The organism is Pararobbsia silviterrae (assembly GCF_003628125.1).
Lineage (GTDB): Bacteria > Pseudomonadota > Gammaproteobacteria > Burkholderiales > Burkholderiaceae > Pararobbsia > Pararobbsia silviterrae.
Map to the genome: position 1 here is coordinate 1 of NZ_RBZU01000018.1, position 57,671 is coordinate 57,671.

51 protein-coding genes and 2 tRNA genes (1 of these 53 running past the window's edge) are annotated in these 57,671 nt (G+C 64.8%); 14 read left to right on the forward strand and 39 right to left on the reverse strand.

What is annotated here, in order from left to right:
• Positions 1 to 616: 616 nt before the first annotated feature.
• The 4 genes from D7S86_RS26430 to D7S86_RS26445 form a co-directional block, all read right to left on the reverse strand.
• Positions 617 to 1,780 carry an iron-containing alcohol dehydrogenase gene (locus D7S86_RS26430; protein WP_121091039.1) on the reverse strand — a complete coding sequence of 388 codons (1,164 nt, stop codon included), beginning with the start codon at positions 1,778 to 1,780 and terminating at the stop codon, positions 617 to 619.
• 116 nt (positions 1,781 to 1,896) lie between these two features.
• Complete coding sequence (locus D7S86_RS26435) at positions 1,897 to 3,297, reverse strand: alpha,alpha-trehalose-phosphate synthase (UDP-forming) (protein ID WP_121091041.1); 1,401 nt, start codon at positions 3,295 to 3,297, stop codon at positions 1,897 to 1,899.
• A 363-nt stretch (positions 3,298 to 3,660) separates the two neighbouring features.
• The gene (locus D7S86_RS26440; RefSeq protein ID WP_121091043.1) at positions 3,661 to 4,239 is read right to left on the reverse strand and encodes a TetR/AcrR family transcriptional regulator; all 579 of its coding nucleotides are present in this window, start codon (positions 4,237 to 4,239) and stop codon (positions 3,661 to 3,663) included.
• Positions 4,240 to 4,381: 142 nt separating this feature from the next.
• Entirely contained in the window at positions 4,382 to 4,858 is a 477-nt protein-coding gene (locus D7S86_RS26445; RefSeq protein WP_121091045.1) for a nuclear transport factor 2 family protein, read from the reverse strand.
• A gap of 159 nt (positions 4,859 to 5,017) precedes the next feature.
• Here D7S86_RS26445 and D7S86_RS26450 point away from each other — a divergent pair, with 159 nt between their 5' ends.
• Complete coding sequence (locus tag D7S86_RS26450) at positions 5,018 to 5,662, forward strand: helix-turn-helix domain-containing protein (RefSeq protein WP_121091047.1); 645 nt, start codon at positions 5,018 to 5,020, stop codon at positions 5,660 to 5,662.
• Here the strand turns inward: D7S86_RS26450 and D7S86_RS26455 are convergent.
• The gene (locus tag D7S86_RS26455; protein ID WP_147432483.1) at positions 5,634 to 6,287 is read right to left on the reverse strand and encodes a helix-turn-helix domain-containing protein; all 654 of its coding nucleotides are present in this window, start codon (positions 6,285 to 6,287) and stop codon (positions 5,634 to 5,636) included. The genes D7S86_RS26450 and D7S86_RS26455 overlap by 29 nt on opposite strands.
• A 606-nt stretch (positions 6,288 to 6,893) precedes the next feature.
• Here D7S86_RS26455 and D7S86_RS26460 point away from each other — a divergent pair.
• Complete coding sequence (locus D7S86_RS26460) at positions 6,894 to 7,766, forward strand: IclR family transcriptional regulator (RefSeq protein ID WP_158602096.1); 873 nt, start codon at positions 6,894 to 6,896, stop codon at positions 7,764 to 7,766.
• A 91-nt stretch (positions 7,767 to 7,857) separates the two neighbouring features.
• On the opposite strand, the gene D7S86_RS26465 is transcribed toward D7S86_RS26460, so the two are convergent.
• The 17 genes from D7S86_RS26465 to D7S86_RS26550 all read right to left on the reverse strand — a co-directional run bounded on the left by D7S86_RS26465 (position 7,858) and on the right by D7S86_RS26550 (position 25,806).
• On the reverse strand, positions 7,858 to 9,267 hold the full coding sequence (locus D7S86_RS26465) for an amidase (protein ID WP_240648419.1): 1,410 nt from the start codon (positions 9,265 to 9,267) through the stop codon (positions 7,858 to 7,860).
• A 15-nt stretch (positions 9,268 to 9,282) separates the two neighbouring features.
• Positions 9,283 to 10,377 carry a cyanuric acid amidohydrolase gene (gene atzD / locus D7S86_RS26470; protein ID WP_121091053.1) on the reverse strand — a complete coding sequence of 365 codons (1,095 nt, stop codon included), beginning with the start codon at positions 10,375 to 10,377 and terminating at the stop codon, positions 9,283 to 9,285.
• A 127-nt stretch (positions 10,378 to 10,504) separates the two neighbouring features.
• Positions 10,505 to 11,440, reverse strand: a complete 936-nt coding sequence (locus D7S86_RS26475) for an ABC transporter permease (protein WP_121091055.1) — start codon at positions 11,438 to 11,440, stop codon at positions 10,505 to 10,507.
• On the reverse strand, positions 11,437 to 12,525 hold the full coding sequence (locus D7S86_RS26480; protein WP_121091057.1) for an ABC transporter permease: 1,089 nt from the start codon (positions 12,523 to 12,525) through the stop codon (positions 11,437 to 11,439). The genes D7S86_RS26475 and D7S86_RS26480 overlap by 4 nt, the downstream gene beginning before the upstream one ends.
• Positions 12,522 to 14,171 carry an ABC transporter ATP-binding protein gene (locus D7S86_RS26485; protein WP_158602097.1) on the reverse strand — a complete coding sequence of 550 codons (1,650 nt, stop codon included), beginning with the start codon at positions 14,169 to 14,171 and terminating at the stop codon, positions 12,522 to 12,524. Before D7S86_RS26485 ends, D7S86_RS26480 begins: the two co-directional genes overlap by 4 nt.
• Positions 14,168 to 15,220 carry a BMP family protein gene (locus D7S86_RS26490; protein ID WP_121091061.1) on the reverse strand — a complete coding sequence of 351 codons (1,053 nt, stop codon included), beginning with the start codon at positions 15,218 to 15,220 and terminating at the stop codon, positions 14,168 to 14,170. Before D7S86_RS26490 ends, D7S86_RS26485 begins: the two co-directional genes overlap by 4 nt.
• A 369-nt stretch (positions 15,221 to 15,589) precedes the next feature.
• Positions 15,590 to 16,297, reverse strand: a complete 708-nt coding sequence (locus D7S86_RS29310; protein ID WP_147432485.1) for a hypothetical protein — start codon at positions 16,295 to 16,297, stop codon at positions 15,590 to 15,592.
• A gap of 850 nt (positions 16,298 to 17,147) precedes the next feature.
• Positions 17,148 to 17,224 (reverse strand) — tRNA-Pro (locus tag D7S86_RS26505).
• 44 nt (positions 17,225 to 17,268) lie between these two features.
• Complete coding sequence (locus tag D7S86_RS26510) at positions 17,269 to 17,667, reverse strand: MerR family transcriptional regulator (RefSeq protein WP_121091067.1); 399 nt, start codon at positions 17,665 to 17,667, stop codon at positions 17,269 to 17,271.
• Positions 17,668 to 17,744: 77 nt separating this feature from the next.
• Positions 17,745 to 18,161, reverse strand: coding sequence for an integration host factor subunit alpha (locus D7S86_RS26515; protein ID WP_121091069.1), 417 nt, complete (start codon positions 18,159 to 18,161; stop codon positions 17,745 to 17,747).
• A 49-nt stretch (positions 18,162 to 18,210) separates the two neighbouring features.
• The gene (gene pheT / locus D7S86_RS26520; protein WP_121091071.1) at positions 18,211 to 20,658 is read right to left on the reverse strand and encodes a phenylalanine--tRNA ligase subunit beta; all 2,448 of its coding nucleotides are present in this window, start codon (positions 20,656 to 20,658) and stop codon (positions 18,211 to 18,213) included.
• Positions 20,659 to 20,773: 115 nt separating this feature from the next.
• Positions 20,774 to 21,796 carry a phenylalanine--tRNA ligase subunit alpha gene (gene pheS / locus D7S86_RS26525; RefSeq protein WP_121091073.1) on the reverse strand — a complete coding sequence of 341 codons (1,023 nt, stop codon included), beginning with the start codon at positions 21,794 to 21,796 and terminating at the stop codon, positions 20,774 to 20,776.
• 188 nt (positions 21,797 to 21,984) lie between these two features.
• On the reverse strand, positions 21,985 to 22,350 hold the full coding sequence (gene rplT / locus D7S86_RS26530) for a 50S ribosomal protein L20 (protein ID WP_121091075.1): 366 nt from the start codon (positions 22,348 to 22,350) through the stop codon (positions 21,985 to 21,987).
• Positions 22,351 to 22,377: 27 nt separating this feature from the next.
• Entirely contained in the window at positions 22,378 to 22,575 is a 198-nt protein-coding gene (rpmI, locus tag D7S86_RS26535; RefSeq protein WP_121091077.1) for a 50S ribosomal protein L35, read from the reverse strand.
• Positions 22,576 to 22,849: 274 nt separating this feature from the next.
• Complete coding sequence (gene infC, locus D7S86_RS26540) at positions 22,850 to 23,377, reverse strand: translation initiation factor IF-3 (protein WP_121091079.1); 528 nt, start codon at positions 23,375 to 23,377, stop codon at positions 22,850 to 22,852.
• Positions 23,378 to 23,428: 51 nt separating this feature from the next.
• A complete protein-coding gene (thrS, locus tag D7S86_RS26545; protein ID WP_121091080.1) occupies positions 23,429 to 25,336 on the reverse strand; it encodes a threonine--tRNA ligase in 1,908 nt (635 codons plus the stop codon).
• A gap of 393 nt (positions 25,337 to 25,729) precedes the next feature.
• Positions 25,730 to 25,806 (reverse strand) — tRNA-Val (locus tag D7S86_RS26550).
• A 26-nt stretch (positions 25,807 to 25,832) separates the two neighbouring features.
• Between D7S86_RS26550 and D7S86_RS29315 the strand changes: the two genes are divergently transcribed.
• The gene (locus D7S86_RS29315; RefSeq protein ID WP_147432486.1) at positions 25,833 to 26,075 is read left to right on the forward strand and encodes a hypothetical protein; all 243 of its coding nucleotides are present in this window, start codon (positions 25,833 to 25,835) and stop codon (positions 26,073 to 26,075) included.
• Between the two features lie 27 nt (positions 26,076 to 26,102).
• On the opposite strand, the gene D7S86_RS26555 is transcribed toward D7S86_RS29315, so the two are convergent.
• From D7S86_RS26555 to D7S86_RS26575, 5 genes are all read right to left on the reverse strand, one after another.
• A complete protein-coding gene (locus tag D7S86_RS26555; RefSeq protein WP_121091083.1) occupies positions 26,103 to 28,310 on the reverse strand; it encodes a RelA/SpoT family protein in 2,208 nt (735 codons plus the stop codon).
• A gap of 123 nt (positions 28,311 to 28,433) precedes the next feature.
• A complete protein-coding gene (locus D7S86_RS26560) occupies positions 28,434 to 28,787 on the reverse strand; it encodes a RidA family protein (protein WP_121091084.1) in 354 nt (117 codons plus the stop codon).
• A 174-nt stretch (positions 28,788 to 28,961) separates the two neighbouring features.
• Positions 28,962 to 29,846 (reverse strand): alpha/beta fold hydrolase, encoded by an 885-nt coding sequence (locus D7S86_RS26565; RefSeq protein ID WP_121091086.1) that lies wholly within the window; start codon positions 29,844 to 29,846, stop codon positions 28,962 to 28,964.
• A complete protein-coding gene (locus tag D7S86_RS30365; RefSeq protein ID WP_121091088.1) occupies positions 29,843 to 30,487 on the reverse strand; it encodes a CoA transferase subunit B in 645 nt (214 codons plus the stop codon). Before D7S86_RS30365 ends, D7S86_RS26565 begins: the two co-directional genes overlap by 4 nt.
• A 1-nt stretch (position 30,488) precedes the next feature.
• Positions 30,489 to 31,196 (reverse strand): CoA transferase subunit A, encoded by a 708-nt coding sequence (locus tag D7S86_RS26575; RefSeq protein ID WP_121091089.1) that lies wholly within the window; start codon positions 31,194 to 31,196, stop codon positions 30,489 to 30,491.
• 252 nt (positions 31,197 to 31,448) lie between these two features.
• On the opposite strand from D7S86_RS26575, the gene D7S86_RS26580 reads away from it, so the two are divergent.
• Positions 31,449 to 31,994, forward strand: coding sequence for a PAS and helix-turn-helix domain-containing protein (locus tag D7S86_RS26580; RefSeq protein ID WP_121091091.1), 546 nt, complete (start codon positions 31,449 to 31,451; stop codon positions 31,992 to 31,994).
• 154 nt (positions 31,995 to 32,148) lie between these two features.
• On the opposite strand, the gene D7S86_RS26585 is transcribed toward D7S86_RS26580, so the two are convergent.
• The gene (locus D7S86_RS26585; RefSeq protein ID WP_121091093.1) at positions 32,149 to 32,931 is read right to left on the reverse strand and encodes an SDR family oxidoreductase; all 783 of its coding nucleotides are present in this window, start codon (positions 32,929 to 32,931) and stop codon (positions 32,149 to 32,151) included.
• Between the two features lie 226 nt (positions 32,932 to 33,157).
• On the opposite strand from D7S86_RS26585, the gene D7S86_RS26590 reads away from it, so the two are divergent.
• Positions 33,158 to 34,831, forward strand: coding sequence for an electron transfer flavoprotein-ubiquinone oxidoreductase (locus D7S86_RS26590; RefSeq protein ID WP_121091095.1), 1,674 nt, complete (start codon positions 33,158 to 33,160; stop codon positions 34,829 to 34,831).
• 74 nt (positions 34,832 to 34,905) lie between these two features.
• Here the strand turns inward: D7S86_RS26590 and aroC are convergent, their stop codons facing one another.
• Together aroC and D7S86_RS26605 are read right to left on the reverse strand one after the other, a co-directional pair.
• Positions 34,906 to 36,033, reverse strand: coding sequence for a chorismate synthase (gene aroC / locus D7S86_RS26595; RefSeq protein ID WP_121091097.1), 1,128 nt, complete (start codon positions 36,031 to 36,033; stop codon positions 34,906 to 34,908).
• 397 nt (positions 36,034 to 36,430) lie between these two features.
• Entirely contained in the window at positions 36,431 to 36,904 is a 474-nt protein-coding gene (locus D7S86_RS26605; RefSeq protein WP_121091101.1) for a CBS domain-containing protein, read from the reverse strand.
• 463 nt (positions 36,905 to 37,367) lie between these two features.
• On the opposite strand from D7S86_RS26605, the gene D7S86_RS26610 reads away from it, so the two are divergent.
• Positions 37,368 to 37,688: an Mpo1-like protein gene (locus D7S86_RS26610; protein WP_121091102.1), complete on the forward strand. Its 321-nt coding sequence runs from the start codon at positions 37,368 to 37,370 to the stop codon at positions 37,686 to 37,688.
• 151 nt (positions 37,689 to 37,839) lie between these two features.
• Here D7S86_RS26610 and D7S86_RS26615 read toward each other — a convergent pair whose 3' ends face one another.
• Entirely contained in the window at positions 37,840 to 39,114 is a 1,275-nt protein-coding gene (locus D7S86_RS26615) for a YihY family inner membrane protein (RefSeq protein ID WP_121091104.1), read from the reverse strand.
• 69 nt (positions 39,115 to 39,183) lie between these two features.
• Here D7S86_RS26615 and wrbA point away from each other — a divergent pair, with 69 nt between their 5' ends.
• The 5 genes from wrbA (at position 39,184) to gntR (ending at position 44,483) form a co-directional block, all read left to right on the forward strand.
• On the forward strand, positions 39,184 to 39,789 hold the full coding sequence (wrbA, locus tag D7S86_RS26620; RefSeq protein WP_121091106.1) for an NAD(P)H:quinone oxidoreductase: 606 nt from the start codon (positions 39,184 to 39,186) through the stop codon (positions 39,787 to 39,789).
• A complete protein-coding gene (locus D7S86_RS26625; RefSeq protein ID WP_121091108.1) occupies positions 39,786 to 40,247 on the forward strand; it encodes a DUF2069 domain-containing protein in 462 nt (153 codons plus the stop codon). Before wrbA ends, D7S86_RS26625 begins: the two co-directional genes overlap by 4 nt.
• Positions 40,248 to 40,336: 89 nt before the next feature.
• Complete coding sequence (locus D7S86_RS26630; protein WP_121091110.1) at positions 40,337 to 41,779, forward strand: FAD-binding oxidoreductase; 1,443 nt, start codon at positions 40,337 to 40,339, stop codon at positions 41,777 to 41,779.
• A 353-nt stretch (positions 41,780 to 42,132) separates the two neighbouring features.
• Positions 42,133 to 42,807, forward strand: coding sequence for an SOS response-associated peptidase (locus D7S86_RS26635; RefSeq protein ID WP_121091112.1), 675 nt, complete (start codon positions 42,133 to 42,135; stop codon positions 42,805 to 42,807).
• Between the two features lie 419 nt (positions 42,808 to 43,226).
• Positions 43,227 to 44,483 carry an HTH-type transcriptional regulator GntR gene (gntR, locus tag D7S86_RS26640; protein ID WP_121091194.1) on the forward strand — a complete coding sequence of 419 codons (1,257 nt, stop codon included), beginning with the start codon at positions 43,227 to 43,229 and terminating at the stop codon, positions 44,481 to 44,483.
• Between the two features lie 226 nt (positions 44,484 to 44,709).
• Here the strand turns inward: gntR and D7S86_RS26645 are convergent, their stop codons facing one another.
• On the reverse strand, positions 44,710 to 45,072 hold the full coding sequence (locus D7S86_RS26645; RefSeq protein WP_147432487.1) for a hypothetical protein: 363 nt from the start codon (positions 45,070 to 45,072) through the stop codon (positions 44,710 to 44,712).
• Between the two features lie 656 nt (positions 45,073 to 45,728).
• On the opposite strand from D7S86_RS26645, the gene D7S86_RS26650 reads away from it, so the two are divergent.
• Positions 45,729 to 46,709 carry an aldo/keto reductase gene (locus tag D7S86_RS26650; RefSeq protein WP_121091116.1) on the forward strand — a complete coding sequence of 327 codons (981 nt, stop codon included), beginning with the start codon at positions 45,729 to 45,731 and terminating at the stop codon, positions 46,707 to 46,709.
• A 234-nt stretch (positions 46,710 to 46,943) separates the two neighbouring features.
• Here the strand turns inward: D7S86_RS26650 and D7S86_RS26655 are convergent, their stop codons facing one another.
• The 6 genes from D7S86_RS26655 to D7S86_RS26680 form a co-directional block, all read right to left on the reverse strand.
• The gene (locus D7S86_RS26655; protein ID WP_121091196.1) at positions 46,944 to 47,756 is read right to left on the reverse strand and encodes an NAD-dependent epimerase/dehydratase family protein; all 813 of its coding nucleotides are present in this window, start codon (positions 47,754 to 47,756) and stop codon (positions 46,944 to 46,946) included.
• Between the two features lie 25 nt (positions 47,757 to 47,781).
• Positions 47,782 to 48,699 (reverse strand): ABC transporter permease, encoded by a 918-nt coding sequence (locus D7S86_RS26660; protein WP_121091119.1) that lies wholly within the window; start codon positions 48,697 to 48,699, stop codon positions 47,782 to 47,784.
• Entirely contained in the window at positions 48,696 to 49,586 is an 891-nt protein-coding gene (locus D7S86_RS26665) for an ABC transporter permease (protein WP_121091121.1), read from the reverse strand. Before D7S86_RS26665 ends, D7S86_RS26660 begins: the two co-directional genes overlap by 4 nt.
• Positions 49,586 to 50,671: an ABC transporter ATP-binding protein gene (locus tag D7S86_RS26670; protein WP_121091122.1), complete on the reverse strand. Its 1,086-nt coding sequence runs from the start codon at positions 50,669 to 50,671 to the stop codon at positions 49,586 to 49,588. The genes D7S86_RS26665 and D7S86_RS26670 overlap by 1 nt, the downstream gene beginning before the upstream one ends.
• Before the next feature lie 120 nt (positions 50,672 to 50,791).
• On the reverse strand, positions 50,792 to 51,895 hold the full coding sequence (locus D7S86_RS26675) for an extracellular solute-binding protein (RefSeq protein WP_420813310.1): 1,104 nt from the start codon (positions 51,893 to 51,895) through the stop codon (positions 50,792 to 50,794).
• A gap of 479 nt (positions 51,896 to 52,374) precedes the next feature.
• A complete protein-coding gene (locus D7S86_RS26680) occupies positions 52,375 to 52,638 on the reverse strand; it encodes a hypothetical protein (protein ID WP_121091126.1) in 264 nt (87 codons plus the stop codon).
• Positions 52,639 to 53,089: 451 nt separating this feature from the next.
• Here D7S86_RS26680 and D7S86_RS26685 point away from each other — a divergent pair, with 451 nt between their 5' ends.
• Both D7S86_RS26685 and D7S86_RS26690 read left to right on the forward strand, forming a co-directional pair.
• Complete coding sequence (locus D7S86_RS26685; RefSeq protein WP_158602098.1) at positions 53,090 to 53,989, forward strand: DMT family transporter; 900 nt, start codon at positions 53,090 to 53,092, stop codon at positions 53,987 to 53,989.
• Position 53,990: 1 nt separating this feature from the next.
• Positions 53,991 to 55,475 (forward strand): MATE family efflux transporter, encoded by a 1,485-nt coding sequence (locus D7S86_RS26690; RefSeq protein WP_121091130.1) that lies wholly within the window; start codon positions 53,991 to 53,993, stop codon positions 55,473 to 55,475.
• On the opposite strand, the gene D7S86_RS26695 is transcribed toward D7S86_RS26690, so the two are convergent.
• Positions 55,472 to 57,671: the 3' portion of a penicillin acylase family protein gene (locus tag D7S86_RS26695; RefSeq protein ID WP_158602099.1), read on the reverse strand. Its footprint extends 752 nt past the window's final position; 2,200 of the gene's 2,952 nt are visible here — the last part of the coding sequence; its start codon lies beyond the right edge, outside the window; its stop codon occupies positions 55,472 to 55,474. The genes D7S86_RS26690 and D7S86_RS26695 overlap by 4 nt on opposite strands.

The window sequence follows — 57,671 nt, forward strand, 5'->3', positions numbered from 1 at the left end:
CGAATAGGTCGCTCACTCAACGTACTGACAAGTTCTGATGAACTTACCTTTACTTGGTGTGAGACTTGATAAATACCTTTGCTATGCCGTCAATCAGACATCACCGGTCCGAGGACCGATCCGCTGATCCGACGGTGCATCGCTTATCAAGCGCCCACACTTATCGGCTGTTAATTTTTAAAGATCGTTCGCTAGAAAACTTCACAACTTCGTTTCGCTTTCTGCGTCGCTGCGTTTGCAGCAGAGAAGCGAGATTATGTACACCTCACTTCGTTTCGTCAACAAGTTTTTTGCTTTCGCTTCTTCTCGTCGACTGCATCATCGGCTTGAAACCCTTGCCAGATAACGCTCCCAGCTTTACTGCCCACTTCGTGTCCTGCTTTGCGAAGCGCCTCGTTGCGTAACGAGGAGGCGAATCTTAGTCCCTTCATTCGCCCGTGACAAGGGTGTGACGCAAATAATTCTTAGCGCGCACTTAATCGCCCCTCAATCCGCATGAATCCGAGCCATTGCGCCCTGCACCGGCGCAGCGAATCGCGCGGTATGCAAGCCTGTATTTATTACATAACACTTTCAAACAAACGGCCGATCAGCACGTCCCGACACGCGCGCACGATCAATAAGCCGACGCATAAATCGCCAGCGCGTCGGCCTCGCTGACTTCGCGCGGATTATTCACGAGCAACCGCGTCTGAAGCATCGCATCGCGCGCGAGGCGTTCGAGATCGCCGTGACCGACGCCGACATCGCGCAACCGGCGCGGGATGCCCGTCGCGACGATCATTTCATCGATCCGCGCCACCAACGCCGCCGTGCGGGCTTCGTCGCTGCCCTGAGCGGCCGGCGCGACGATCCGCGCGAGATCGGCGTACAGCGTCGCCGCGACCGGCGCGTTGAAACGCAGCACATGCGGCAACACGAGCGCGTTCGACAAGCCATGCGCCACGTGAAAGATGCCGCCGACCGGATAGGCCAACGCATGCACGGCCGCGACGGGCGCATTGGAAAACGCCTGCCCCGCGAACATCGCGCCGAGCAGCATCGCTTCGCGCGCATCGCGATCGTCGGGACGATCGCATGCGATAAGCACGTGCGACGACAGCAATTCAAGCGCGCGCAACGCGTACAAGTCCGATATCGGGTTCTTCAAGCGCGCCGACGTATAGGCCTCGATCGCATGCACCATCGCATCGATGCCGGTCGCCGCCGTCGCCGCACGCGGCAACGCAATCGTCAATTCGGCGTCGAGCACCGCGAGATCCGCATAGAGCTGCGGCGAGACGACACCCATCTTCGTCGTCTCGCCCGTCGTCACGATCGACACCGCCGTGACCTCGGAGCCGGTACCGGCCGTCGTCGGCATCATCACGAGCGGCAGCCGCGCGTCGCGCACCTTGCCGACGCCATACATGTCCTTGAGCGGCTGGTCCGTCGCGAGTAGAACTGCGAGCAGCTTCGCGACATCCATCGACGATCCGCCGCCGAGTCCGAGCACCACCTCGACCTCGGCTTCACGCGCGCGCCGCGTCGCCTCGAGCACGACATGCTCGGGCGGATCCGCGACGACATCGTCGATGACGGTCACACGCCAGCCATGCGCGGCCAGGTCTTCGAGCGCGGGATTCAACAGGCCGCTTCGATGCAGGAAGCCGTCGGTCACGACGCCGATACGCGCGGCTTGCGGATACTGCGCGCGAAGCAGCGCGCCAAGCCGACGCGCCGCGCCGAATTCGACGACGATCGTCGGGACCGTTTGAAAACGAAACGCATTGAATGACATCGTAGGCGGGTCCGCGCGGGGCGCGCCGCACGCGCCTCGACGGCGCGCGGGCACACGGTTGTCTCCAGGGACCGGTCTGCCCGATGGCGTCGCCGCGCCGCGTCATCCGATCCCGCTTAGGTATGGGCTTCTTGAAGCGTAGCGAGAAATTGCGAGGTCCACCAGTGGACATCCTGTTCGCGAATCCGCTTGAGCAAGCGCGCATGACGCTGGCGCCGCTCATGCAACGGCATCGTCAGCGCGCGCTGGATCGCATGGGCCGTGCCTTCCGTGTCATAGGGATTCACCAGCAAGGCATCGCCGAGCTGTTCGGCCGCGCCCGCGAAGCGCGACAGCACCAGCATGCCCGGATCGTCGGGATCCTGCGCGGCGATGAACTCCTTGGCGACCAGATTCATGCCGTCGCGCAACGGCGTCACGAGCGCCACTCGGCTTGCGCGAAAGAGCCCGGGCAGGCGCTTGCGCGCGACGTTCCGATGAATATAGCGGACCGGCATCCAGTCGAGTTCGCCGAAGTCGCCATTGACCGCGCCGCACAGGCTGTCCATCTGCCGGCGAATCTCGCCATACGCTTCGACATCTTCGCGGCTCGGCGATGCGATCTGGATCAGCGTCGCGCTCTTGCGGTTCTCGGGATAGTGTTCGAGGAACTCGCGAAAGGCCTTGATCCGATTCGGCAGCCCCTTTGAATAATCGAGGCGATCGGCGCCGATCAGCAGCTTGCGCCGCGAATACTCGTCACGCATCCGCGTGAACATGTCCATCCCTTCCTTGCCTTGCGCAAGGCGCTGGAATTCGTCGACATCGATCCCGATCGGAAACGCGCCCGCGCGCATCACGCGATCGAACGCCGAAAAATAGCCGTCGCCGAGCGATTTCGCTTGCGCCTCGGCTTCGACGTAGTGACTGAAGTGCATCAGATCCGCACGGCTCTGGAAGCCCACGAGATCGAACGCGAACAACGATCGCATGAGCCATTCGTGCTCGGGTATCGCGGCCATGATCAGCGGCGGCGGCATCGGTATATGAAGGAAAAAACCGATGCGATTCTTGCAGCCGAGCGCGCGGAGTTCGGAGGCGAGCGGGATCAAATGGTAGTCGTGCACCCAAACGATATCGTCGGGCTTGAGCAAGGGCATGAGCTTGCGCGCGAACATCTGATTCACGCGCCGATAGCCCGTTGCGAAGCGCACATCGAAGTTCGCGAGATCGAGCCGGTAGTGAAAGACGGGCCACAGCACGTCATTCGAATAGCCGAGGTAGTACGCATCGTGATCGGCGCGCGACAGATCGACGGTCGCGAGCGTGACCTTCCCCACGCGCTGCACGTCGACCTCGGGATCCACGCCTCCATTGCCCGGATGGCCCTCGCTATAGGTGTCGACGATCTTGCCGCTCCACCCGAACCACATGCCGCCCATTTTTTGAAGGCTTTCGCCGAGTGCGACAGCCAGCCCGCCCGCGGCGGGTTTGCGCAGGTCGGCCGTACGATTTGAAACGACAACAAGTCTGGGCATGCTTCCTCGCTTGATGAACGCCCGAAATGACGCGCGACGCAGCGCCTTCCGTGTCAAAGCGGTCTCATTGCACCGACAGTGTATGCCCCGACCTCGATATCTGTGCTCTACGCAGTTTCAAAGCAGCAGTTTCAAAGCGGCAATGTCAAAGCCGCAGTTTCAAAGCGTGCTGAGCGCACGTGTCGGCGATCGGATCCTCGATGACACGGACATCACGGTTGAGATTACCGATGTCCGATCGCTCAATCGGCAATTTTTGTCGCGCGCAAATCGATATCGCGCTCAAAGAATGAAGCTTGAATATACGCGAATATTCGGAATCGTTTTGAAAGGCGCACGATGCGCCAAGGCGACGCTTAGCCCTTAGCGGATGCCGAGCGAGGCGAGCATGCATGCGGCCAGACCCTTCGCGTCCTCGGCCGAATCGGCGCGACCGCTGACGAGCGCCACCGCGATCGCGCCATCGACAAGCACGAGCCACTGCTGCGCGAGCGCTAAAGGATCCGGCACCCCGGCCTGCTCGGCCAGCCCCGCGATGAAATCGAGCAGACGCGCCTTGTGCAGACGCGAGACTTCGAAGATCGCATGCTCGGGCGACTTGATTTCCGATGCCGCGTTCAAAAACGCGCAGCCGTGATACTCGCCGCTCGCGAACCACGCACGAAGCACGTCGAACATCCCGAGCAGCTGTTTGGCAGGGGTTTTCGCACACGCTCGCGTCGCGTCCTCGAACCACGCCATCCATCGTGCATCGCGACGTCTGAGCGCTTCCGCCACCAGCGCTTCTTTCGAATCGAAGTAGAGGTAGAAGCTTTTGCGCGCGGTCCCGGACTCGCGAACGATCGCATCGACCCCCGTGCCCTGGATGCTCGACGCATAGATGAGCCGCTCGGCTGTCTCAAGCAGACGCTCACGCGGTCCGGGTATCGATTCGCTCGCCATGATGTCCTGATTCGAAATCCAATGAAGCGTCGACGCGCTGCGCCGTGCATGGGCTCGACGTACGCACGCTGCTGGCGATCAACGCCCAAAAACAAGGCCTAAAACCAAAGCCCCAAAATCAAAGCCCAAATTCGAGCCCTGATCAAAGCCCAAGCGCGCTAAGACCCGGATGATCGTCGGGCCGGCGCCCGAGCGGCCAATGAAACAAGCGCTCCGAGGCTTGGATCGGACGATCGTTGATCGACGCATGACGATGCGCCATCAGACCCTGCGCGTCGAATGCCCAATTCTCGTTGCCATACGAGCGAAACCACGTGCCCGCATCGTCACGCCATTCATAGGCAAAGCGCACCGCGATCCGATTTTCGGTGAACGCCCATAGCTCTTTAATCAGCCGATATTCGATTTCGCGCGACCACTTGCGCGTGAGCAAGGCCACGATCTCGGCACGCGTCTGCGTGAATTCGACACGGTTGCGCCACCGGCTGTCGATCGTATAGGCAAGCGCGACGCGCTCGGGATCACGCGTATTCCACGCATCCTCGGCCATGCGGACCTTCTGCGTTGCGGTGTCGAGCGTAAAGGGGGGAAACGGCGGACGGGATTCGATGTTCATCATGAAGGCTCCGAGAGTGGCGCCATAGTAGAACGATCATTCCACCCGGTCAAGTCCACCCATCAAGCCGCCCCATCAAGCCAATCCGCACCGGGGTCTGCACGCTCGCCGCAACCGGACTACAGTGGATGCCCTGCCCCGCCGCACGGAGGTCGCCTGCCGATGAGGGACCTGATCAAACGTCTGCGCACCGAATGGCCGAGCGACAGTTTCGACAGACTGATCGCCGCCGCCCAATCGTCGGGCGAGCCTCACGAGAGCACGCACGTCGAGCGCGGCACGCTGCTCGACACGGTACAGACCGGTGTCGTGCACGTCGTCCATCGCGGCGCGTGCCGCGTCGAATACCGACGCACCGGCCTCACGCTCGGCATCGTGCATGCGCCCTATGTGGCGGGCGTGCTCGAAGCCGTCAACGGCGACTGCGGTCTCGTCTATGAATGCAAAGCGCCGAGCACGGCTATTGCGTTCACGCTCGACGACTGGAACGCCTTGATCGTGCGTTGCGACCTCTGGAAAGACGTCGCGGTCGTGCTCGCGAAATATCTCGAAGCAATCTCGATGCGCACGGCGTTTCTGACCGCGAGCTCGGCCTACGAGATCGTCTGCAACGCCTTGCATATCCTCGACGCGCACGCGCCCGACCTCAAACGCGATCTCGTCGCGGTGAGCTTCGTGCTCGAACGGACCAAGCTTTCGCGAAGCATCGTCGCGAAGATCATTTCGGATCTGCGCGCGGGCGGTTACCTGGAAATCGATCGCGGTCGGCTGATCGCGATCACGCGACCGTTTCCGCTTCGCTACTGACGTCCGTGACGCGCTCCGTCGAGGCCGGCGCCGGCGCATCGGGTTCAGCGACCGCTTCGATATCGCCCGCGAACACATAGCCCCACCCCGGCACCGCGCGGATCGGCAGACCGACCTGCTTTTGCGCCGCCTTGCGCCGCAACCGGCTGATCATGACGTCGATGACGCGCGGCGAGACTTTCGCCGCGGACTCCGGCGCCGTCCCGATCGCGTCGTGCTCACCGGCCTCACCTGCGTCACCTGCCTCTTCCATGCGACGGATCCGTCGATCGGGCGCCACCGAGAAACGCTCCATGAGTTCACGTTCGCCCGCGGTCAGCGCAAGCGCCCTTCCGCTCGGCGCGACGAGCGTCCAGCCTTTGTTCACGAGACGCCAGAGCGTCGGCTTGCGCGGCTTGTCCGCGGCGCGTTCGTGCGCGGCCGCCGACGCGAGAATATCGGCGCCGCGACGCGCGAGCGCGTGCAGCAGCGCGGCGATTTCGGCGGCGCTCGTCTCGGGCTCGACGCAATGATCGGCGCCGAGCAGCAAGGTCCGCACGCGCTGCTCGCTGCCTTCGAACGGCGCGTAGGCGATGAGGCCCGCGCCCGGATGCGAGGCGCGCACGCTCGCGATCACCTCGGGCATCTCGGCCGTCGGACATCCGACGACGATCAACGGACAGACATCGAGAACAAACGCGCTGTGCAGGGTACGGGGATCGCGGTAGAGGTGGATGGCAAACCCCAACCGGGACAAATCACGTGCGAGATTGACTAGCGTGTCATCGTCTCTCGAGAGAAACACGACATGCATACTGCTGTTCATTACGATTCAGACTCTTCAAGACCTTCGGCGCCTCGCGATCGCGTACACGAGCGGCCTGACCTTCGGGTTCCACTGCATTCGATGCAAACCGAAACACCGGGCTTGCGTCGTCTCGCGTGCACACGCGATCGCGGACGAACACCCGCATGATGTCCCCTTGTTGCAATAGATGCCTTCAAGAGTCCATTTTTGGATCGCACCGGCATCGATCGCATCGCGTCGCGCGATGGTGCACGAACGCTTAGGGCGCGCGCGATTTCGGTTCGACTCGAATCGCGACGGTGCATGAGCGTCGCGACATCGCGCGTCCGCGCGCGCATTCGAGGGCATGCATCTTGCGTCGATCGCGGCCGTCGCCGTCCGCGGTTTCCACCGCGGTCTTCTCAGCGGTGTGCTTTAAGCCGCGTCACGCCCGAAGGATCGCTCATGGCCTTGCCGCATGCAAAGACACGTCACGACGCCGCACGCCGCGTCGTCGAACCCATCGTGCGAGAGGATCGCACCTCGGTGCAGGCGCTCTCGCGCGCGTTGACGCTGCTTGAAATCCTCGCCGACGATGACGATGGCTATCGGCTCGTCGATCTCGCCGAGCGCAGCGGCCTGCCGGCACCGACGATCCATCGCCTGCTCACCACGCTTCAGCAGCGTCGCTTCGTCACGTTCGAGAACGACAAGAATCTGTGGCGCATCGGCGCGCAGTGCTTTGCGGTCGGCTCGGCCTTCCTGCCGCGCCGCGATATGGTCGCGCTCGCGACGCCGATGTTGCGCAGACTGCGCGACGACGCGGGCGAAACCGTCAACGTCGGCGGACTCGATCAAAACGAAGTCCTGCTGTTGCACCAGATCGAAAGCAAGCAGATGATGCGCGCGATCTCGCGTCCGGGCCAACGCTCGCCGCTCGCCAACACCGCGATGGGCAAATCGATCCTCGCCTGGTTGCCGTCGGCGCGCGCCACGCAATTGGTCCAGCAGGGTCTGCATCGACTCACGCCGCAATCGATCATGCGCGGCACGGCCCTGCACGATGCGCTCGATACGATCCGGCGCGTCGGATATGCGATCGATAACGAGGAAGTCGCGATCGGACTGCGCTGCGTGGCCGCGCCGATCTTCAACGAATTCAGCGAGCCGGTCGCGGCGATCTCCGTCGTGGGCCCGACGCTGCGCGTCACGCTCGACCGTCTCGACGACTTGAGCAAGCGCGTCATGATCGCCGCATCGGAAATCACGACCGCGATCGGCGGACGCATGCCCGCCGACTTTCATCAGCTCCTGCAGGCGCGCGTCGCACATACGTGACACATACGTAGCGCACGCATCACGCACAGAGCACGCACGCGCGCCGCCTGACCGATGCGCGACGCGAGCCGCACGGCGCGCGCCGCATCGGTCACAGCACGGGCCAGGTCCTCGGCGCCTGCATGGCCGCCTCGTATTGCGCGCCGATATCGCACAGCACGCTGTCCGCACCGACGGGCGCGACGAGCTGGAAGCCGATCGGCATGCCGTCCGACGCACGCGCCGCCGGCAAATTCAACGCAGCGCATCCCGACATATTGGCGAACGCCGTGAAGATCGCATGACCGCGCGGGCCCACGGGCCGATCGTCGATGACCGCGGGAAACGCCTGCGTCGCGAGCCACGGCATTGCGGCGGCCGACGGCGTCAGGATCAGATCGTAGTGCTCGAACACGCTCGACAACGCGGACTTGAGCTCGGCGAATTGCGTGAGCGACTCGTAGTACTGCGCGGCATGTAACTGGCCGCCGGCCTCGGCCATGTTCCGGATTTCGCCGCTGACCTGGGCCGTCCAGTCGCCGTGCCGTTGCAGCAGCCAGTGGAGTCCCGTCTGGCTGACGACGGACCACGCCTGCCCCAACGCGTCGATATCGAACGGCACATCGCCTTCGTCGACGCGATGGCCGAGCGCGGCGAACGTCTGCGCCGCTGCCGCCACGCTGCGCGCGATCGCGCCATCGACGGGCGCGTCGCCGAACCGGGGGATGTAGAGCATCCGGCATCGCCGTGACGTCACCGGAACGAAATCGTCTTCCGCGAGCGAGGCCGACAGCGGATCGCGCGGATGCGGCCGCGCGATCACGCGCATCACGCGCCGTACGTCCTCGACGGTCCGCGCGATGGGACCGACAACCTCGCAGTCGTGCAGGATCGTCGCAAACCCATCGGCCCGCGCGACGCGTCCGCGTGACGGCTTCAGGCCGACGAGACCGGTGTACGAAGCGGGACGACGAATCGAACCGCCGCCGTCGGTCGCGATCGCGATCGGACAGATGCCCGCGCTGACCGCGGCCACCGCGCCGCCGCTCGACCCGCCCGGCGTCCGGTCGAGATCGAACGGATTGCGCGTCGGCCCGAACAGACGGTTGTCGGTATAGCCCTGCACCGTGAATTCCGGGCAATTCGTCTTGCCGACGATGATTGCGCCTGCAGCGCGCAATCGCGCGATCGGCAACTCGTCGACGTTCGGCACGTAGTTCGCGTAGAGCGCGCTGCCCCATGTCGCGCGCATGCCCGCGACGGGAATGTTGTCCTTGACCGTCATCGGCACGCCGTCGAGCGCGCTCAGCGGCATGCCGTCGCGCCAGCGGCGCGCGCTCTCGGCGGCGGCTTCGCGCGCGGCGTCGAACGCGCAGGTCACGAGCGCGTTGATCCGCGGATTGATCGCGTCGACGCGCGCCATCACGCTGCGCAACGCGTCCTCGGGCGTGTACGCGCCGTCGGCGAAACCCGTCGCGAGTTCGGCGGCCGAACACGACCACAAATCACGTTCATCTGCCACGTTCGAGTCCTGTGTTCAGTGTCGGATGATCGCGGCGATCGGCATCTGACCGGGCGCGCACTGGTGTTCGGTGCCGCCCGACACGAAGATCGCGGGATCGCCGGCGATCGACGTGATGACCGCACCGAGCGCCGCGCGCGCATGGCGTTCGTAGTGGATATCGGCATCCGTGAGCATCGTCGTGCGCCATCCGCGGATACGGCCGTCCGGACTCGCGTCGGCCTTCGCGAACATCGCCGCGACCGCGCCTTGCGCGGGCGCGTCGCCGAGCAGCACGCGAATCGATGCCGCATCGACGACGTCGTTCAAGACACCGTGCCGGATCGAAAACGCACTCGACGCCGCCGCCGAATTGCCGAACAGCAGCACCTCGCAGTGACGCAACTCGCCGCCCGCCGACGTCGAGGCGACGCTCGAATACAGATCCATGCGCTTGGCGATCACGTCATCCGTCACGGCCGCGCGCTCGACTTCGCCGAGACCGACCGCGACACCGAGCGCGGTCGCGCCGCGCGCATACGGCTTCGAGCCGTTCGCGTCGCGCGTGACGAGCGTCTTGCCTCGCCGGTCCGCGTCCGCGATCAACGCGGGCGTCAGCAAGGGGCCTTTGACCTGTACGTAGTGCACGTCGCGCGGATCGTCGATGCGTGCTTCGCGCATCGCCTCGTGCACCGCGTGGGCGACGAGCTCGACCTGCGTCGTCGTACCGACTTCTTCGGGCAACAGATCGCGCGTCGTCGCGACGCCGAGCGTAAGGCGTCCCGCATCCGCGGATTCAGCGGTTGAACTCGACGCTTCGCCGATGGGCTCCTCGACGCGCGTGAACACCGTCGCATGCGGCGACAGCACGCCCTCGGTCCCGCCCGACCAGACAAAGCAAATGCGGCTTGCGACTTGTTCAGGCGACACGCCGAGACGCGCCGCTATCAACAGCTGGAACGACTGCGTCGCGAAGCCGCGCGTGAAGTCGTTCGCGCCGCCGTTGCCTTCGGTCTTGCCGATGACCGCGACGATCGTCGACGGATCGACTTCGCCGCGCTCGATCAGCGCGGCCAATCCGGACGTATCGCCGGGCGACATCATGGCAATCCTGTGGAGATGAATCTTCATAGCGTGTCTCGAGTGTGGATGAACGGCACGCGGCGAGCGTGCCCGAATACGAAAGCGCGATGTCTGCGCGGGACCGCATGCGCGCGGACCCGACATCCGATGCGATCCGGCGCGCCGATCCTTCGCATCAGCGTCGGGTGAGCGCCGTGCCGAGCGCCGCGGGCATACGCGTCGCGCGACCCACGCAGCAGAGCACGCCGAGCGCGATCAGATACGGCGCCATCTGGATCGCATAGGAACTTACGGGCAGCCCCCACCCTTGCATATTGAGTCCGACCGCGTCGGTCGCACCGAACAGGAGGCAGGCGAGCATGACCCGCAGCGGCCGCCAGCGGCCGATCAGCACTGCGGCAAGTGCGATAAAGCCGCGGCCGTTCGTCATCGCGTCGGTGAACGTGCCGAGCTGATCGAGCGCGAGCACCGCGCCGCCGATGCCCGCGAAAGCGCCGCCCGCGATGAGGGCGCGCGCGCGAATCGCGGCGGGCCGCGCGCCGGCCGCGAATACCGCCGACGGGTTTTCGCCGGTCGCCTGGACCAAGAGGCCCGTCTGCGTGCCGCGCATCCACACGTGCAGCAGCGCCGCGCAGACGAATGCCGCATAGGTCAGCGGCGTCTGATCGAACAGACCCGCGCCGATGACCGGCCATTTCGCGAGCCACGGTATCGGCCATGTCGCGGGCACGCTCAGATGCAGATTCGGCGAGCGTCCGCCGAACAGCGCGCGAAGCAGAAAGCTCGTGACACCGGCGACGAGAATATTGATCGAGAGGCCCGTCACCATGTGATCGGTGCTGAAGCGGCCCGTCGCGATCGCCATCAGCAGGCCGACGCCCGCGCCGCCGAGCGCGCTGCATACGAGGCCCAACGCATAGCTCTGCGTGATGAACGCGATCACGGCGCCCGCGAACGCGCCCATGAGCATCATGCCTTCGATGCAGACGCCGAACGTGCCGGCCGCTTCGCAGAGCACGCCGCCGAGGCCCGCATAAAGCAGCGGCGTCGCGATGCGGACCATCGATGCGACGAGCCCGGCCGCGACGGTCGAATTGATGGCGAGGTTCATACGCGTCGTTGCCTCCGGTCGAGACCGCGTGCGCAGAGCACGAAGGCCATCGTCAGTCCCTGGATCACGTCGACGAGCGACGACGGCACGCCGATCTCGCGTTGCATCGCGAGCGCGCCCGCTTCGACAAACCCGAAGAACAGCCCCGCGGGGATCACGGCAAGCGGATCGAGCCCGCCGAGCAGTGCGACCGCGACGGCCTTGAAGCCGAAGCCGACTGAAAAGCCTTCGATAAGCCGCGACTGCACGCCGAGCACTTCGACGCCGCCCGCGATGCCGGCGAGTGCGCCCGCGAGGGCCATGACCGCGAGCAGGAGCCGTGTCGACGACACCCCCGCATAGCGCGCCGCCGACGCGCTCGCGCCGAGCACGCGCAGGCCGAACCCGAACGGGGTGCGCCAGAGCACGAGCGCAGCGAGCCCGCTCGCGGCGAGCGCGATCAGAATGCCGATATGCAGATCGGCGCCCGAGAGCAGCATCGGCAGCAACGCGCCGTCGGGCACCAGCGGCGATTGCGGAAAGCCCGCGCCCGCTTCGCCCATCGGTCCGTTGAGCACTTCGCCGACCATCAGCAGGCCGACGAAATTGAGCATCAGCGTCGAGATCACTTCATTGACGCCGCGTCCGATGCGCAGCAACGCCGCGATGCAGGCCCAGACGCCGCCGCCGATTGCCGCGCCGAACAGGGCCGCGACGATCGGCAACACGCCCGGCAACGTGCCGAAATGCAGCGCCGTCCAGGTCGCGCAGATACCGCCGACCGCGATCTGCCCCTCGGCCCCGATGTTGATGATCCGCGCACGGAAACACAGCGCGATGCCCGTGGCCGCGAGGATATAGGGCGCGCTCTTGTTCAACGCGAACGAGAGCGCGTCTTCCGATCCGACCGCGCCGCGCGCCATATGCGCAAACGCGAGCACGGGGTTGTGGCCCGAGAGCACGATGAAGCACGCGGTCACCGCGAACGCGAGCGCGACGGCCAGCGCCGCGTCGCGTAGCGCGCGCCCCGCGCTCGTGATGCGCAGCAGCCGATCGGACCACGACGGCGCGAAACCGACGTCGAGGGGTTTGTCGATGCCTTTCATGCGTATGCGTCCTGTGCGTCGGCGCGTTGGGGCGTACGTTCGTCGGCGCCGGCCATCATCATGCCGAGCGCGGTCAGGTCGACGGCGTCGCGCGGCACGATGCCCTTGAGTTTTCCGCCGCTGAGCACGCCGATCCGATCGCCGAGCATCAGGACCTCCTCGAGTTCGGCCGACACATAGAGAATGGCCGCGCCGCGATCGCGCAAAGCAAGCACGCGATCGATGACGAAGCGCGTCGCGCCGGGATCGAGGCCCCAGGTCGGCTGCATCGCGACGAGCACGCGCGGCGTACGGCCGAGTTCGCGCGCGAGCACGATTTTTTGCTGGTTGCCGCCCGACAGCGAACCGGCGCTCGCTTGCGGGCCCGGACACGCAATGCGGAATTCGGCGATCTGATCGAGCGCGCGATGCCGAAACGCGGCGCGATCGAGCAAGAGGCGTTTGCGCCACGGCCGGCGCGCGAAGTCGCGCAGGGCGAGGTTGTCTTCGATCGTCATCGCGGGCACGAGGCTCGTGTGCGCGCGATCGACGGGAATATAGGCGATGCCCGCGGCGAGACGCGCGCGCGCATTCGCGCGCGAGACATCGACGCCGTCGAGATGCATTGAGCCGCGCGAGGGTTTGCGCAGCCCCGCGAGGGTCTCGACGAGCTCCGTCTGGCCATTGCCGTCGACCCCCGCGATCGCGAGAATCTCGCCGCCGCGCAAGGTGAAGCCGATATCGTCGAGCAGCGTCCGGCCGCGCGTATCGCGCAGCGTGAGACCTTGGACGTCGAGGACGCGCGTATCGTGTTCGAGCGTCGCGCGTTGCGGCGCGGCGCCGACATCGCGATCGACCATGAGGCGCGCGAGTTCGGCGCGCGTGATCGTGCTCACGTCGAAGCGATCGACGACTTTGCCCGCGCGCAGCACGATGCCTTCGTCGCAGGCCTGCATGACTTCGCCGAGCTTGTGCGTGATGAAGATGACCGAACGTCCTTCGCCCTTGAGCTTGCGCATGATCGCGATCAACCCTTCGACTTCGGGCGCGCTGAGATTCGAGGTCGGTTCGTCGAGGATCAGGAGGTCCGCGCCGCGCATGATCGCCTTGACGATCTCGACGCGCTGGCGCTGTCCGAACGACAACTCGGAGACCCATTGTTCGGGATCGAGATCGAGGCCGTAGCGCGCGCTCGCCTCGCGTACTTGCGCGGCCATCTGCGCGCGACGCAGCCAGCGGCCGGCGGCCGGCCATCCGAGCATCACGTTATCGACGACCGACATCGATTCGACGAGCATGAAGTGCTGGTGAATCATGCCGATGCCGGCTGCGATCGCGTCGCCCGGACGATGGCCGTCGAGTTCGCGATCCTTGAAGACGATCGTGCCGCTGTCGGCGCGTTCGATGCCGAACACGAGCTTCATCAGGGTGCTCTTGCCCGAGCCGTTTTCGCCGAGCAAGGCGACGATGCGGCCCGCGGGCACGTCGAGATCGACGGCGTCGTTCGCCTGCACGGACCCGAAGCGTTTGCTGAGCGCGCGGAGTTCGAGCATCGGACGCGCGGGTCGAGCGATCGGCTCGCGCATCGCGTTCGAGGCGCGCGACGCATCGACGGTGTCAGACACACCGGGTGCGCGCAACGTGTCGGGTACGTGCGAGGCGGTCATAGTCCACCGCGTGCGTCGTGCGCCGTGACGGAGACCTTGAGCGTGCCGGCCGCGAATTTCTTCTCGTCGTCGTTGAGTTCCTGAACGATCGCCGCGGGGACGACGGGATTGAACTGTTGTCCCGACAGATACGCAAGCTGCGCGCCGGTGCTGCCCTTCGTGTTCAGGCCATAGAGCCGATAGGTGCCGCCGCCGGTGCCGTGCGATGCCGCGTCGGCGATGGCCGCGTACATATCGCCCCATTGTTCGACGATATTGGTCAGCACGTTTTGCGGTGCGAGCGCGGTGTCTTCGACCGAGCGGCCCGTGACGTAGATGTTCTTGTCCTTGGCGGCGGCGATGATGCCGGACTGGCCCGCGTTGAGTTTGCCGGTCAGGAAATCGGCGCCCCATGCGATGAGCGACAGGGCGGCTTCCTTCGCGGCGCCGGCGTCTTCCATGTCCTGGACGTAGATGATCTTGACCTGGATATCGGGGCGCACGCTGAGCGCGCCCTTGCGGAACGCGCCGACTTGCGCGACGACGTTGGGCAGGCCTTCGAGGCCGTTGACCGAGCCGATCTTGCCGGTCTTGCTCATGCGCGCGGCGAGCACGCCTTCGAGGTAGCCGAATTGCGTGTTGTCGAAGTCGACGGCGCTGACGTTCTTGCCGGATCCCGCGGAACCGGAGCCGACGACGAAGACGGTCTTCGGAAAGCGCGGACCGACTTCCTGGGCGGCGGACTGGAAGCGGCCCGTGTGACCGATCACGACGTCGTAGCCGCGGCGTGCGTAGTCGCGCATGGCCTGCGCCATATCGGCGGGCTGGACGTTTTCGGAGTAGGCGACATCCCAGCCCATGGCCTTGAGGCGCTTGACGCCTTCATAGCCTTGCGCGTTCCAGCTTTGGTCGTTGATGCTGCCCGGCAGCAGGATCGCGGCTTTTTCGACGGCAAGCGCCGCGGTCGATGCAGACGCGAGCGACGCGCCGAGTGCGCAGCCGATGAGTGCGAGTTTCAGATGGCGGACGACGAGACGAAGACCCCCGGCTTGGATGCGTGTATTGGACATGGATATACCGTTCACATGGAGTTGGATTGCGGCCCTGGATGGGGTGTGACGGCTGTCCGTCGCGTGATGCCGCACACCGATGGGATTGAATATAAGTCGCTAAAAATCGGTGCCGGGGCGGCATTTCGAGGATCGGAATTTTTACGAAATATATCGATTAATCAGGGTGTTGGAATTGAAACGAGATGGAATTCGCGGGCGTGACGGGTGGGGTTTGGAGCGGGGGCGATTGAGTTTCGGGCGTGTATCGGCGCGCGGGTTCGACCGGAGAACGCGCGCGGTCCGGAGTCTGGCGCGCCCTCTACGGCTCATGAGCGCGGGCCGTTCCGATTCGTCGATCACGTCGATCGAAGCCCCCCGCGCGGCGTATTACCAAAGGCGTGAAAACAGCGAAAACAACTGAGCTTGCACATATGTCGCCGCGTGACAGAGCGCTCGCCAAAGTGAACGCTTCGGACTCGGCGAGCGCCGTCTGGCCGGTTTCGCGACAAAGGTGGATGGGATTTCCTCGACGCCGTCAAACAACGAAGGTTGCATGCGCGCGATGTGTTCGGCGCGCGCCATCCGTTGAAAGAGCATGCTTTTCGATATCGCAAGATGCGAGGCGAGCCGCTCGCCATTACCCGAAAAAAATTCCAGCGAGCGTAAATAGGCGACCGCTTCGGTAAATCGAGAACGAAGCGTACGCTCATCGTCGTGATATTGATCGACTAATTCGCATGCGTGTTCAGGTTCGTATTGCTTGGGGGCCGCGAGTGTCGAGGCGATACGATTGGATTGAATTTCGCCGTCGTCTCCTTGATCTTCTTCATCGAGTCGGAATGCGAATCTGAATGGACGATCCACGAACTGGCCGAATGCCTTTCGCAGACGCCGTATCACGGCTTCTCGAAAACTCTCGTCATCAGGATCGAGTGTCTGTTGGCTTTCGTCTTGTATTTCCCTGGCGACCAGCCAGGCTTCTGCCTTCAAATCATCAACGGAGTGCTCGCCTCGCGTCCCGCGCGCGATCTGCCGCAGGTGGCCGAGAATCGAAGGAATCAAACGTGTGAGGAACCCATCGTCGTCATTGGACATGGAGAGATATGAGTGGGGTTGGTTTGATTTGAACCCTCCGACGTATCAGAGGTTGCTGAACATCGCGACATACATTTTTTATTGGTATGGAGTGTTCGGCATTTTAATCAATCAACCCGAAAATCGAGCGGCCATCTAAGTCAGAAAATAATCCAAGAAAACACCCGATAATCGACGCAGATTTCACCGCGCATTGCATGTGCACGCACGCGCATACGAATAAGCTGCATCAATGTGAATTGGATGATGACGGACTATCGGGTGAGTCACCGCTCGCCCTGACCGGCGGGCGAACGCGGCTTCGATACGCATCACGGATTCAACACGGGACGCTAAAGACCTCGCACACGGGCTCTTGCAATGGGCCCGCTCTCAAGCGACCGCGCGAGACTCGATCAAGACGTTCACACGCCGAGTCAACGTCGGATGGAAGCCGACGTGGATCGGCGGAGAAATCAGATTCGCGGTACGTCTTAGCGTTCACATTGCGACGCTCCATCGTGGGACGCGTCATCACCGCTGCTCACCCGACGGCGGGCAGTATGTTCGTGCGCACCGTGACGCCTTTATCGTGGAATGCAAGGAGCCTGCACGGTGAAGAGACACCGCCGACGATGATGCGTGAAACCCGATTATGACCGTGACTGCGATGCGTCAGCGAACGCGCTTGGCCACGCACGAAAATGTATTCGGCTTGGGCACGGTTCCGCATGGCTAAGGAAGTGACGAAGCATCGAAGCACACGTCGATGCCCGTCCAAGCGTACGAGGTTTTGTTGGGCGCGTCTTCCAAACCGGCCCACAAACGACAACGGGTGACAGATCTAAGATCTGTCACCCGTTGGCTTGACTGGTCGGGGCGAGAGGATTTGAACCTCCGACCACCTGCACCCCATGCAGGTACGCTACCAGGCTGCGCTACGCCCCGAAAGAACGAAAGTATAACAGAGAGAATGACGTCGGTGTATCGATCTAATGTTTTGCGAGCAACGCGATCACATCCTGCAGTTCGCGACGCAAACGATCGCAATCGACGGGCGTCAATGTCTCGACGTGCGCTCCGATGTCCGGCTTCTCGGCCACGCGCTCGCGCGCAGGCTCCGTCGGCGCATTGCCCAACGCATCGAGACGATTGCGCGCCCCATTGATCGTGAATCCCTGTTCGTACAGCAGTTCACGAATTCGACGGATCAACAGCACTTCATGATGCTGGTAATACCGCCGATTACCGCGACGCTTGACCGGCCGCAATTGCGTGAATTCCTGCTCCCAATACCGAAGCACATGCGGCTTCACGCCGCATAGGTCACTCACTTCACCGATCGTGAAGTAACGCTTGGCAGGAATCGGAGGCAGGATGACCTTTTCCATCGCGGCGGCGCCGTCGGATTAGAACGGGGTGTACGACAGTTGTATGGACGACCGGCCAGCGCACAGCCAGTTGCGAATCAGTGACCCTGCGGCGTCTGCGACACACCGCCTTCAACGAGCGACTTCAACTTCTGGCTCGCATGAAACGTCACGACCCGACGCGCGGCGATCGGAATCGCCTCCCCCGTCTTCGGGTTACGCCCCGGACGCTGCGGCTTGTCACGCAACTGGAAATTGCCGAAGCCCGACAGCTTCACACTGTCGCCACTCTCGAGCGCGTCACGAATCACTTCGAAAAACGCCTCGACCATATCCTTGGCTTCGCGCTTGTTCAGGCCGACATGATCGAACAGCAGCTCGGCCAGCTCCGCCTTCGTCAACGTCGGCGTATCGGCTGCGTTCGCCGAGCCGTTCCCGTTGATCGCGTTGTCGTTGTCGTCCGTCATCGCACTGCGCTGCGCCGCCAGTAGCGCTTCAAATTCACTCGAGTTCATTTTTTTCTAAGGGTCAAAAAAACAGGCGCCTGATTACACGGGTGATGTCTTACCCGCGCAAGCGCGCGCCATAGACTCGAGCCAAGCGATCCACCAACGTCTTGATGGCCAGTTCAACTGTTTCGTCCTGCAAAGTCCCGCCAGTATCTTGCAGGGTAAACCGGAACGCAAGGCTTTTCTGGTCCGCTTCGAGGCCACCCGAAACCGCAGCCGTCGGACGGAATTCATCAAATAAAACAACGTTTTGGACGTATTTGCAAGCAGGTTCCGTTCGCGCCGCCTCGAGTTCGTCGAGAAGGCTTTGCGCCTGCACGCCCTGCTCCACAACCACCGCGATATCGCGCGTCACCGGCTGGAATTTCGAGACTTCAACCAGCGCCGGCAGCGGCCGGATCTGAATCGGATCGACGTCGACTTCGAACAACACCGGCGCATGCGGCAAATCGTATTTCTGCAGCCAACGCGGATGCAATTCGCCAATCCAGCCGATCGCCCGACCATCGAGCTCGACACGCGCGGAACGCCCCGGATGCAACGCCGGATGCTCCGCCTTCACGAAGCGCGGCGTCGCCGGCGCGAGCAACGCTTCGAGATCGCCCTTCACATCGAAATAGTCGACCGCACGCGTCTTCGTCGCCCATTGCTCCTCGACGACCGGCCCATATGCGAGCGCGCCGATACGCTTCGGCTGTTCGAATCCCGCGACCTGAAGTTCGCCCGCGGCCACCGACGCGTTCGCATGGAACACGCGACCCAGCTCGAACAAACGCACGCGATCGGCCTTCCGATTGAGATTCGACCGCAGCACCTCGATCAGGCTGCCGAACAGCGAACTGCGCATGACCGAGTATTGGCTTGCAATCGGATTCAGCACGCGAATCGGGTTCGCGTTCGCCGCGAAGTCCTGCTCCCATTGCGCATCGACAAAGCCGAAATTGACGGTCTCCGAGTAATCGCGCGCGGCCAGCGTGTGGCGCAGCGCGTGAATCGAACGACGCGTCTCGCTCGTCGGCCGCATCGCGCTCGGCGCGACAGGCGGCAATGCCGGAATGCTTTCGAATCCGTGAATGCGCGCGACCTCTTCGATCAGATCCTCTTCGATTTCGATATCGAAACGATACGAGGGCGGCGTCACGACGAATTGCTCGGCCGCCGTGCCCGCGTCGCGACGTTCGAAACTCAGTCCAAGCCGCGTGAAAATCGAGGCGATCGCGTCGCCGCCGATCTCGATGCCGATCACGCGCGCGGCACGCGCCACACGCATCGCGACCGGCTTGCGAACCGGCACGTTGACCTGTTGATCGTCGACGGGTCCCGCCGTGCCGCCGCAGATGTCGAGAATCAGCTTCGACAGATACTCGATATGTTCGACGGTCGTCGCATAGTCGACGCCGCGCTCGAAACGATGTCCCGCATCGGTCGTGAAGTTATAGCGGCGGCTGCGGCCGCGAATCGCATCGGGCCACCAGAATGCGGCTTCGAGATAGATGTGCTGCGTGTCGAGGCTCACGGCCGTGCTGTCGCCGCCCATGATCCCCGCGAGGCTTTCGACGATGCGCTCGTCGGCGATCACGCCGACCTGATCGTCAAGCTCGACGGTGTTGCCGTTGAGCAGCTTCAGCGATTCGCCGCTACGCCCCCAGCGCACATCGAGCGCGCCGTGGATCTTGTCGAGATCGAACACATGCGACGGACGCCCGAGTTCGAGCATCACGTAGTTCGAAATGTCGACGAGCGCCGAAATGCTGCGTTGCCCCGACCGTTCGAGTCGCTCGACCATCCAGGCGGGCGTAGCCGCACGCGCGTTGACGCCGCGAATCACACGCCCCGAAAAACGGCCGCACAGATCCGGCGCGCTGATCTTGACGCCGAGCGTGTCCGCGAGCCCGACCGCGACCGGCGTGAACGCGGGCTTGGCCAGCGGCGCACCCGTGATCGCCGACACTTCGCGCGCGACGCCATAGACCGACAGGCAATCAGCCTTGTTCGGCGTGAGCTTGATTTCGAAAATCGTGTCGTCGAGATTCAGCACCGAGCGAATGTCTTCACCGATCGGCGTATCGGCCGGCAGGATCATCAAGCCGCTATGGTCTTCACTGAGCTTGAGTTCGCGCGCCGAGCACAACATGCCCTGACTTTCGACACCGCGCAGCTTCGAGAGCTTGATCGCGAACGGCGCCCCGCCCGCTTCGGCCGGCGCGAGTTCGGCGCCGACGAGCGCGCACGGCACCTTGATGCCGGGCGCCACATTCGGCGCGCCGCAGACGATCTGCAGCGTCTCGCCGGTTCCGGCGTCAACCTGGCACACGTTGAGCTTGTCGGCATTCGGATGCTTTTCGACGGCAAGCACATGACCGACCACGATCTTCTTCGTCGGCGGCGCGATCGGACGCAGGTCTTCGACTTCGAGGCCCGACATCGTCATCGCGTGGGCCAGTTCGTCGGTCGTCAGCGTCGGGCTGACAAAGCTTCGGAGCCAGGATTCTGGGAATTGCATGGATCGCTAACGTTCGTATTCGTTTTGGGGTCGTCGGTCGCATTGCGATCGACCGCCTTCGGCTCGCCATGACCGGCGCACGACACGCGCGCCGGCGGCATTCGCGAGCGGGGCCCTACGCAAACTGGCGCAGGAAGCGCAGATCGCCTTCAAAGAACAGACGCAGATCGTCGACGCCGTAGCGCAGCATCGCGAGCCGCTCGAGACCGCTGCCGAACGCGAAGCCGATATAGCGCTCGGGATCGAGGCCCATATTGCGGATCACGTTCGGATGCACCTGCCCCGAGCCCGAGATCTCGAGCCAACGCCCCGCGTTCTTGCCGCCTTCGAAACGCATGTCGATTTCGGCCGACGGTTCGGTGAACGGAAAATACGAGGGCCGGAAACGGATGCTGATGTCGTCGCGCTCGAAGAACTTGCGCAGAAAGTCGGTATAGACGCCCTTGAGATCGGCGAAGCTCACGTTCTCGCCGATCCAGAGGCCTTCGACCTGGCTGAACATCGGCGAATGCGTCGCGTCGCTATCGACGCGATACGTGCGGCCCGGCGCGATGACCTTGATCGGCGGCTTGTTCATGCGCGCATACCGGACCTGCATCGGACTCGTATGCGTGCGCAAGAGCAGCGGACGGCCTTGCTCGTCCTTCGCGTCGATATAGAACGTGTCCTGCATCGAGCGCGCCGGATGATTCTCGGGGCTATTGAGTGCGGTGAAGTTGTACCAGTCGGTCTCGATCTCGGGACCGTCGGCGACATCGAAGCCGATCGACCGGAAGATCTGTTCGACGCGTTCCCACGTCGTCATCATCGGATGCAGCGTGCCGGTACCCGCGCCACGACCCGGAAGCGTCACGTCGATCGCTTCCGCAGTGAGGCGGCGATTGAGCAGCGCATCGGCGAGCGCCTGGCGGCGCGCCGTCAGCGCCTCTTCGATTTGTTGCTTGGCGCCGTTGATCCGGGCGCCTTCGGATTTACGCGATTCGGGGTCGAGCTTGCCGAGGCCCTTCATGAGCTCGGTCACCTTGCCGGTCTTGCCGAGAAAACGCGCCTTTTCGTTTTCGAGTGTCGCGTTGTCGTCAGCGCCGGCGAATGCGCGTTGCGCATCGGCGACGATCTCTTGCAGGTCGAGGGATTCCATCGTCGTCACGTCGATCTTCCACTAAACAAACTGGGATTCAACAAAAAAGGGGCTCGTCAAAGAGCCCCGTTTTGCGCGACACCATCGCTGGCGTCGCGGACATCGCCGTCATCGACCCACATGACCACGATGCCCTCAGCCCTGACAGCGAGCTGGCTCAAGACGACCGGTGACCCGGTCGTTTAGCCTTAAGCAGAAGCGGACACCACCGACTTCACTTGCTTCACGATCGCCGCGAAAGCAGGCTTGTCGGTCACAGCCATGTCAGCGAGAACCTTGCGGTCCAGTTCGATATTGGCCTTCTTCAGACCATTGATGAACACGCTGTACGTCAGGCCATGTTCACGGGTACCCGCGTTGATACGGGCAATCCACAGTGCACGGAACACACGCTTCTTGTTGCGGCGATCGCGATAGGCATATTGCCCGGCGCGCATGACCGCCTGCTTGGCGATGCGGTAGACGTTATTGCGACGGCCGCGGAAACCCTTGGCTTGGTCGATAACTTTCTTATGACGGGCGCGCGCGGTAACCCCACGTTTGACTCGAGGCATGTTTCTCTCCTTAGAGTGGTTGTGAGATTAAGCGAACGGCATCATCGCGCGCACGGAATTCGTATCCGACGCGTGAACACCCGTGCTGCCGCGCAGGTGGCGCTTGTTCTTCGTGGTCTTCTTCGTCAGGATGTGGCGCTTGAAGGCCTGACCGCGCTTGACGGTACCGCCCGGACGCACCACAAAGCGCTTCGCAGCGCTTTTCTTGGTCTTCATCTTCGGCATGACAACTCCAGATTTCTAACATGAGCATGGGTGTGCGGCCGACGCCGCCCTTGTAGGACCCACGTTCACTTATTTGCAGCGGTTACCCGCTGTGATGACGGGTTCGAAGGCCCATGCCGCATCGACACGCGATGCAGCGGCCCCTAACCGCCATGCGATCCGGCATCCGCGTTCGTCGCAACGACGACGCATGCTCCGCACCGCGTTCGGGCAACGATCACTCCCGTCACCACGAATTCACGCGACATCGAGACGACTCGCGTCGCCTCGATGCTTACTTCTTTTTCTTCGGCGCAAGCACCATGACCATCTGGCGCCCTTCCATCTTCGGCATCTGCTCGACCTGACCGTACTCGTCGAGGTCGGTGCGCAGACGTTCGAGCACGCGCATGCCGATTTCCTGGTGGGCCATTTCGCGGCCGCGGAAACGCAACGTGATTTTCGTCTTGTCACCTTCGTCAAGGAAGCGCACGAGATTGCGCAGCTTGACGTTGTAGTCGCCGTCGTCGGTACCCGGCCGGAATTTGACTTCCTTAACCTGGATCACCTTCTGTTTGAGCTTGGCTTCGTGTGCCTTCTTCGACTCGGAATACTTGAACTTGCCGTAATCCATGAGCCGGCACACCGGCGGCACCGCCTGCGGCGCAATTTCGACGAGATCGACATCGGCTTGCTCAGACAGGCGGAACGCCTCGGCCAGCTTCACGATACCCAGCGGCTCACCGTCGACTCCGACCAGACGCACTTCCAGCGCCGTGATTTCGCCATTGATGCGATGAGAAGACTTATCAGCAGTAGCGATGTTACGTTTCCTCTAAAAATCTAAAAATTTTAGCCGCGCTGACCGATGGCTCTATTTGAACAAGCGCAGATCATCGCGCAGACGTTCAACGAAGGCGTCGACAGGCATCGTGCCAAGATCGACACCGCCACGGGCACGCACGGCTACCGTATGGGCCTCACGCTCCTTGTCGCCGACAACCAGCAGATACGGGACTTTATCCAGCGTGTGCTCGCGTATTTTATAGCTAATCTTTTCATTTCGCAAATCGCTCACCACCCTAAGCCCTTGTTTTTTCAAAGTTTGCGCAATCTCTTCCGCATACTCCGACTGGCTTTCCGCGATATTGCAGACAACGGCCTGCGTCGGCGCAAGCCACGCGGGCATGGCGCCGGCGAAATTTTCGATCAAAATCCCGATGAAACGCTCCATCGATCCGACGATCGCGCGGTGGAGCATCACGGGACGGCGCCGGCTGTTGTCCTCGGCGACGTACTCGGCGTCAAGCCGTTCGGGCAGCACGAAATCGAGCTGCAGCGTACCGCACTGCCACGATCGGCCGAGCGCATCCTTGATGTGGTATTCGATCTTCGGACCGTAGAACGCACCCTCGCCCGGTAATTCTTCCCACTCGACGCCCGATGCGCGCAAGGCATTGCGCAGCCCCTCTTCGGCGCGATCCCACGTCTCGGGCGAACCGGCGTACGACTCGGGACGCAACGAGAGCTTGATGTCGATGTGCTTGAACCCGAAGTCCTGATAGACGCTCATCGCAAGCGTATGGAACGCGATCGATTCCGCGACGATCTGGTCTTCCGTGCAGAAGATATGCGCGTCGTCCTGCACGAAGCCGCGCACGCGCATCAGACCATGCAGCGCACCCGACGCCTCGTTGCGATGGCACGAGCCGAATTCGGCGAACCGCAGCGGCAGATCCCGATACGAACGCAGACCGTGATTGAACACCTGGATATGGCCAGGGCAATTCATCGGCTTGAGCGCGTAATCGCGCTTTTCCGACTCCGTCGTGAACATGCCTTCGCGGTAGTGCTGCCAATGCCCCGAGCGCTCCCACAGCGAACGATCCATGATCATCGGCGTACGGATCTCCTGATAACCGGCCGCATCGAGACGGCGGCGCAGGTATTGCTCGATCTGCTGCCAGAGCGTCCAGCCCTTCGCGTGCCAGAACACGAGGCCCGGCGCCTCGTCCTGAAGATGGAACAAGTCGAGCTGCTTGCCGAGCTTGCGATGATCGCGCTTCTCGGCTTCTTCGAGCATCGTCAGATAGGCTTCCTGATCTTCCTTGCGCGCCCACGCCGTGCCGTAGATCCGCTGCAGTTGCTCATTCTTCGCATCGCCGCGCCAGTACGCACCCGCGACCTTCATGAGCTTGAACACCTTGAGCTTGCCCGTGCTCGGCACGTGCGGGCCGCGGCACAAGTCCGTGAACGTGCCGTGCGAGTAGAGCTTGATCTCGTCGGTCGCGGGAATCGATTCGATGATCTCGGCCTTGTACTTCTCGCCGATCCCCTTGAAGTACGCGACGGCTTCGTCGCGCGAGACGACCTTGCGCGTCACGGGCTCGTCCTTCTTCGCGATCTCCTGCATCCGCTTCTCGATCTTCTCGAGATCTTCGGGCGTAAACGGACGACTGTAGGCGATGTCGTAGTAGAAGCCGTTTTCGATGACCGGCCCGATCGTGACTTGCGCTTCGGGGAACAGATCCTTGACCGCATAAGCGAGCAAGTGCGCCGTCGAGTGGCGGATGATTTCGAGCCCGTCGGCGTCCTTGTCGGTCACGATCGACAGCGCGACGTCGTGATCGATCGTCGTCGACGTATCGACGAGCTGGCCATCGATCTTGCCGGCCAGCGCCGCTTTCGCGAGGCCGGCGCCAATCGACGCAGCCACTTCGGCCACCGTCACCGGGTGATCGAAAGGCCGCACCGAACCGTCAGGCAAACGCACCGAAATCATTCATTTCTCCGTGCCGCATCGCGGCGATGATCAAAATCCAAACGATAAGAACCATCTGTGAAACTGGCAGCCGCCGCACTGCCGAACATCAAAACCGCGAGATAAAAAAAATGCGGCCTCGAGAGTCGAGGCCGCATTTCTTGTCTTACCGCTCGCGCCACAGATGCGATCAGCGTAACAGGTCCTCGACTAGCGTCGCTCCCGAGTTGTACCGGTGAACGTTCGCGGTGTCATAACCGTTTTTGCCTTTTTCGCGTCTGACGCTATATGTTCGAGTGCTGCGCTGGAATGCTGCCGCAGGACGTTTTCCACTTCCCACAACGTTCAACCCACATCTGCACTGCCGGTCTGCCGTATTCACGCTTACACACGAATACTTCACACCGATGTCGTTGGTAGGCTCGATTGGATTCGAACCAACGACCCCCACCATGTCAAGGTGGTGCTCTAACCAACTGAGCTACGAGCCTGAAGAAGCAGCGATTATAAGGAGCTTTTGTTTGCTTGGGAAGCCCTGGCTCGAAAATTTTTGATTTCCTGCTTCGGCGTTCCTCGCACGAATCCTGCACCGCGCGCCCTGCAAACTACGATTCCCTGCACTGCATCGCTCGACACCGCCGATATCAACGCTGCGCTGTTGTTCGGTTGTTTTGTCGAGGCACGGATTCTAATGGCAATCGATCCGCCGCGACAAGCCTTCATGCGAATTATTTTTTGTCGCGGCGCGCCTGCACGATAAAGCCCGCACGGCCCACGCATCGCGCACCTACTTGCGCGATGCGCGCATCACGCCCGGAATCTCGCCGAGCAAGGTGGTCGCACGCTGCAGTTGCGCGGCGCTCGACACTTCGACCGTGAATTGCATGAACGCCGCGTTGCGTTGCGAACTCGTCTTCACGCCGATGACGTTCGTCTTCTCGCGCGCGAACACTTCCGAAATATCGCGGAGCAAGCCCTGCCGATCGGTCGCCTCGATCACAAGATCGACCGGATAGACCGAATGGCCCTTGCCGCGCATGACATCGTCGGACCATGCCGTGTGCAGCACACGCTCGGGCGAGCGTTGCGCGAGCCGCGCGAAGCTCGCGCATTCGACGCGATGAATCGACACGCCCTTGCCGCGCGTCACGAAGCCGATGATCGGGTCGGGTGGCGCGGGCCGGCAGCAGCGCGCGAGCTGCGTCATCAACGCGCCGACGCCGACCACGAGCACACCGCTCGACGCGCCTTGCGCGACGCTCGACTGGCTGCTGCGTTTCGTCGTGATCTCGGGCTCGGCCTCCGGCGCCGGCGCGACGCCATGGTCGCGCACGGCCTGCTCGACCGCGCGCAGGCTGAACTCTTCCTTGCCGACGACGTTGAACAGATCGTCGGGCGTTTTGAAACCGAGCTTGGTCGCGAGCTCCTCGAGATTGACCGCGGTCTTGCCCTCGCGCTGCAACGTCTTTTCGACCAGCGCGCGGCCGGCCGCGATGTGCTCGCCGGTATCGATCGCATTGAACCAGACCCGGACCTTCTGGCGCGCCCGCGCGCTTTGCAGATAGCCGAGCTGCGGATTGAGCCAGTCGCGCGACGGACCGCCCTGCTTGATCGCGACGATCTCGACCGTCTGCCCGTTTTCCAGCGGCGTGTTCAGCGGCACCATCGCGCCGTTCACGCGCGCGCCCCGGCAGCGATGGCCGAGTTCAGTGTGCAGGTGATAGGCGAAGTCGAGCGGCGTCGCGCCGTGCGGCAACGCGACGACGCGCGCCTCGGGCGTGAGCACATAGATATGGTCGTCGAGCGTCGCATGCTTGAGCCGGTCCCACGCGCCGCCCACGGGCGCGTCGCCGACATCGGCGCCCGCGGCGCCGTCCGTCACGTCGTCCTTCCATGCAAGCAGTTGCCGCAGCCACGCGATGCGCTCGTCGTACTTGTCGGCCGCGGTGACCGTTCCGCCATAGCCCTTCGTGCCGGCTTCCTTGTAACGCCAATGCGCGGCCACGCCGTATTCGGCGAAGCGATGCATCTCATGCGTGCGGATCTGGACCTCGAACGCCTGGCCGTCCTCGGCGATCACGACCGTATGCAGCGACTTGTACCCGTTCGGCTTGGGCCGCGAAATGTAGTCGTCGAACTCCTTCGGCACGGGTTGCCAGATGTGATGCACGAGACCGAGCACCGCATAGCAATCCTTGACGCTGTCGACGATCACGCGGAACGCGCGCACGTCATAGAGTTCGGAAAACGCGAGGTCCTTGCCCCGCATCTTCTTCCAGATGCTGTAGATATGTTTGGGCCGCCCCGACACATCGGCCTTGATGCCCGCGCTTGCAAGCTCGTTCGACAACCGCTCGATCGCGTTCTCGACGAACGCCTCGCGCACGATGCGCTTCGAGTCGAGCAGCTTCGCGATTTCCTTGTACGTGACCGGCTCGAGAAAGCGGAACGCGAGATCCTCGAGTTCCCACTTGAGCTGCCAGATGCCGAGCCGGTTCGCGAGCGGCGCATAGATATCGAGCGTTTCCTGCGCGATATCGGGCGCCGGCTCGGTCTTCGTCGCGGCGTGATAGCGCAGGGTCTGCAACCGCGAGGCGAGCCGGATCAGCACGACGCGGATGTCCTGCGCAAACGCGAGCAGCATCTTGCGCAGCGCCTCGACCTGCTCGCGGCGCTGCGCAGCCGCGCGCGCATCCTTCGCGCCGTCGCGCATGCCGTCGGCCGGCACATCCTTCAAGCTCTCGCGCGCACCGTCCTTGCCCGCATGACGGCCGACTCGGCCGCCGACGCGCAAACGCAGCAGCTTGCGCACATCGGCCACGAGACCCGCGACCTCGTCGCCGAAGCGGGCCGCGAGCACGGTGTCCGCGTTATCGAGCAACTCGCCGAACGGAAACAGCAGCGCGGCGACATGCGTCGGCGGGTCGACGTTCAGCGTATCGACGATCCGCGCGGTGCCGATCGCGTGATCCGCGACCGGCTCACCCGAATGCATGGTCAGTCCGACTGCATGCTCGTGGAGGAAGGCCAGCGCATCCTCTAGCAAGTTCACCTCTCCGTTACTCGCAACGCGTGACGCGTGCGCATCCCGCGCGCACGCTTGCCACCCTTGAGCGGCTTAGTCCTTCTGCGCCGCGACGATCACGAACTCGACCTTGCACTTCGGATTCGCGAGCTTGGCCTCGACCGTCGCGCGCGGCGGCGTCGCGCCCTGCACGACCCACGATTCCCAGACGCTGTTCATGCCCGCGAAGTCCTGCATGTCGGCCAGGTAGATCTGCGTCGAAACGATCAGCGTCTTGTCGCTGTTGGCTTCCGCGAGCAACGCGTCGACCGATGCGAGGACTTCCTTGGTTTGGCCCACGATGTCGAGATCGGTGCTTTCGGCGATCTGTCCCGCGAGGTAGACGGTGCCATTGTGAATCGCGATCTCGGAAAGACGCGGACCGACGTGGAAGCGCTGAATTGCCATGTTGAATTCCGTGAAAACGTAGAAAAGAGACGTTGTGCCAACGTCGTTCGCCGCGACCCAAGAGGCCGTCTCCGGTCCCGTGGATCGATATTGTGGCCTGTCGCGCGGACAAGACCGACCGGCCGAACCGCATGGGCGGATCGGCCGGCAAGGGCGATATTATGACTCGGCGCGCTAGCGGCCGATAAAGAATGCGCGCGCGATCTCGATTTGCGCGGGGTCGACGAACGTCGGCGCGTGGCCGACACCCGGGATTTCGACGACCGATGCATGACGCGCCCGCGCGACGATTTCGTTCGCGGTATCGCTCGAAAGCAGGTCCGACTGGGCGCCGCGCACGACGAGCAAGGGGCCGTCGAACGTCTCGATCGAACGCCAGAGCATCGCTTCGCCGAACTCGGCCTGCTCGGGCGTGATGGCCTTGAACGGATCGGCGATGCGTGGATCGTAGCGCAGCGTCCAGCCGCCGTCCTGCTCGCGCAGCAACGGCAACGACAGCGCGCGCCACTGCTCGGGCGTATGCGGCCCGAACGACTGCGAGATCTGCCACAGGTAGTCGATGGCCTGCTGCTCGGTGTCGAAGCGCACCGGCCGGCCCAGATAGTCGCCGATGCGCTGGATCGCCTCGACGCCGAGCCTCGGACCGACGTCGTTGATCAGCATGCGCGCGATCGGCGTATCGGGCAGGCCCGCGAGCGTCATGCCGATCAGACCGCCCATCGACGTACCGAACCAGTCGACGCGCTCGACGTTGAGCCGCGCGATCAGCGTGACCATATCGGACACGTATTGCGGCACCGCGTAGTACCGCGAATCGGCCAGACGCCCCGAGCGGCCTCGCCCGACGATGTCGGGACACACGACGCGATAGTCGCGCGAGAGCGCCTGCGCGAGGACGTCGAAGTCGCGCCCGCTGCGCGTCAGGCCATGCACGCACAGCAGCACGTTCGGATTGCCGGGATCGCCCCATTCCGTATAAGCGGTCCGGTGCAAGCCCGCCGGGCTCGCACACTGAACGCTGCGTTCACGCGGCTGAAGCGTCTCGCCGGCGGCGCTCATGAAACGAGCGCACTCACGTCGAGCGGCGCGCCCGTCTTCGCGACGATCTCGTCGACGCTCACGCCCGGCGCGAGTTCGACGAGCTTGAGGCCGTCGTCGGTCACTTCGATGACGCCGAGGTCCGTGATGATCACATCGACGACGCCGACGCCCGTGAGCGGTAGATTGCATTCGGCGAGGATCTTGTGCTGATCGCCCTTCGCGACATGCTCCATGAGCACGACGACGCGCTTGACGCCCGCGACGAGGTCCATCGCGCCGCCCATGCCCTTGATCATCTTGCCCGGAATCATCCAGTTCGCGAGATCGCCCTTCGCGCTGACCTGCATCGCGCCGAGAATCGCAAGATTGATATGGCCGCCGCGAATCATCGCGAACGAATCGGCCGACGAGAAGATCGACGAGCCGGGCAGCGTCGTGACGGTCTGCTTGCCCGCGTTGATGAGGTCCGCATCGACTTCGTCGTCGTACGGCGACGGCCCGATGCCGAGCAATCCGTTTTCGGACTGGAGCCAGACTTCCATGCCCGCGGGCACGTGGTTCGCGACGAGCGTCGGCAAGCCGATGCCGAGATTCACGTAAAAACCGTCCTGCAGTTCACGCGCCGCGCGCGCCGCCATCTGATTACGATCCCAGGCCATCTCAGACTCCTTCTCTTGCGCGAACGATACGCTGCTCGATCCGCTTTTCGGGTTGGGCATTGAGCACGAGCCGCTGCACGAAAATGCCCGGCGTATGGATTTCGTCGGGATCGAGCGCACCCGTCTCGACGATCTCTTCGACCTCGGCCACGGTGACCTTGCCGGCCATCGCGCACAGCGGGTTGAAGTTGCGCGCCGTGCGCCGGAAGATCAGATTGCCGGCCTTGTCGGCCTTCCAGGCCTTCACGAGGGCCACGTCCGCGGTCAGCGAGCGTTCCATGACGAAATGCTCGCCGTCGAATTCGCGCGTTTCCTTGCCGTCGGCGACGATCGTGCCGTAGCCCGTACGCGTGAAAAACGCGGGAATGCCCGAACCGCCCGCGCGCAGCTTTTCGGCGAGCGTGCCCTGCGGCGTGAATTCGAGTTCGAGTTCGCCGGCGAGATACTGGCGCTCGAATTCCTTGTTCTCGCCGACGTACGACGAGATCATCTTCTTGATCTGACGCGTCTCGAGCAGCAAGCCGAGGCCGAAGCCGTCGACGCCCGCGTTGTTCGAGATGCATGTGATGCCCTTGACGCCGCTGTCGCGCAACGCGGCGATCAGCGCCTCCGGAATGCCACACAGGCCGAAGCCGCCAACGGCGAACACCTGCCCGTCCTCGACGACTCCCTCCAGCGCCTTGGCGGCGCTCGGATATACCTTGTTCATGTCTGTCCCTGGTTGTGCTTTTGAACGGGGCCGGGCCGACGCGGCATGACGTGACGTGACGCTGCGTCGGCCCGGATTCCACCGGGCGTCAGATTACGCCGCTCGCAGAGTACGGCACAATACGCAAAAATACATACCAGCCGGCGCGCCGCCCTCGGCATGCCTGGGCGTGCCTCGGGGCGTCTGAGTGCGCGCCGTCCGTCGCCTGATGCGCAGCGACGGCGCCCGCCGGCTTCGCGCGCGTTCGAATCCATGCCGGACCTAGACTACCAAACCGCTTTCCAGCTCGCGCCGATCGGGCTCGTGCTTTCGCGCGACCGTATCATCGTCGATTGCAATGAACGCGTGATGTCGATGTTCGGCATGCGACGCGAGAGCCTGATCGGCGAATCGTTCAAGATCATGTATCCGTCGCCCGACGAATTCGAACGCATCGGCCAGCGGATCGCGACCGTCATGAAGGAAAGCGAGGTCTACTCGGACGAGCGCATCATGCGGCGCGCGAACGGCGAGCTGTTCTGGTGCCATGTGACGGGACGCGCGCTCGATCGCGCCCATCCGCACGCGAGCGGCGTCTGGACGTTCGAGGATTTGAGCCGTACGCGCCGCGTCGCGGTGCAGCTCACGCCGCGCGAACGCGAGATCGCGGCGCAACTGCTCACGGGCCAGACGAGCAAGCAAATCGGCCGCACGCTGTCGATCAGTCCGCGCACGGTCGACGTCTACCGCGCGCGGCTCATGAAGAAATATGGCACCGGAAACGCGACCGAACTGCTCCAGCGCCTGATGGGACATTGATATCGTCGGGCGGATCGTGCCGACGATATCGGCGGCACGGGCGGCACCGCTACGCGCGCCGATCGCGCGGGTCGCGTCGCTCGGTAAGATGCCGCGAGTCGCCGCATGCCATACGGGCCATCCGACAACCGTAAAGAACCGCGACGCTCGACGATTACGACGCGCCGAGACCGTCGTCGGCCGCGATGATCGCGCCGTTGATGAACTGCGAATCGTCCGAGGCCAGCAGCAACAGCAGACCGTCGAGATCTTCGGGCTGACCGACGCGCTGGCGCGGCAGCATCGACACGAGCCGCTTGCCCTGCTCGGTGCCCCAATGATGATGATTGATCTCGGTGTCGATATAGCCGGGACAAATCGCGTTGACGTTGATCCCGTAGCGCCCCCATTCGAGCGCCATCGACTTCGTCATATGGACGACCGCCGCCTTGCTCATCGAGTAGATGCCGATCTGCGACAACACGCGCAAGCCAGCGACCGAGGCGACGTTGATGATCCGATAGCCGGGTTTGGCATCGGCGTTGCCGTTGCCGCGCATGACCATGCGCTTGGCCACTTCCTGCGCGACGAAGAAGGCGCCGCGCGTATTCGTATCGAAGACGTATTGATAATCGTCGGGCGTCACGTCGAGCAGCTTCTGCGTCGTCGATACGCCCGAGTTGTTCACGAGAATGTCGATCGTGCCGGCCTCCGTCTCCGCATGCGCGACCGCGGCGCGAATGCTCGCGTAGTCGGTCACGTCGAGCGCGACCATATGCGCGGCGCCGCCCTTGGCCTCGATCTCGGCACGCAACTCCTTCAGACGCTCCGTGCGGCGGCTCGCGAGCACGACCTTCGCGCCCGCGTCGGACAGCACATGCGCAAAGCGCTTGCCGAGCCCGCTCGACGCGCCCGTCACGAGCGCCACCTTGCCTTCGAGATTGATCGAGCGACCCATGCATCCTCCGTGATGTTTTGTGTTGCGCGCATCTTGCCCGAGAACCGCCGGCGCCGCGCGACGCCTTGCGCACGATCGATCGTTGCGCAGCACGCAACGCGCGACGGATCATGATTCCCGAAAAAATAGAACGATCGTGCTAAAGACGGTATGATCGGTTGCGATACCCCATCGCTTTCCCGGACAATACCGGCCGAGACGATTATTCTAAACGGCAGAGGAGCCCATGACCCCCACCAGCCTCGTAGAGCAGTACGGACCGCGCGAATCGATGGAGTATGACGTCGTGATTGTCGGGGGGGGCCCCGCCGGTCTTTCAGCCGCGATCCGCCTCAAGCAGCTCGCGGCTGAAAAGGGCAAGGAGATCAGCGTCGTCGTGCTCGAAAAGGGCTCGGAGATCGGCGCCCACATTCTGTCGGGCGCGGTCATGGACCCGCGCGCGATCTCGGAGCTGATTCCCGACTGGAAGGCGCAAGGCGCGCCGCTCGACGTCGAAGTGACCGAAGACCGCTTCCTGTTCCTCACGCAGGACAGTGCGCGCAAGCTGCCGAGCTGGGCCCTGCCGGCCAGCCTGCAGAACCACGGCAACTATGTGATCAGCCTCGCGAACGTCGTGCGGTGGCTCGGCCAGCAGGCCGAGGCGCTCGGCGTGGAGATCTTCCCGGGCTTTCCCGCGGCCGAAGTGCTCTACAACGACGACGGCTCGGTCAAGGGCGTCGTCACGGGCAATATGGGCCTGGGCCGCGACGGCGAGCCGACCGACCACTTCCAGCTCGGCATGGAGCTCCACGCGAAATACACGCTGTTCTGCGAAGGCGCGCGCGGCCATCTCGGCCGGCAGCTCGGCGAGCGTTTCAAGCTCGCGAAAGACGCGGACCCGCAGGTCTACGGGATCGGCATCAAGGAACTCTGGGAAATCGATCCGGCCAAGCACAAGCCGGGGCTCGTGGTCCATACGGCCGGCTGGCCGCTCGAAAACGATACATACGGCGGCTCGTTCCTGTACCACCTCGACAACAACCAGGTCATGGTCGGCTTCGTCGTCGGCCTCGCTTATCAGAACCCCTATCTGTCGCCGTTCGAGGAATTCCAGCGCTACAAGACGCACCCGGCGATCCGGACCTTTCTCGAAGGCGGCAAGCGCGTGTCGTACGGCGCGCGCGCGATCACGGCCGGCGGCCTCGTGTCGCTGCCGAAACTCGTGTTCCCGGGCGGCGCGATCGTCGGCGACGATGCGGGCTTCCTGAACGTCTCGCGCATCAAGGGCAGCCATGCGGCGATCAAGACCGGCATGCTCGCGGCCGAAGCCGCGTTCGACGCCGTGCAGGCGAATCGCCAGCACGACGAACTGTCGGCCTACCCGGCCGCGTTCAAGACCTCGTGGCTGCACGACGAACTCCATCGCGCGCGCAATTTCAAGCAGTGGGCGAGCAAGGGCCTCTGGCTCGGCACACTGATGAACGGCATCGAACAGAAGCTGCTCGGCGGCAATGTGCCTTGGACGCTCCATCACCAGCACGCGGACCACGAATGCCTGAAGCCTGCGTCGCAATTTAAGCCGATCGTCTATCCGAAGCCCGACAACAAGCTCACGTTCGACCGGCTCAGTTCGGTGTTCATCTCGAACACGAACCACGAGGAAAATCAGCCCGTGCACCTGACGCTCAAGGATGCGGGCGTGCCCGTCAATCTGAACCTCGCGACGTATGCGGGCCCCGAGCAGCGGTACTGCCCGGCCGGCGTCTATGAGTTCGTCGGACAGGAAGAGGGCCAGCCGCGCTTGCAGATCAACGCGCAGAACTGCGTGCACTGCAAGACCTGCGACATCAAGGACCCGACGCAGAACATCGTCTGGGTCACGCCCGAAGGCGGCGGCGGACCGAACTACCCGAATATGTAAGGAGCGCCGTTTCGAATCGATCGCGGCGTGGCGCCGTGCATCGATTCGAGCGACGCGAGCGGTCGCGGGCTTTTTTACTTGTGCTCGGACACCTGCGCATCGGCCTCGGCCGACGCGGAGATCACGGGCGTGCCGACATGCACGTCGCCGTTTTGCGCGCGGTGGCGCAGCGCATGATCGATCAGCACGAGCGCGAGCAGCGATTCGGCGATCGGCGTCGCGCGGATGCCCACGCACGGATCGTGACGGCCGAAGGTCTCGACCGTCGCGGCCTCGCCTGCCTTGTCGATCGAACGACGCGGCGTACGGATGCTCGACGTCGGCTTGATCGCGATCGACACCGTGATGTCCTGCCCCGTCGAAATGCCGCCGAGCACGCCGCCCGCGTGATTGCCGACGAAACCGTTCGGCGTGAGTTCATCGCCATGGATGGAGCCGCGCTGCGCGATGCTGCCGAACCCCGCGCCGATCTCGACGCCCTTGACCGCGTTGAGGCCCATCATCGCGTGCGCGATATCGGCGTCGAGCCGGTCGAACAGCGGCTCGCCGAGCCCGACGGGCACGCCGCTCGCGACGACGTTGATCCGCGCGCCGATCGAATCGCCGTCCTTGCGCAGCGCATCCATATAGTCTTCGAGCTTCGGCACGATCTCGCGATTCGGCGCGAAGAACGGGTTCTCCGCGACATGCGCGGCATCGACGAACGGAATATCGATCTCGCCGAGCGCGGCCATATAGCCCTGGATCCGCACGCCGAACTTCTGCGCGAGCCACTTCTTCGCGACCGCTCCCGCCGCCACGACAGGCGCCGTCAGACGGGCCGACGACCGGCCGCCGCCGCGAAAATCGCGCACGCCGTATTTGTGCCAATACGTGTAATCGGCATGTCCGGGACGAAACGTCTGCGCGATATTGCCGTAGTCCTTGCTGCGTTGATCCGTGTTCCGGATCAGCAGCGCGATCGGCGTGCCGGTCGTGACGCCTTCGAACACGCCCGACAGGATCTCGACCTGATCGGGCTCCTGACGCTGCGTCACATGACGCGACGTACCGGGCCGACGACGATCGAGCTCGTGCTGGATATCGGCTTCGGCAAGCGGCATCCCCGGAGGGCAGCCGTCGATCACACAGCCGATTGCGGGTCCGTGGGATTCGCCGAACGTCGTGACTGCGAAGAGCGTACCGAGGGTATTGCCGGACATGCGGGAAGCCTTGTCGAAAAATGGGATGCGAAAGACGAATTATAAACGGCCAGGCGCGCACGCCGTCGGGCGCCGCGCGTGGCCGTTATCGACCGCGGTGCGGTCCCCGAGCTTGGCCTCTGCGCCTTGGCCTATGAGCATGGGCCTTGAGCCTTGGACGCCGAGCGTCAGACCCTGAGCGCGGCCCTGAGCCTTGGACGCCGAGCATCGGACGCTGAGCGTGGGCCCCAATTCTTGACCGCCGAGCATCGAACCTTGAGCGTGGCCCCCGCCGAGCGTCAACCCCAACGCCTTGGACACTGCGCCTCAGATACCCGATGACATGGGTGCGCGCGCCCGCCGACACACGGCGTTCGTCCATCGAGCGCCACGACTCAGCAGGCGCCACCGTGCCGATTCAACCGGCGGCGGCGTTCGGCGCCGGTTGCGCCGCGTCTTCTTCGGGCCAGTCGCGGATATACGCCTTGAGCATCCGGTTTTCGAAGCCCTGCTCCTCGACGACCGCCTTGGCCACGTCGTAGAACGAAATCACGCCCATCAGCACGTTCTTTTCAAGCACGGGCAAATAGCGCGCATGACGTTCGAGCATCATCCGGCGGACTTCATTGACGTCGGTTTCGGGCGTGCAGATCAAGGGATGGTCGTCCATGACCTTGCGGATCAGCGTCGTGCCGAGCGCGCCGCCGTTCTCACGCAACGTCAGGATGATTTCGCGAAACGTCAGCATGCCGACGAGTTCGCCGAATTCCATGACGACGAGCGAGCCGATGTCGTGATTCGCCATCGTCGCGGCCGCTTCGGCCAGCGGCGTGTCGGGCGTCACGGAAAAGAGCGTGTTGCCCTTCAGTTTGAGAATGTCGCTGACTTTCATCGTCGTCTCCGCATGTTTCGCCGATCCCGAAGCCTGTCGGCTCGGGCCGGAAGGTCTTGAATATGTGTTCGATCCTAGCGGAAAGGGGTCTAAAAAGAAAGAAACGCGACCGCGCGAAACGCCCTGCCCACGGCCTTCACGCGCCCGCGGCACGTTCTCGGGACGCGCACAGCCCATGCGAAATCGAATGCTGCGCCGCAATATTCCGAACCGGCGCAGCCGATCGGACCGCGCACCGCACGCGGCCTCGCCGCGATCGATCCGCACTGGCCGAACCCTGCTCGCCCGCGCTCGAAGGTTTCTTCAACCCGGCTTGTCAGGCTCGGACCCCGGGCACACAATGCGCTAGGGAGACCCTCGTCACGACGCCTCTTGCACGCAGGCTTGCGAGAAGACGCGAGGACGGATCGGACAATTCGAACAACAACCGGAACGATGCGCCGGACTTCGGCAGGAGCGCACCATGCAACCGACCGTGCATAGCGAACATTTCGCGAATTTCAAAGAGTTTTACCCGTACTACCTGAGCGAGCACCGCAATGCCGCATGCCGCCGGCTTCACTTCGTCGGCTCGCTCGGCGTACTCGGTTTCATCGGCCTCGCGTTCGCCGCAAGCGAATGGCGCTGGCTCATCGCCGCGATCGTCTGCGGGTATGCATTCGCCTGGGTCGGGCATTTCTTCTTCGAACACAACCGGCCCGCGACTTTCCGGCATCCGCTCTACAGCCTGATCGGCGACTGGGTCATGTTCAAGGACATCTGCACCGGCCGGATCTCGCTCTAGCCCCTCGGTCGGAGCGCGGGCGGCGACCGCGCGGCGGCGTTCGAGTCAGTGCCGCTCGCGTCGCGCGACCCGGGGATCTCGCGATGCGGTTTCCGTTCTATCGCGGTGCGGTTCCTGCTCCAGCGCGACGCGACTCCCGTTCTATCCGGCCTTACGCGGTGCCGAGCACGGGATGTTCGGCGGCCTCGCCCGTCACGCCCTTGCGGGCGCCGAGCACCTCGGCCAGCGTCACTTCGAGGCGGCGCGCATCGATGGCCGCCAGCAGCGCCTCGGCATCGAACGGCGAGTTCGCGAGCGAGGCTTGATATTCGAGTTCCGCGCGGTCCAGCACGACGGCCTGGAACACCGCGCGCAATTCGATCGCGTGCGGATTCGCGATCAGCACCCATCGTTCATCGTGCATTTGCGGATCGAGCCGCGCGATCCAGCCATGCGCCTCAAGTACGTCGAGCAGCCGCGTCGTCGTTTCGAGACCGCGCCGCGCCGCGCGCGCGAGTTCAAGCACGCGATAGCCCGGATGGCCCTGCTCACGCGCTTGATTCAGCAAGGCGAGCAGGTTCAGCGCATCGAGCAGATCGCTGCCCGGAAAGTGCAGGCGATGGTACTGCCCCGTGCGGATCGCCGGCAGCGCCGACGCGATCATCGCGCCGGCCAGCGCGATGAACCAGCTTAGATAGACCCAGAGCAGGAAGATCGGAATCGCCGCGAATGCGCCATAGACGATCGTGTAGTTCGGCATATGCCGGATATAGAGACCGAACACGCGCTTGGCCGTTTCGAACGCGATCGCCGCGACGATGCCGCCGACCGCCGCGTCGCGCCAGAGCACCTTGCAGTTCGGCATATAGACATAGGTGATCGTGAACGCGACCGCCGTCAACGGCATGGCCGCGCCCGTCAGCGCCCAGTCGAACGCGTCGGATACGCCATGGCTGCCCGAAAACTGCATCGAGCGGCTGACCAGATACGACGACACCGACAGACTCACGCCGAACAGCACGGGGCCGAGCGTGATGATCGACCAGTACACGAGAATGCGTTGCGCGAGCGGCCGCGACTTCGGCACGCGCCAGATCAGATTGAACGCGGCCTCGATCGTCATCATCGTCATGACGCCCGTCACGCAAAGCAGACAGAGGCCGACGGTCGTCAGGCTCTTGGCCTTCGAGGCGAACTGATCGAGATACCGGAAGATCTGGCTGTTGACCTGCGGCGGCATCAGGTGGTCGGCGAGAAAGCTCTGCAGCGAACTCTGGAACTGCGCGAACAGCGGAAACGCGGTGAACAGCGCGAACGCGACGGTCGCGAGCGGCACGAGCGCGAGCACCGTCGTGAACGTCAGGCTGCCGGCGACCTGTTGAATGCGCGCCTCCCGGCTGCGTCGTGCGATGAAGACGGCAAGCCGTCGGAGCGATGTCGAATTCATAGGAGGGATGCGGCGCACAGCGGGCTGCTAAGTGGCCCCTATAATACCTGTCCCACTGCCCAATCCCTCATGATCGACATCCTCGTTCTGTATTACAGCCGCTACGGCGCGACGCGCGAGCTGGCCCTCGCGATTGCACGCGGCATCGACAGCGTTCCCGGCGCCCAATCGCGGATTCGCACGGTCCCGGCAGTATCCACCGTCTGCGAAGCGACGCACCCCGAGATCCCGGCCGACGGCCCGCCCTACGTGGAACTGCGCGATCTGTCCGAATGCGAAGGGCTCGCGCTCGGCTCGCCGACGCGCTTCGGCAATATGGCCGCCGCGCTCAAGTACTTCCTCGACGGCACCTCGACCGACTGGCTCGCGGGGACGCTGAACGGCAAGCCCGCCTGCGTGTTCACGTCGACGGGCAGCCTGCATGGCGGACAGGAATCGACCCTGCTCTCGATGATGTTGCCGCTGCTGCATCACGGCATGCTGATGGTCGGCATTCCCTATACCGAACCGCTGCTGACGACGACGCAATCGGGCGGCTCGCCCTATGGCGCGACCCACTTCGCGCGCGCGGGCGGACACGCCGACGCGCCGCTCGCCGACGACGAAAAGACCCTCGCGATCGCGCTCGGCGCGCGGCTCGCGCGCACCGCGATCGCCTTGAAGGCCGCACGATGACCCCGCGCAAGAACGCACCCACATCCCCCGCATCGATGCCGTCGCCCGCGATCGGCGCGAACACGCAGACCTACCGGACCGCGCGCATGGCCCTCGTCGCGCTGATCGTGCTCTGCTTCGCGTGGGAAGCGTGGCTCGCGCCGTTGCGCCCGGGCGGCTCGCTGCTCGTGCTCAAGATCGTGCCGCTGCTGCTGCCGCTGCACGGCGTGCTCAAGCGCAACGTCTACACGCTTCAATGGTCGACCATGCTGATCCTCGCGTACTTCACCGAGGGCGTCGTGCGCGGCATGACCGACCCCGCGCCGATCGCCCCGCTCGCCTGGAGCGAAACGGCATTGTCGACCCTCTACTTCGTCTGCACGGTCCTGTATCTCGTGCCGTTCAAGCGCGCCGCGAAGCAACGCGCGAAAGACCTTGCCGAGGACAGTGCGAACGTCCGCACGCATGACCACCCGTGACGACTCGTCACCGCACCCATGACCGCACGACTGACCGCGCAAACCACCGCGCGGATCAGTCGGCGCCCTGACTGTCCCGGAGCCGTTCGATGAATCCGACCGACCTTTCCACGCACGACGCATTTCTCGATGCCTGCATCGCCGCGATCGGCGACGCGCACGTGTTGCGCACGCCCGCCGATATGGCCGGCTACCTGACCGACTGGCGCAAGCGATACACGGGTCAGGCGCGCGCGGTCTTGCGCCCCGGCACGACCGAAGAAGTCGCGGCGATCGTGCGCATCGCCGGCGCCCACGATGTCGCGCTTGTGCCCCAAGGCGGCAATACCGGGCTGTCGGGCGGCGCGACGCCTGACGTCAGCGGCACCCAGGCCGTGCTGTCGCTCGCGCGGCTGCGCGCGGTCCGCGCGATCGACCCCGCGAACAACACGATCACGGTCGAAGCCGGCTGCGTGCTGGCCGACGTGCAACGCGCGGCGCGAGAGGGCAATCGTCTGTTTCCGCTGAGTCTCGCGGCCGAAGGCAGTTGCACGATCGGCGGCAATCTCGCGACGAACGCGGGCGGCACGGCAGTGCTCTGCTACGGCACGACCCGCGAGCTGTGTCTGGGCCTCGAGGTCGTCACGCCCTCGGGCGAGATCTGGAACGGTCTGCGCGGCCTGCGCAAGGACAATACGGGCTACGATCTGCGCGACCTGTTCATCGGCGCGGAGGGTACGCTCGGCATCATCACGGCCGCCGTCATGAAACTCTATCCGCTGCCCGCCGCGCAGATGACGGCGCTCGCCGCGGTCGAATCGCCGCACGCCGCGCTCAAGCTGCTCGACATCGCCCAGCGCGCGGCCGGGCCGCTGCTGACCGGCTTCGAACTCATGTCCGATTTCTGCCTCGAACTCGTCGGCCGGCATTTCCCCGAGCAGCGCTATCCGTTCTCGCAACGGTATCCGCAGGTCGTGCTGCTCGAACTGTCGGATAACGAAAGCGAGCAACATGCGCGCGATCTGTTCGAAGGGCTGATGCAAACCGCGTTCGACGAAGGCGTCGCGCACGACGCGGTCGTCGCGCAGAACCTGACCGAGTCGCGCGCGTTCTGGAATCTGCGCGAGCACATCCCGCTCGCGCAGGCCGAAGAAGGCCTGAACATCAAGCACGACATCGCCGTGCCGATCTCGCGCATCGGACACTTTATCGACGAGACCGGCGCGCTGATCGCACAGGCCGCGCCGGGCGCGCGCATGGTCGTGTTCGGCCACCTCGGCGACGGCAATCTCCACTACAACGTGCAGACGCCCGAAGGCGGCGACCCGCGCGCGTTCCTCAAGACCTACCAGAGCGCGCTGAACCGCATCGTCTATGACAACGTCATCGCGCATCAGGGCACGATCAGCGCCGAGCACGGCATCGGCCAACTCAAGGTCGGCGACAACGCGCGCGTGAAATCGCCCGTCGAGCTCTCGCTGATGCGCGCGCTCAAGCACGCGCTCGATCCGCACGGCCGGATGAACCCGGGCAAAGTCATCGATCTGGGCTAAGGCATGCGTCGGCCGAGCGCGGGCTCTGGGCTCTGTGCTCTGTGCTCTGTGCTCTGTGCTCTGTGCTCTGTGCTCTGTGCTCCGGGCTCCGGGCTCCGGGCGCTGGCCAATGCCGCCGGGCGCCGAGCCGAGCGCCGAGCCGACCGCCAAGCGACCGCCCGGCGCCGCACAACCGTCACGCTCCGTCACGCTCCGTCACGATCTGCCACGTTCCGCCACGATCTGCCGCCGCGCGGCTGCGGCCCCCGCCTCCCCGGCCACGGGGTAAGCGAGCGTAGGGTCGCCGCGCTTTCGCCGGTCACGCGGTTGCGCTAGGCTTGCGAACAACGTGAGGTCTCGTCGTGAGGTGAACGATGTGTGGTCGCATCGCGCAATATCGGGACGCGCGCGCCTACGCGCATGCGCTGACGTTGACGAGCCCGGTCTATCTGTTCGATCCGGCGGACCGCCGGCCCGGGTTCAATCTCGCGCCGGGCGCGCATCCGCTCGCGGTGCTGCCCGATCAGAGCATCCGGGCGATCCGCTGGGGCTATCGGCCCGCCTGGGCGGCCGAACAGCATCTTCCGCAAGCCATTCATGCGCGCTCGGACAGCGCCGCCTCGTCGGGCTATTTCCGCGACATGTGGCGCAGCGGACGCATCATCATTCCGCTCGACGGCTGGTACGAATGGCGCAACGAAGGCGGCCGATCGCAGCCCTACTTCGTCCACCCGCGCGAGGACGGCCCCGTGCTCGTCGCGGGACTCTCGAACGTCGCGAATCCGCTCGATCATCTGCGCGGCGACGGCCTCGTGCTCGTAACGATCGCGAACGCGGGCGGCCTCGTCGACGCGCACAGCCAGCGTCCGCTCGTGCTCGGCGCGCACGACGCCCAACGCTGGCTCGATGCGTCGCTCGACGCGCCCGATGTGGCCGATCTCGCGCGACCCGCGCGCGGCGACGCGGACGGCCTCGTTTGGCATCGCGTGAGTCCGAACGTCAATCGCGCAACCTCCGACGAAGCGACGTTGATCGAAACGATCGACTGAGGTCGCGGGCACGGTATCCCACGCGGCGCGGTCGGCAAGTTTCTTGGAGCCGGCCCGACGCGATCAGCCCATGCCGGCGCACACCGATCGAACGTCAACGTGCCGGCTCGCGTTGCCGGCCGATATGAAACCATAACCGGCACAGATCGCATCGATGGCGGGGAACTCGCGACGGCAGCACGTGCCGCGATCTTGGCGTCTTGGCGTCTTGGCGTCTTGGCGTCTTGGCGTCTCGACACCCGAATTCAAACGCCTCGGGGTTCCCGAACGCGCGCCTCGAACACGCGATCGCCCCGCGGCGCGCATGGTAGCGCTACCATAGCGAGATTCGTGAATCGGACGGATCTCACGGCGGTTTTCGTACCCGACACGGCGCGGCCGGGCTTCCCTTCGAACGCATGCAAGGCGATACTCGCGCGATGAAAAAAAATCTGACCGGCGATGCCAAGCCGGCCGAATGGCCGGTCAACCCGAACACATCGAAAGCCGCCAAGCGTACGGCGGCCCAGCCTGACACCACGAACGCCGTGCCGTCCGGCACCGTTTCGCGCGTGATCCGACGCAGCAAAGAGCAGGCGCCGCGCCATGCGGCAAGCGCCGCCGTCGCCCCCGTACCGGGGAGCGCGCTCGCGGACGCCGAAACCGGCGCCGCGACACGACGCAAACCGCACCGCCGCCGGCCGACCGGCCGCGTGACGATCGCCGACGTGGCCAAACATGCGAACGTGAGCCCGATGACTGTCTCGCGCGCGCTCAAGAACCCCGCTCAGGTCCTGCCCGAAGCCCGCGCGCGCGTCGAGGCGGCGGTCGTCGCGCTCGGCTACGTGCCGAGCCACGCCGCGCGCACGCTCGCGTCGGCACGCTCACGCGTGGTCGGCGTACTCGTCCCGTCGCTCACCAACGCCGTGTTCGTCGAGACGCTCGCGGGCATCCAGGACTGTCTCGGCGCCGCCGGCTATCAATTCCTGATCGGCAACACGAGCTATTCGTCGGCCAAACAGACCGAATTGCTGTCGATGTACCTCACGCATGCGCCCGACGGGTTTCTGGTGACGGGGATCGACGAATCCGACGCGATCCGCGAACGGCTCGCGGCCGCGCGCGTGCCCGTCGTCCATATGTACGACCTGAGCCGCGATCCGTCCGAATGGACGGTCGGCTTCTCCCAACAGAATGCAGGCTACGCGATCACGCAATACCTGCTCGAACGCGGCTACCGCCGGCCCGGTTTTATCGCGGCGCAGCTCGACCCGCGCACCATGCGCCGCCGCACGGGCTTTCGCCGCGCGCTGCGCGACGCGGGCCTCGATCCCGATCTCGAAGTGCTGACGCCCGAGCCGTCGAGCGTCGGACTCGGCACGCGGCTGCTCGTCGAGATGCTCGAACGCGCGCCCGATTGCGACGCGATTTTCTGCAACAACGACGACCTCGCGCTCGGCGCCCTCTTCGAATGCCAGCGGCTCGGGATCCGTGTGCCCGATCAGCTTGCCATCGCGGGATTCAACGACCTGCCGTCCTCGGCGTGGTCGACGCCTTCGATCACGACCGTCACGACGCCGCGCTATCAGATCGGCTTTCAGGCCGCGCAGATGTTGCTGCAAATCCTCGAAGGCAAGACGCCGAAGAAGAACCGGATCGATCTCGGGTTCACGCTGACGCCGCGGCAAAGCGCTTGAACGCGGCGCGCGCATCTTGCCCCGCTGCGGCATCACGCGACGCGCAGGGATACACGCGTCTGCACGCGAACGCACGCAGACGTGCGCGCTACCCAGCGGATCGCACGCGGGTCAGAAACGATTGTGGGGGGAGTGTGCCGGACGCGGCCTGATTCGGTGTCTCGCCGCACGGGCGGCGGCATGCGCACAGGCGCGGCGGCATGCCACGCCTGTGTGACGCGATCGGCTATCGAGCGAGGTCGGGCCGGACCCGCAGGATCGCGGCTTCCTCGTCCTCGACGAGTTTGGTTTTCTCTTCCGTCGGCAAATCGACGATCATGCGGCCATCCGGCAAGCGCCCAAACTTGCGGAAGAGGCTTTTGAACGCCTCCTGAGACAACATCCACTCGCGCAGCAGGCGATCGCGCTCCTCGAGCAAGTTGTCGCGGCGTTTGACCTCCAGTCGCAGATGCGCAATCTCATTCGCGAGATTCTGTTCGAGCACATCGTCGTTCTCGAGCGGCAATATAGGCCGCGAGCCGATCCGATTCTCGATATCTGCGCCCGGTTGCTGGCCGTATACGAACATACCCATCGTGCGGTCCTCCAATTCGATGCACCATTTCCTTCCAAAATCACCAGTCCGCGTAGACTAACTCGTCCTAATTAATTTAGAAAGCGCGCTTCGATGAAATTTAATGACGAACCTTCTACTTTCTTTCAACCCTTCTATTTGAAAGCGCACTCTTAAGCGTCATCTGAAGACATCGGGCGTCTCGACCGACCGCTTGAAACACGCGGAAAAATCCACCGACGCGCCGCCCCGGTGTTCCGCAAACGTTCACGAAAACGATTTCATCGGCACGATTAACTTAATATCCTTATCGAAATAAATGGTATGCAATCAGGCATACCGAAATGACCCCTCCGCGTTATTTCATTTAAATAAAACGGTAACAATAAACCCTGTCAGCGAAAAACCCTAAAGATCGGAAGGATGTTGAAACCCAATAAAAGTACGCACGTTCGTTCAGCGTGACCGGTTTTGGCCCAGACATCCCGGTATATTTTGCCGACCTCAACGGCGGACTTTGAGGACGAATCGAAACGAACCACGGCTTCGACGCTTCTCAGATCGCCTCGACATGCCTACACTTCGCACTGGTATACAAGTTACGACCTTCGGCTGACGCACGCACCGCGCGGCCGTCGGCGACCGCGCGCGGATGTCCCGTGCGCGGGCCATTCGATATCGAGGAGAACAGCGTGCAGAAGCGTCCTTTTGGTCAAACAGGCTGGCAGGTGTCGGAAATCGGATTCGGCGCGTGGGCGATCGGCGGAAGCTGGGGCGACGTGTCGGACCGCGACGCCGAAGCCGCGCTGAACGCGGCGCTCGATGAGGGCATGACCTTCATCGACACGGCGGACGTCTATGGCGACGGCCGCTCCGAGCGGCTCATCGCGCGCGTGCTCAAATCACGCGGCCGCGACGGCATCGTCGTCGCGACGAAGGCCGGCCGCAAGATCAACCCGCACGTGTCGGCCGGCTATACGCCGGCGGCGATCGAGGGCTACATCGACGCCTCGCTGCGCAATCTCGAAGTCGACGCGCTCGACCTCGTCCAGCTCCACTGCCCGCCCGTCGAGGTCTACTACCGGCCCGAGATCTTCGAAGCGCTCGACAAGATGGTGGCCAAGGGCAAGCTCAAGGCGTACGGCGTGTCGGTCGAGAAGATCGAGGAAGCGCTCAAGGCGCTCGAATACCCGATCACGAGCGTGCAAATCATCTTCAATATGTTTCGCCAGCGTCCGATCGAGCGCTTCTTCGCGCGCGCGCACGAGCAGCAGGTCGCGATCATCGCGCGCGTGCCGCTCGCCAGCGGCCTGCTGACCGGCAAGCTGTCGGCGCAAAGCACGTTCGCGGCCGACGACCACCGGCAGTTCAATCGCCACGGCGAAGCGTTCGACGTCGGCGAGACGTTCTCGGGCGTGCCCTACGAAATCGGTCTGAAGGCCGTCGAGGAACTACGTGCGGTCGCGGGCAGCGTGCCGCTCGCCCAGTTCGCCTTGCGCTGGATCCTGATGTTCGACGCCGTCACGGTCGCGATTCCGGGTGCGAAGAATCGCGAGCAGGCGGCCGGCAATGCGGCGGCCGCGGGACTGCCCGCGCTGTCGGATGCGCAGATGAACGCGATCCGCGATATCTATACGCGCCTGGTCAAGCCGCACGTTCACCAGCGCTGGTAATTCGATTGCCGGCCGGTCGCTCGATTGCGTGCCGGCTGAGTACCGCTCGATACCGCTCGATGGCGGACCGCGATCGAGCGGCCTGCCTGGCCTGTCTTGGCGGCGCTCGACGCATCGCCACGGCCGGCCCATCTCGGCACGCGCCGAAACGTCTCGCCACGTATCCGAGCAAGCGGTCCGGCTCGTACACCCGGACGCTGGGACGCCCGCGACGGGGCCGCCGCGACCGCTGCCTCAGCGATCGCCCTCGCGCGCGGCGGCGCCGTCGGTGAACCCCTCCGACGCGTAGTCGCCGCCCTGCAGCAACGCATCGAGCGGGTTCGCGGGCGGCGACGCGTTCGCGAGGATCGCCGCCGCGTAGTCTTCCGCGTTGTCGAGCGCGCGATACCCGAGCCGCGACGTGCTGTTGTCCCACCACGCACGCGTATTCGCCGAGATGCCGAATGCGATGTCGAAGCCGAGCGCCCGCACATCGATACCGGCGTCGATAAAGCCGCAGAGGTCGCGCGGCGACAGCCATGTGCTCAGATGCCGCTCCGACACGGGCAGCGGCACGCTCGATCCGATCCGCAGACACAGCGACTCGACGCCGTGCTTCTCCCAGTACATGCGCGCGAGCGCCTCGCCCCAGACCTTGCTGACCCCGTAATAGCCGTCCGGATTGACCGGCGCATGCGTATCGATCCGCGTCCCCGAGTGATACATCCCGACGACGTGGTTACTGCTCGCGAACAGGATCCGGCGCACGCCCTGCATGCGCGCGGTCTCGTAAAGCTGGCCGACGCCCTCGACGTTCGGCCCGAGAATCGCGTCGAGATCGTGATTCCACGGATTGCCCGCGAGATGAACGACCACGCGCACGCCCTTGAGCACGCGTTCGAGAAACGCCGGATCGAGCAGATCGCCGATCACGATCGTCTCGTTCGGCGCGGCGTCGCCGAGCGGCCGGATATCGCAAAGCGTGACCGCGCGTCCCGACGCGCGCCAATGCGCGCGCAGAACGGTGCCGACGCGTCCGCCGGCGCCCGTGACAAGAATGTCGTTCATCGAAGATTCCGAGTAGGCGTGCGGCTCACGCGTCATGACGCGTTTGCTTGACGCGGCTGACCAGTTGGGTCGGGCTCACGAACTGCAGCGCGATGATGACCCAGACGAGCGTGATGACCATATAGATCATCGCCATCGCATCGATCGATTGCGGTGCGCGCACCCCCGTCGAGAACACGGCGTAGTAGAGCGCGACGACCAGCGTCTGCGTGCCGGGCCCTGCCGTGAAGAACGTCAGCTCGAACATCCCGATCGTGCGCACGAGCACGAGCAGACCGGCGGCGAGCATGCCGGGCACGAGCAAGGGCAGCAGCACGTGGCGGAAATAGCGCGCGGTCGTCGCGCCGAACACGCGCGCGGCCGCTTCGAGGTTCGGATCGATCTGCTCGATGAACGGCGTCATGACGAGAATCACGAACGGCAGCGACGGTACGAGATTCGCGAGGATCACGCCGCTCAGCGTGCCCGCGAGCCCGACCTTGTACATCGCGGTCGCCATCGGAATCCCGTACGTGACGGGCGGCACCATGAGCGGCAAGAGGAACACCAGCATGACGAGCCGCTTGCCCGGAAACGCGACGCGCGCGAGCGCATACGCGGCGGGCACGCCGAACACGATCGACAGAATGACGACCGCGCCGACGACCTCGACGGTCACGCGCAACACGGACGCCAGCTGAAAGTCGTTCCAGGCCTGCGCATACCAATGCGCGGTCAGCCCCTCGGGCAGCGGCGTTCCGAACCAGCGCGTCGCGAACGAATTCATCGCGACCGTCGCGATCATCATCAGCACGTTGAGCAGGAAGAACGCCATGACGCCCCAGACGAGCGCGCGGTACACGACCGTGGCGGCCGACTTCGGCGCCCGCGCGGGCCGGCCGCTCGCGAAACCCGGCGCGGCGGCCGGATCGTCGATTTTGACTGCGGTGGGCGAAGGATTCATCCCTTGCCTCCTGTCGTGGGTCCGCTATAAAACGCGCGGCGCGCCGTCAGCATGCCTGCGACGATCAGCAACTGCACCGCGCCCATGACGATCGCGATCGCCGACGCCATCGGATAGTCGTAGTTCTCGAACGCCGCCTCGTACGCGGCGATCGACGTCACGCGCGTGGGTCCGGCCGGCGCGCCGAGCAGCACGGCCGACGGGAACACCGAGAACGCCTGCACGAACGACAGGCATGCGGCCATCGTGAGCCCCGGCACGAGCAGCGGCATATAGATATGGCGGAACTGCGACCACGGGCTCGCGCCGAGCGTCGACGCCGCGCGCGCGAGCGTCGGATCGATGCCGGTCACGTACGACAGCACGAGCAGGAACGCAAACGGGAAACCCGAGATCACGAGCGAGATCAGCACGCCCCAATAGTTGTGCGTGAGGCGGACTTCGTCGCTATACAGATGCAGCCCATGGAGCGCCTGCGGAAACCAGCCGTTCGGACTGAAATACGTGAGCATGCCGTCGGCGATCAGGACCGTGCCGAGCGTCACGGGCACGACGAGCAGCGTCGTCACGATCTTCTGGTACGGCGAGCTCTTGCGCAGCGCGAACGCGACGGGCAGCGCGCCGAGCACATTGATCAGCGTCGACGGCACGGCGAGCTTGAGCGTCACGATGATCGTCGGCCACATCGACGTATCGGTGAAGAAGCGTGCGTAATTCGACCACGCACCGCCGGTCCCGTCGGCCGACGTCAGCGACAGCGCGACGCCATAGACGAACGGGTAGACGAACAACGCGATCAGGGCAAGCAAGGCAGGCGTGACGAGCCACGCCTTGGGATCGGGCCAGCGCAGCCACGCGCGGGCCGGCGCGGAAATCGGTGTCGCCATCACGCCCCCTCGGCCGGGTAGACGAGCACGCGATCGGGCGCGATGCGCAACGACAGCGTTTCGCCGACCTGGGCATCGCCCGGGATCCGCGCGAACAGCGCGCCGAACGGCGCGCGCACGCGCAGCAACGACTCGCGGCCGCCGTATTCGACCGTCTCGACGACCGCGTCGAAACCGTTCTCGTCGGCCGTGCCGCGCTCGCACCGCTCGAAATCGTCCGGACGCATCGCCACGCTCACGCGGCCCGGGCCGAGCGGTTCGAGCGTCGTACCGCGCAGCACGCTCGCGCCCGACTTGAGCGTCGCGCGCGCATCGACGACCGCGCCGAGTTCGAACGACACGACATTGCGATAGCCGACGAAACGCGCGACATGCAGGTTCGACGGACGCCGGTAGACCTCACGCGGGGTGCCGATCTGCTGGACGGCGCCTTCGCGCATGACGACGATGCGGTCGGCCATCGAGAGCGCTTCATCCTGGTCGTGCGTGACGTAGATCGTCGCGCGTTCGAGCTCGCCGTGAATCCGGCGGATTTCACCGCGCATCTCGATGCGCAGCTTCGTATCGAGGTTCGACAGCGGCTCGTCCATGAGCACGAGCGGCGGTTCGATGACGATCGCACGCGCGATCGCGACGCGCTGCTGCTGTCCGCCCGACAACTGGCCCGGCAGCTTGCGCTCGTGCCCGACGAGCTGCACGAGTTCGAGCGCCTTGCGCGCGCGCTCGGAGATCTCGCGCGCCGACACGCCGCGCATGCGCAACCCGAAGCCGACGTTGTCGAGCACGCTCATATGCGGAAACAGCGCGTAGTTCTGGAAGACCATGCCGAAGCCGCGTTTCTCGGGCGGCAGCACGTCGATACGGGTGTCGTCGAGCCAGATGCCGCCGCTCGTCAACGCGTTGAGGCCCGCAATGCAGTTGAGCGCCGTCGATTTGCCGCAGCCCGACGGGCCGAGCAATGCGATGAATTCACCGCGCCGCACATCGAGATCGAGTCCCTTGAGCGCGGCGACGGCCTGCCCTTCTGCGTTCGTGAAACTGCGGCTCACGGCGTCGAGCCGAAGCTGCTGGAAAGTCTGATTCATGACGAATGTCCTTGTTCGACGCGTGCGGACCGGACGCGTGTCCGGTCTGCGCGAGCGCGTCCCCGCGCACGAGGCGCGCGGCGTGGCGCGGATCGCGCACGCGCCGCGCGTGCGCCCCGTTTACTTGGTCTTTTGCGCGCCGATGTCCTGGTCCCACTTGTGGAACGCGGCGACCATCGCCTTCGCGTCGAGCGGCACGACGTTCGGGTGACTCGCGATCAACTGGTCGTACTCGGGCCGTCCGTACTTCTTGAGCACGTCCTGGCTATGCTGGGGCGCGGCCGACAACGGCACGTCCTTGACCGCCGGTCCCGGATAGAAATAGCCGTCGTCGTAGGTCATCGCCTGTTGCTGCGGTTCGAGCAGGAAATTCATGAGCTTGATCAGCACCGGCAGCTTCTCGGGCGCGACGCCCTTCGGGATCACCATGAAGTGCGCATCGTTGACCCACGTCTGGTTGTCGAATGCCTGGACCTTGAATTCGGCCGGCACGACGCCGAGCGCGCGCGGATTGATGTCCCAGCCCGTGACCGTGAGCGTCATGTCGCGCGAGCCTTCGCCGAGCTCCTTCATGACCGCCGACGTACCGCCCGGATAGTACGGAATGCACGAATCGAGCTGCTTGAGATAGGCCCACGTCTTGTCCCAGCCGTGGATCGGGTCATGCGGATCCTTGTCGCCGAGCAGATACGGGAGCCCCATCAGGAACGCGCGGCCCGCGCCCGAATTCGCCGGGCGCGCATAGATGAGCTTGTCCGGATGCGCCTTGCACCAGGCGAGCAGCTGATCGGTCGTCTTCGGCGGATCGCTGACATGCGCGGGGTTGTATTCGATCAGCGGGCCCGCCGCCATGAACGACACTTCGAGGCCCTGCCCTTGCGCGAGGTCCTGCATCTTGCGCGGATTCGGCGCGTACTTGTCGAGCACGCCCGGGAAGTCCTTCGCGCGATCGGGCAGCAACGGCATCCAGAGATTCTGCTCGATACCGGCCGCGAGCGCGTCCGTGCCCGTCAGCACGAGATCGATATCCGAGCGGCCCGCGCCCTGCATCGCCTTGATCTTGCCCGGCAACTGCGGCGCGGGCGCGTTCGTGAACGTCACCTGGGAGACGAGATTCGGATATTTGTCGCGAAACGCCTCGATCGCCTTTTGCGTCAGCGCGAGATTCCCGGCGACATCGACCACGTTGAGAACGACCGGGTCCGCCCACGCCGAACCGCCCATCGCGAGCGCGGATACCGCGATCGCCCACGCACCGATGCGTGTTGCCACGTTGCCTGACAACCTCATGCCGTCTCCTTGTTGTATAGGGATCTGCCCGAGGCCCGTTCGCCCGAGACACACCGCCGATTCGATGGTCAACGATAGCCGGGTTGTACGATCACTGTCAAGACGTTGAAGTATTTGATTTGCCTAGTAAAAACCCGATGCATTCGGTGCGAAGCCAAGATGGGCGGGGCTGGATGGACGCAGGTTGTCGTACACCTTACAGGGGAATCGCTCTGCCGACGGTCGTCGATGAGCGCCAAGATGTCATACAACTGAGCAGCAAACCTGGCTGCCGCTTGAGATTCGATCGGGGATGGTCGGCCGCCCGCGGAGATGGGACGCCGTGTCGACCCGCACGCGCGATCGACGCCCCCCGGCGCGCACCCGAAGTGCGCCGGGATCAGTCGTTGAACCGGAAACGGCGGGCGAGCGGATCAGGAGATGCGAAGCTGGCGCCGGAAGCGTTCCCACGCGATATCCGCGGTCGGCGGATTGCCGGCGCACGGCGCGGGCGGCGGGCCGAAGGCGTCTTCGCCGGCGGCCCGGCAGGCATCGACGAAGTCCTGCAATTCCTTCCAATCGTGAAACGCATGCGTGACGCGCCAGCCGGCGGTGAGCTCCACGCGCGGCCTCACGCGCGATACGCGCGGCAGGCCGAAATCGTCAAACGCGCCGGTGTCACGCGTGACACGCACCATTCTGTGTTGCGCCACGGTCGTCTCCAGGGGGAAAGAAGGGACCACACTGCCTCACTATAGGACGCGATCCCGGCGATCGTTAGTCGGAAATTCGGGCCGGATGGAGGGTCAGCTTGGCCGAATCCGGGCGCCCGCCCGCGTGCTCCACCGCGTGCTCCACCGCGTGCTCGGTAAGCGGATCGTGCGCCGCCCATGCCCGCCCCGCGCGTCTTCCGCCGCTTATCGTGATTCAGTCCGGCCTTGCTCGAGCTGCATCGTGTCGCGGCCTTGGCTCATCTCCATTGCGCTTCGGTCGTACGTCCGCCGGGCCGGCGTCGTACCCGGCATCCCGTGCCCGCCTCGGACGCGCCTCCCCGAGCCGCGCCGATTTTCGATAAAATTCAACGCTCAACGAAAATACTTCAGGTCAGCCGCAGCGGTCGAATTCCCCGCCCTCGCGCGCTCAATATCTATGCTGTTTGCTTCTTCGACGTCGAGCGCCGTGGCGCTGGGCCTGGCTTCCGCGGCGTTCTACGGCGTCGCCGACGCGCTCGCGGGCACCGCCGCGCGTGCGATCGGCGTGCGCCGCGCCGTGTTCAGTTATCAAGTGCTCGGCCTCTGTGTCGTGGTCGCCTATCTCGGCTGGTGCGTCTTCTCGGGCCGTCTGACGGGCCTGCCCGGCGCGCCCGCGCTGAGCTGGGCGGTCGCGCTCGCGGGCGCGTTCGCGACGCTCGGCGGCAGCGTCTCGTTCTCGCGCGCGCTCTCGCTCGGCAACGCGGGCGTCGTGGCCCCGATCATGACCTGCTACGGCGCGATCACGACCGTGCTGTCGGTCCTGACCGGCGAAGTGCTCGGCGTACTCCAGATCCTCGGTCTCGCGATCTGCATGATCGGCGTGCCGCTCATCGCATCGGCGGGCGACGCGAGCGAACCGGCCGTGCGCGCACACGCCAGACAGGCCGTCGGCTGGGCGCTCGTCTCGGCGATGCTCTACGGCGTCGGCTTCTGGCTCGAAGGCCGCTTCGTGCTGCCCGTGCTCGGCACGCTCCCCTTGCTTGTGATCAGCTATATGGTCGGCACGACCGTGCTCGGCGCCTCGCTCGCGCGCCGCGGCGACGACCCGCGCATGCGTGCCGCGCCGCGCTGGGCCTGGTTGCTGACGCTGTGCTGCGGGCTGCTCGGTCTCGCGGGCCTGACGTCGATCGCCGCGGGCGCGCAGACCGGCGCGCTGTCGATCGTCACGGTGCTGAGCACGTTGTCGGCAGTCGTCACGACGATCATCGGGCTCATGCGCGGCGAGCGCATGACGCCGTGGCAATGGAGCGGGCTCGCGGCCGTCATGGTCGGGGTCGGCATGCTGAGGATGGCCTGACGTGAGCGCCGAACGCACCCGCCGCGACCTGACCTCCGGACCGATCGGCCGGACCTTGCTCAAGTTCTCGCTGCCGACGCTCGGCAGCAATGTGCTCCAGTCGCTCAACGGCTCGGTCAATGCCGCGTGGATCGGGCATTTCCTCGGCCCCGCCGCGTTGTCGGCCGCGTCGAACGCGAACCTGATCCTGTTCTTTCTGCTCGGCACCGTGTTCGGCATCGGCATGGCCGCGACGATTCTCGTCGGACAGGCCGTCGGCGCGCGCGATATCACGCGCGCCAAGCAAATCGTCGGCACGGGGCTCACGTTCTATGTCGTGGTCTCGCTCGCCGTCTCGCTCGCGGGCTATGTCTTCACGCCGCACATCCTGTCGGCCATGCATACGCCGCCCGATGCGCGGCCGCTCGCGATCGCGTACCTGCGCGTGATCTTCGTCGCGCTGCCGTTTCTCAATCTGCTCGGCTTCGCATCGATGGTGCTGCGCGGCGCCGGCGACTCGCGCACGCCGTTCATGCTGATGGGGCTGACCGTCGTGCTCGACGGCGGCCTCAATCCGCTGCTGATCTTCGGCATCGGTCCGTTCCACGGCTTCGGCATCATGGGCTCGGCGCTCGCGACGCTGACCGCCCAGGTCATCGGCATCGCCGCGCTCTGGCTCTTGCTGCATCGCCGTCGTCATTTCCTGCTGCTGCATCCGCATGAATTCGGCATGTTGCGTCCGTCGGGCGCGATCATGCATGCGCTCGTGTTCAAGGGTTTTCCGATGGGCTTGCAGATGCTCGTCATCTCGCTCGCGGGCATCGCGATGATCGGCATGGTCAACACGTTCGGCACCGCGACGACGGCCGCCTACGGCGCGGTCACGCAACTCTGGACCTATGTGCAGATGCCGGCCGTCGCGGTCGGTGCGTCGGTCTCGTCGATGGTCGCGCAGAACGTCGGCGCGCGCCGCTGGGACCGCGTGAGCCGGATCACGCGATATGGCGTGCTCTTCAGCATCGTCATGACCGCGCTGCCGACCGTGGTCATCCTGACGTTCTCGCGCGCCGCGCTAGGCCTGTTCCTCGGCAACGATGCGCACGCGATCGCGATCGGCATGCATATCAACACGATCGCGATCGGCACCTTCACGCTGTTCGGGATCATGTTCGTGCTGGCCGGAACGGTCCGCGCGACGGGCGCCGTCGTGCCGCCGCTGCTGCTGCTCACGTTCTCGCTCTGGGGCGTGCGCATCCCGTTCGCGCGCGCGTTGCTGCCGATCTACGGCGCCGAGGCGATCTGGTGGAGCTTCCCGCTCGGCATGATCGTCGCGGTCACGCTCGTCGGGCTGTACTACAAGTTCGGCCGCTGGCGGCGCAGCACGATGCTCGAGACGGATGCCGCGACCGGGAACGCCGCGTCGGTTCAGCCGCCCTCCACGTCAACCCCGCCGGTCGCGCCGGCCGCCGCGGCGGCATCGCCCGCTATCGCGAGCGAAGGCCGCTAGGACGCCGACGTCCCCGGCCGCAACACGAGCCGATGCGCGGCCGGCCCCGGCAGAAACGCCGAAGGCCGGCCCTGCACCCAATCCTCATGCCCCGCGAGAAAGAACGGCGACAGCGGATGGCCGCTCGCGCCGCCGGGCATTTCGAGAATGCCCTGGTCCTCATGTCCGGGCGACACGACCATGCGTTCCGATGCGCCGAAACTGCGGCCCTGCACGCGCGGCATATTGATGTCCCCGGGCAGACGGTCCGGCGGCGCGCCGAGATGCGCGGCGATCGCGGCCGGCAGCATGCGCGCGAACGGATGCGCGATCGCGGCGCGATTGCGCTCGCCCCAGCGCGCCTGGTCGAGTAACGCCCCGTCGGCCGTATCGCGCGCAATCGCGGCATCGACGCGGTTCAGCACAAACGCGCGCCAGTTCTCGAAGCGGTGCGGAACCCACGCGTGTTCGCGCGCGAGCGTCTCCATGATCGCGAGCGTGTGCGACGACGCGCCGCGGTAGCCCGAGCCCGCATAACGCCCCGACATATGGGCGTCGAGCGCACCGAACCAGCCGTCGTACATCGCCGATTCGAAGTCGCGCACGAGCGTATAGCCGACCGAGTCGGCATCGGCGCGCGCGTCCCACTCGGAGACGAGCGCACGCATCGTCGCGCGATCCGGGTGACCATCGAGCGCCTGCGGATCGAGCGCGTCGAGCATGACCGCGCGCCAGAACGCGAGCGCCTTCGCGCGATCGTCGAGCGCGATCGCAAGCAAGCCGCGTTCGTCGAAGCGCGCGTGCGCGGCGAGATCGTCACGGATCTGCGTGGCGCGCGCGCCGACGTCCGCGCCGCCGTCGCCGATCTTCGCTTGGTCGGCGCTATCGAGCTGCCGGTTATTCGCGGTCCAGAGCGCACCGACGTGCGGATCGATCCGCACGGGATAGGACGCGGCATCGAGATAACCGTCCCAGCGCGTATAGCGGCCGGCCGGCACCGGCATGCCGTCGGTGCCGGCATCGGCCTTAGCACCGGCATCGGAACTCGCATCGAAATTGGCGCCGGCACCGGCATCGGCATCGGCCTGCGCGCCGCGATGCGGCAGCGGTCCCGCGAGCGTCCAGCCGATATGACCCGCGCGATCCGCGATCACGATGTTCTGCGTCGGGATGCCGGCGTGCTGCGCGACGTCCATCGCGGCATGCACATCGACGGCATGCTCCATGTCCATCAGTCGGAGATTCGCGGCTTGCGGATCGTGCGCGACCCAGCGCACCGCGTAGACATGCCCCGCGACGCGCCACTCGGGCCCCCACGGCGTGTCGTAGACCATCAACGTCACGGCCGGCGCGCCGCGGACTTCAATCGTTTCGCGATGCACGGTGGCGTGCTGCCAGCCCGGCGCGTCCGAGGGCGATGCGGCGTGCGCATCGTGGTCCGTCCCAACCGCGTGCCCGCCGTCCGCTTCGGCGCGCGAGGCCGCGGCCTGCATCGACGTCGCACCCGACTCGACGCCGCGTCGCGCGAGCGGCCGGCGCGGGGTCTGTGTCGAGTCGGGATCCGCCGCGTCCGTATCCGCGACAGGGAGCCGGTAGCGCGCCGGATCGGCCGCATCGGCCTGCACCTCGACGAGATCGACATAGTGGCCGTAGCTGTTCGTGAAGCCCCACGCGACGTGTCCGTTGCTGCCCACCACGACGATCGGCGCGCCCGGCAGACTCACGCCCGCGACGCGCATGGCCGCGCGGCCGCTCGAGGCGGCGACCTCGATCACGAGCCGATACCAGATGTTCGGCAGGTTCAGACCCAGATGCATATCGTTCGCGACCATGCCCGCGGCGCCGCCGACGGTGCGCGCGCCGTCCACCGCGAAGCTGTTGCTGCCGATCGCGCTGCGCGCGTCGGGATCGAGTTCCAGGGCCGGCGACGCGAGCGCCGGCAAATCGAGCGACGGCATCCAAGCCGCGAGCGCCGCACCCCGAGCGTCGGCGCCGACGATCGAATGCGGATCCGATGCGTCGTCGAGCCAGGCGGGCCGCTCGGCCGGAATCGGCACAGGGGCGGGCCCAGGCACCGGTGCGGCCGACGCGTTCGCGGCATCCGGCGTCGACCCATCGGCGGCCGCGCGGGGCGGCAACGCGTGCGTGTCGGCATCCGCGTTCGATCCGTCCGAGCCCCCCGCATAGACGACCGCGGGCACGGCGCGGTCGAGCGGC

Coding starts and splice junctions, on each gene's coding strand:
- D7S86_RS26680 (WP_121091126.1), bottom strand. CDS start 52,638: ATGGTGCGTGTCACGCGTGACACCGGCGCGTTTGACGATTTCGGCCTG.
- D7S86_RS26655 (WP_121091196.1), bottom strand. CDS start 47,756: ATGAACGACATTCTTGTCACGGGCGCCGGCGGACGCGTCGGCACCGTT.
- thrS (WP_121091080.1), bottom strand. CDS start 25,336: ATGATTTCGGTGCGTTTGCCTGACGGTTCGGTGCGGCCTTTCGATCAC.
- D7S86_RS26475 (WP_121091055.1), bottom strand. CDS start 11,440: ATGAACCTCGCCATCAATTCGACCGTCGCGGCCGGGCTCGTCGCATCG.
- D7S86_RS26510 (WP_121091067.1), bottom strand. CDS start 17,667: ATGGAAAAGGTCATCCTGCCTCCGATTCCTGCCAAGCGTTACTTCACG.
- D7S86_RS26445 (WP_121091045.1), bottom strand. CDS start 4,858: ATGATGAACATCGAATCCCGTCCGCCGTTTCCCCCCTTTACGCTCGAC.
- D7S86_RS26430 (WP_121091039.1), bottom strand. CDS start 1,780: ATGTCATTCAATGCGTTTCGTTTTCAAACGGTCCCGACGATCGTCGTC.
- D7S86_RS26585 (WP_121091093.1), bottom strand. CDS start 32,931: ATGGGTCGCTCGATCAATCTCGAAGGCAAGGTGGCGCTCGTGACGGGC.
- D7S86_RS26590 (WP_121091095.1), top strand. CDS start 33,158: ATGACCCCCACCAGCCTCGTAGAGCAGTACGGACCGCGCGAATCGATG.
- D7S86_RS26660 (WP_121091119.1), bottom strand. CDS start 48,699: ATGAATCCTTCGCCCACCGCAGTCAAAATCGACGATCCGGCCGCCGCG.
- D7S86_RS26575 (WP_121091089.1), bottom strand. CDS start 31,196: ATGAACAAGGTATATCCGAGCGCCGCCAAGGCGCTGGAGGGAGTCGTC.
- atzD (WP_121091053.1), bottom strand. CDS start 10,377: ATGAAGATTCATCTCCACAGGATTGCCATGATGTCGCCCGGCGATACG.
- D7S86_RS26450 (WP_121091047.1), top strand. CDS start 5,018: ATGAGGGACCTGATCAAACGTCTGCGCACCGAATGGCCGAGCGACAGT.
- D7S86_RS26565 (WP_121091086.1), bottom strand. CDS start 29,846: ATGAGCGCCGCCGGCGAGACGCTTCAGCCGCGTGAACGCAGCGTTCAG.
- D7S86_RS26580 (WP_121091091.1), top strand. CDS start 31,449: ATGCCGGACCTAGACTACCAAACCGCTTTCCAGCTCGCGCCGATCGGG.
- rplT (WP_121091075.1), bottom strand. CDS start 22,350: ATGCCTCGAGTCAAACGTGGGGTTACCGCGCGCGCCCGTCATAAGAAA.
- D7S86_RS26630 (WP_121091110.1), top strand. CDS start 40,337: ATGAATCCGACCGACCTTTCCACGCACGACGCATTTCTCGATGCCTGC.
- wrbA (WP_121091106.1), top strand. CDS start 39,184: ATGATCGACATCCTCGTTCTGTATTACAGCCGCTACGGCGCGACGCGC.
- D7S86_RS29310 (WP_147432485.1), bottom strand. CDS start 16,297: ATGTCCAATGACGACGATGGGTTCCTCACACGTTTGATTCCTTCGATT.
- D7S86_RS26670 (WP_121091122.1), bottom strand. CDS start 50,671: ATGAATCAGACTTTCCAGCAGCTTCGGCTCGACGCCGTGAGCCGCAGT.
- D7S86_RS26610 (WP_121091102.1), top strand. CDS start 37,368: ATGCAACCGACCGTGCATAGCGAACATTTCGCGAATTTCAAAGAGTTT.
- D7S86_RS30365 (WP_121091088.1), bottom strand. CDS start 30,487: ATGGCCTGGGATCGTAATCAGATGGCGGCGCGCGCGGCGCGTGAACTG.
- D7S86_RS26605 (WP_121091101.1), bottom strand. CDS start 36,904: ATGAAAGTCAGCGACATTCTCAAACTGAAGGGCAACACGCTCTTTTCC.
- D7S86_RS26490 (WP_121091061.1), bottom strand. CDS start 15,220: ATGTCCAATACACGCATCCAAGCCGGGGGTCTTCGTCTCGTCGTCCGC.
- D7S86_RS26440 (WP_121091043.1), bottom strand. CDS start 4,239: ATGGCGAGCGAATCGATACCCGGACCGCGTGAGCGTCTGCTTGAGACA.
- D7S86_RS26685 (WP_158602098.1), top strand. CDS start 53,090: ATGCTGTTTGCTTCTTCGACGTCGAGCGCCGTGGCGCTGGGCCTGGCT.
- rpmI (WP_121091077.1), bottom strand. CDS start 22,575: ATGCCGAAGATGAAGACCAAGAAAAGCGCTGCGAAGCGCTTTGTGGTG.
- D7S86_RS26560 (WP_121091084.1), bottom strand. CDS start 28,787: ATGGCAATTCAGCGCTTCCACGTCGGTCCGCGTCTTTCCGAGATCGCG.
- D7S86_RS26615 (WP_121091104.1), bottom strand. CDS start 39,114: ATGAATTCGACATCGCTCCGACGGCTTGCCGTCTTCATCGCACGACGC.
- D7S86_RS26635 (WP_121091112.1), top strand. CDS start 42,133: ATGTGTGGTCGCATCGCGCAATATCGGGACGCGCGCGCCTACGCGCAT.
- D7S86_RS26460 (WP_158602096.1), top strand. CDS start 6,894: ATGGCCTTGCCGCATGCAAAGACACGTCACGACGCCGCACGCCGCGTC.
- D7S86_RS26665 (WP_121091121.1), bottom strand. CDS start 49,586: ATGGCGACACCGATTTCCGCGCCGGCCCGCGCGTGGCTGCGCTGGCCC.
- gntR (WP_121091194.1), top strand. CDS start 43,227: ATGAAAAAAAATCTGACCGGCGATGCCAAGCCGGCCGAATGGCCGGTC.
- D7S86_RS26455 (WP_147432483.1), bottom strand. CDS start 6,287: ATGCCCGAGGTGATCGCGAGCGTGCGCGCCTCGCATCCGGGCGCGGGC.
- D7S86_RS26625 (WP_121091108.1), top strand. CDS start 39,786: ATGACCCCGCGCAAGAACGCACCCACATCCCCCGCATCGATGCCGTCG.
- pheT (WP_121091071.1), bottom strand. CDS start 20,658: ATGCAATTCCCAGAATCCTGGCTCCGAAGCTTTGTCAGCCCGACGCTG.
- aroC (WP_121091097.1), bottom strand. CDS start 36,033: ATGTCCGGCAATACCCTCGGTACGCTCTTCGCAGTCACGACGTTCGGC.
- D7S86_RS26515 (WP_121091069.1), bottom strand. CDS start 18,161: ATGAACTCGAGTGAATTTGAAGCGCTACTGGCGGCGCAGCGCAGTGCG.
- pheS (WP_121091073.1), bottom strand. CDS start 21,796: ATGGAATCCCTCGACCTGCAAGAGATCGTCGCCGATGCGCAACGCGCA.
- D7S86_RS26675 (WP_420813310.1), bottom strand. CDS start 51,895: ATGGGCGGTTCGGCGTGGGCGGACCCGGTCGTTCTCAACGTGGTCGAT.
- D7S86_RS26480 (WP_121091057.1), bottom strand. CDS start 12,525: ATGAAAGGCATCGACAAACCCCTCGACGTCGGTTTCGCGCCGTCGTGG.
- D7S86_RS26555 (WP_121091083.1), bottom strand. CDS start 28,310: ATGCATTCGGGTGAGCCGGTCGCGGATCACGCGATCGGCACCGCGCGG.
- D7S86_RS26485 (WP_158602097.1), bottom strand. CDS start 14,171: ATGACCGCCTCGCACGTACCCGACACGTTGCGCGCACCCGGTGTGTCT.
- D7S86_RS26435 (WP_121091041.1), bottom strand. CDS start 3,297: ATGCCCAGACTTGTTGTCGTTTCAAATCGTACGGCCGACCTGCGCAAA.